Genomic DNA, 57,671 nt, shown 5'->3' on the forward strand with positions numbered 1-57,671 from the left:
GGATATAGTGTCTGAGGATGATGAGGGATACAAAATTATCCTTCTTGACAAGGATCTTGATCTCTCTGAAAATCTCTTTGTAGAAGAATACACGGTTCTGATTGTCATGGGAAATATAAAGGCTGAAAATATCGTGGTCAACGGTTCCCTTTACTGCTCCGGAAGCCTGTCCTGTTCCGTATTATTTGGAGCATCGGGTAATGATAATGAAACATATGTTGAAGAAAATATATCCTCAGATCTTATTGCTGAAAATGGACATTATACGGTAGCTGAAGGGAGTATCCATTCGAAATATTTAATAAGCCTTCACAATGAGATTCAGGGAAAAGCCGGAAGATCTGTTGAAAACATACGTCTGGATGGCTTCAATGACCCGGAAGTTCTGTCGGATAAAATTTTGGATGAAAATGGCTATTTCCATGAAGGCTATTTTCTTGAATTTATCCGTAATAATACTCCCGATGCTGTATTTAAATAATTTTTGTTCAGGATAAAATAAGCTAATTTTTTTACATCTATGAATACAGTGATATACGGAAGAAATTGTTTGGCATATAAGCAAGTCTGTATAACAATATTTCAACCCTGTATATAATCAGGAGCAAAAATTTTTTTCTGAAAAAACTTTGGAATAACTTTGCAAAAAATTTCTGTTGAAAGACCTGCTTCTTATTACTCCGCCTTTTACCCAACTTAATACTCCTTATCCTGCCACTGCTTATATTAAAGGATTTTTAAATACCAAAAATATTTCAAGCTATCAGGTTGATTTGGGGATTGATGTTATTTTGGAATTATTTTCAAGAGACGGACTTGAAAAGGTTTTCAGTATGAAAACAGACCCCGCAAATGCATCTGAAAATTCCCGGAGAATCTTTGCATTACGGGAAGAATATTTAAAAACGATAGATCAGGTTATCCCCTTCCTGCAGGGAAAAACACCTACATTGGCAAGACAGATCTGCAGCATGAATTTTCTTCCGGAGGCTTCCCGTTTCAACCAGTTGGATGATATGGAATTCGCTTTCGGGAATATGGGTTTACAGGATAAAGCCAAACATCTGGCAACATTATACCTTGAGGACATCTCTGATTATATTGTTGAGAATATGGATGCAGACTTCGGCTTCAGCAGATATGCAGAGCGTCTCGGAAAAAGTGCGAACTCTTTTGATGAATTATATTCAAAATTATCCGGTGAACAGACATTTATCGATGATTTTACTTTAAAAATTCTTCGTGAAAAAATAGAAGCTGTGGAACCAAAGCTTGTCTGTTTTTCCGTTCCGTTCCCAGGCAATTTATATTCCGGTTTCAAATGTGCCCAGTTTATAAAAAAGAATTATCCTCATATTAAAATTGCTATGGGTGGAGGATTTCCTAATACAGAATTAAGGGAAGTACAGGATCGGAGGGTTTTTGAATTTTTTGATTTCATCACATTGGATGACGGTGAAGTTCCGCTTGAGCTTCTTTGTGAAAATGTAGTGCATTCCAAAGAAAATCCTGAATATAAAAGAACTTTTTTGCTTGAAGATCAGCAAGTCGTTTATAAAAACAATTCAAAAAAACACGATTATAAACAAGCAGATATCGGAACTCCGGATTACACCGATTTGAAGCTGGATCAATATATTTCGGTCATTGAAATTGCCAATCCTATGCACAGCCTGTGGAGTGACGGACGATGGAATAAGCTCACCATGGCCCATGGCTGCTATTGGGGAAAATGTACTTTCTGTGATATCTCGCTGGATTATATTAAGATCTATGAACCTGTTTCTGCCAAAATTCTTGTTGACAGAATGGAAGAGCTTATCAAAACAACCGGCGAAACAGGTTTCCATTTTGTAGACGAAGCTGCACCTCCGGCTCTGATGAGAGAGGTTGCTCTGGAAATCCTACGAAGAAATCTTGTCGTTACCTGGTGGACGAATATTCGATTTGAAAAAAGCTTCACGAGAGATCTTTGTTATCTGTTAAAACTTTCGGGTTGTGTTGCTGTTTCAGGAGGACTTGAAGTAGCCAGTGACCGACTGTTGAAATTAATCGACAAAGGAGTTTCCGTAGAACAGGTTGCCAAAGTGACCAGAAATTTTACCGAAGCAGGTATTATGGTACACGCGTATCTGATGTATGGCTACCCTACCCAAACTGTTCAGGAAACAGTGGACTCTTTAGAAATGGTCCGCCAGATGTTTGAAATGGGAATTCTCCAAAGTGGATTCTGGCATCAGTTTGCCATGACTGCCCATTCACCGGTCGGGATGAGTCCTGAAGATTTCGGGGTCGTTCCGGTAAAACAGGAAATTCACTTTGCCAACAATGATATCGATTTTAAAGATAAAACCGGAATCGACCATAACAAATTCAGTTTCGGCCTCAAAAAGTCTCTTTTTAATTATATGCATGGAGTGAATTTTGAAATGTCGCTCCAGGAATGGTTTGATTTCAAAATTCCGAGAACAAATATTCATCCCGACTATATTCACGATTGTCTTTTAGAAGAAAATGAATTTGTTTTTAAAGGAAATTCAAAAATTGTTTTTTTAACCAAGAACGTAATCGCTGAGAATCGGATAAAAAATAAAAAGAAATATTCCGGTGCGTATACCCTTCTGACATTCCACTTAAAAACCAATATTGTAACGGTGGAACTTGAACAGGAAAAGGCTGAGTGGCTGATGAAAATTCTGGAAGAACATGCCATTGAAAATTTAAAAAAACCTACAGTTCAGCAACTTAAAAATAATTTTGAAGAAAATTTTGAAGATTTTGAGTTATTTTGGTTTTCGAAACCCATGCAGCAATTGAAAGAAAATGGGGTGATTTTAAGTTTATAAAACCGGTTAGTTTTTTCTCAAGGATTTTTGAAAACTCGCTTTTTTTCTGAAACGACTATAAATTTCTGTCATTCCGTAGGAATATTTTATGTTTTGGCTAAAGCCAATGGAATGTGGAATTCTTATTTTCCCGCAGATCGCATTTTCCAATCTTTTTCTAATGGGGCTGCTCTTTTACCACAGGACCTACAGATACCTTTTCCTGTATTTTAATAAAAGTAGGATCCATAATCGCCAGCCTTTCAGCAAGTGCTTTATAGGTCGGAAATTTCAAAATGGAAGCTCTGCCTGACATTTCCTTATAGATCGTGAAAGACTTTCCTCCAGCAGTTTTTAATTGTTTTGTAGTGGTTATATATTTTCCGATATACTTACTTTTGGCATCATAGATTTCGATATCGACGAAAGTCTTATCCATAATCGTATCATCTGAACCGAAACTTACCGGCAAATTGGTAAAATATCCTACCGGGACACCATTGCTTAAAATTTCGCCTACCTTATTGACTTCAATATTCATTTTATCAATTTTGGTTTTCACTGTATATCCTTCCTTGGTTTTGGTGTCAAGTTTTCGTTTCGGAGGATTGGCAAATAGTTCATCGAGGTTTTTCACATTGATTCCTTTATTATCAATGATCTTTAATCCTTTTATAGAAGTATAGACTGCGGACTTTTCTTCTCCTGAAAATGCAGAAGGGGAAATATAATCCAATTCAAGGGTTTTATCTCTGTTGTATACCCGGTTAATCTGAATATAGCTGTCACGAACGGAGTCGACAACGCTTTTATCAATAAACTTTATAGTATACAGAGGGGTTTCCTTCAAATCCAAAAAAGTATATTCACTGGATTTGTGGGTAAGTTTTGCTACCGGGATTCCGTCTAAATTAATAATTCCTCTTTTGGTCTTGATATTCTGTGCATGAAGGGAAATGACCAGAAGTGTAAAGAATATGATTATACTTTTCTTCATAGAATCAGACTTTTACATACATAAAAAAAGTGTAACACAAAGTTACACTTTCTTGAAAATATATTTAGCTTTTCATTTAATTATTCACAAAGGATAATTCCTTTATTATGATTAAATTCTACAACACCGCTTTTGATAGCATAAGCAAAAACAGAGTCTTTTCCAGCTTCTTTGGTAAAGTTTTTAGCAAAAGCTTCATCAATAGAATTAGCAAATAGCTTTACCTCACCTCCGATCAAAGAAGAAACGATTCCCGCGTGGTTTTTCATGATGTGAAATTCACCATTTTTCCCAGGCAATAATACAGATTCTACTTCTCCTTCAAAAACTACATATTCTGGTGTTAAAATTTTTATATTCATTTTAATTTAGATTTGAAGATTTCAGATTTCAGATTTCAGACAACCTTAACGTCTCATGTCTAGTATCTGATCTCTTTATGTCTAATTTATTAAGCGTTTTCAGCTAACATTTTTTGTCCTGCTTCGATAGCTTCCTCGATAGTTCCTTTCAAGTTGAAAGCTGCTTCTGGTAAGTGATCTAATTCACCATCCATAATCATGTTGAATCCTTTGATCGTATCTTTGATATCAACCAATGATCCCGGAATACCTGTAAACTGTTCTGCTACGTGGAAAGGCTGAGACAGGAATCTCTGAACTTTTCTCGCACGGTAAACTACTGATTTATCTTCTTCAGAAAGTTCTTCCATACCAAGGATTGCGATGATATCCTGAAGCGCTTTATATCTTTGAAGAATTTCTTTTACTCTTTGAGCACAGTTGTAGTGATCGTCACCGATAACTTCCGGAGCAAGGATTCTTGAAGTAGATGCCAATGGATCTACCGCCGGGTAAATACCTAATGAAGCAATCTTTCTGTCAAGTACTGTTGTTGCATCCAAGTGGGCAAACGTTGTTGCAGGAGCCGGGTCAGTTAAGTCATCCGCAGGTACGTAAACCGCCTGTACTGAAGTAATTGAACCATTTTTAGTTGAAGTAATTCTTTCCTGCATCGCACCCATTTCAGAAGCAAGAGTCGGTTGGTAACCTACCGCTGATGGCATACGACCAAGAAGTGCAGACACCTCAGAACCAGCCTGTGTAAAACGGAAGATGTTGTCTACGAAGAAAAGTACGTCTCTACCTTGTCCGCTTTCACCACCATCTCTATAATACTCAGCCAATGTAAGACCAGAAAGTGCTACTCTCGCTCTTGCACCTGGCGGCTCGTTCATCTGTCCGAAAACGAATGCTGCTTTAGAATCTTTCATAGCTTCTAAATCTACTTTAGAAAGATCCCAACCTCCGTTTTCCATAGAGTGCATGAAATCATCACCATACTTGATAATACCTGATTCCAACATCTCTCTCAAAAGGTCATTCCCTTCTCTCGTTCTTTCACCTACTCCGGCAAAAACCGAAAGACCTCCGTGTCCTTTTGCAATATTGTTAATCAACTCCTGGATCAATACTGTTTTACCTACACCGGCACCACCGAACAAACCAATTTTACCTCCCTTTGCGTAAGGTTCCACTAAGTCGATTACTTTAATACCTGTAAATAAAACTTCTGCAGAAGTTGAAAGTTGATCAAATTTTGGAGCTTCTCTGTGGATAGGAAGACCTCCGTCTTTAGAAATATTTTGAAGTCCGTCGATAGCATCACCAACTACGTTGAATAATCTTCCGTTTACAGCCTCACCGATTGGCATGGTAATAGGATTTCCGTATCCGATTACATCCTGACCTCTCTTAAGACCGTCTGTAGCGTCCATTGCAATACATCTTACTGTATCTTCGCCAATATGTTGTTCTACCTCTAAGATTACTTTTTCACCGTTTTCTTTTGTAATTTCTAACGCGTCATAGATTGCTGGAACAGATTCCACATCTGTGAAGACAACGTCGATTACCGGACCAATAATTTGAGAAATTTTACCTTTAATTTGGTTTGCCATTGCTAAATTTTTTCTTGGTGCAAATATAGTGATTCTTCATAAACCCACAATTGGTAAAAAAAAGATTTTTATCATGCTTTTATAAATTTCCCTATGCAGGAATTTTCCAATGCAGGAATGATTTTTTCAGGTAAAAAATATTGCGACATTGTTATATTGATAGATTGTTACATTATATCTATATTTGCAATCAAAAATTTCTCCGTTTTGAAAGTTTTCAAGAATTTTAAAGATTATTCCTCTCAGAAGCCTTTAGCATTGTCTCTGGGTATGTTTGACGGGGTACATCTTGGGCATAAAAGTATTATTGATGAACTGATAAAAGTAGGTGCAGACAACAATCTGGAAACTGCCATCCTTACTTTCTGGCCCCATCCCAGGTTTGTTTTCAATCCCAATGAAGATTTAAAACTTCTGAATACTTTAGAAGAAAAGAAACAACTGATAGAAAAATATTGCATTGATAACCTGTTCCTGAAAGAATTTGATGAAGAATTCAGAAACTTGACAGGCGAAGAATTTGTACGCCAGATTTTAATTGACAAACTGAATGTAAAATACCTTATTATAGGTTATGACCATTCTTTTGGAAAGAATAAAAGCGGAAATTTTGACCTTCTGGTAAAATTATCCAAAGAGCTTGGCTTTGAAGTAGAGCAAATGGAAGCTATTAATATTCATGAAAATAACATTAGCTCTACAAAGGTTCGCAATGCCCTTTTAACCGGAGATATTAAGGAAGCCAATGAAATGCTGGGATACTCCTACTCTGTTTCCGGAACGGTAGTCCACGGTAAGAAAATCGGGAGAACAATAGGCTATCCTACTGCGAATATCGATACTGAATCATTAAAACTTCTTCCTAAAAAGGGGGCTTATATCGTTGAAGTTGACGTAAAAGGACAACACTACAAGGGAATGTTGAGCATTGGGACCAATCCTACCGTAAACGGTGAAAAATTAACCGTTGAAGTTTATATCCTTGATTTTGATGAGGATATTTATGATGAAAGAATTACGGTAAGATTCAGGGATTTTCTCCATGATGAAATCAAATTCGAAGGTATTGAAAAGCTGATTGAAAGACTCGACGAAGATAAAAGATTAACAGAAGAATTTAATTTCTAAAAGATACAAAAAAGGCTGTCTCACTATGGGGACAGCCTTTTTTCCTATTTTCTATTGGTTAAAATCCTATTGTAAGGGTTTATTTCAATACTTTCAAATATACCTTCTGGGTTTCTCCATTCAGTTTTACGTTAGGGAATTGCTTATCGTGATCGATAAAGATATCTCCTTTCTCACCCGCTTTTCCGTTGCCGTCTGAATCCCAACTTACGGCAACATAGTATTTAACAGGTCCTGCCGGCTTCGGATTAATTTTACTTTCAGCATCTTTCGGAACGGCAAGATCGATGGTAAACGGAACAGATTTTTGTTCAAATTCCTGTTCGGTAATTAATGTTGCCGGCGCATCTGCCAATCTTTCATCTGCTCCGTACAGACTCACTTTGAATTTAGGATTTTTAATCACAAACTTGTCTGTCCCGGAAAATTCCAATTTCAGATTGTCGGAACCTTCTGCTGCAGTCGCAGTCTCTGTAGGTGGAGTTTCGGTAGTACCGGCGTTGTCTTTTGGAGCCGGCTTATTGCAGCTTGTCAGCATCAATGTACCAGCCGCCATGAATAATAAAAGGTGATTTCTCATTTGTTCTTTATTTTATTAATGTTGATTTAGTATTTCACTCCTATTTGATAACAAATTTCGTACCTAAAAGAAATCAATTTAAATGTACAGTTTTATGAATTATTCACCAGATCCCGGGCTTTTTTAGTCAAAGACTTAAAAACCAGATTATAGGACTGGTCGATGAGTTTAAAAATTAAATCTTTTTTCAATCCATCAAGCATCACGGAGTTCCAATGGGTTTTATTCATATGATAGGCACCGGTAATCTGAGGATGTTGTTCCCGTAATTCTGCACTCCATTCCGGATCAGTTTTCACGTTAATTGATAATGGCTGCTTTTCAAGCCCCATCAGTAAGAACATTTTAGTATCTACTTTTAACACAAGTGTTTCGTTATCAAAAGGAAAACTCTCAGTAACCCCTTTTTTAGCAAGACAATAGTCTAAAACTTCGTTGGCATCCATGGTATAATTGTGAATAATGAATAATGGTTGATAATATTCTTTTAGTCTTTCAATCAAATTTAGTAAATTTAAGAAGAGAAAAAAAGTTTCACCAATCACAATTATTATGAAAGCTTTGGTAATCGGTGCTACAGGCGCTACAGGAAAAGATCTGGTCAACCAGTTACTCAACGATAAAGATTTTGAGGAAGTTGATATTTTCGTAAGAAAACCCGTCAATATTCAAAATGACCGGCTGAATGTGCATGTGGTCAATTTTGAAAAACCTGAAGAATGGAAAGAAATGGTGAAGGGAGATGTAGCCTTTTCATGTCTTGGTACTACTTTAAAAGCCGCTGGAAGCAAGGAAGCACAGAAAAAAGTAGACTTTGATTATCAATATGAATTTGCAAAAGCAGCGAAGGAAAATAATGTTGAAGACTATATTCTGGTTTCCGCTTACGGCGCTAACCCGACATCGAAAATTTTCTACTCTAAAATGAAGGGTGAGCTTGAAGAAGCCGTAAAGCAGCTTCATTTCACCAAAATAACCATTTTTAAACCGGGAATGCTCGAAAGGAAAGATTCTGAACGGACCGGGGAAGTTTTAGGAAGCAGGATTATAAAATTTGCTAATAAACTGGGACTGCTGGAAAGCCAGAGGCCCTTACCTACTGATATTTTAGCAAAGGCCATGATCAATTCTTCAAAGATTAAAAGCAATGGGTATTCCAGTATCAAACTGGGGAATATATTTTGTTTTGCAGAGAAAACAACTACGTGATCATGAATGGAAGTGAGTATCAATTATTTTGTAGTGGTACTTCCCATTTTCTGTCCTAATTTTTCATACTCGATATCATTAGGCTCCCAGAGTTCTATTTTGTTTCCTTCAGGATCCATTATATGGGCGAATTTTCCATATTCATAGGTCTCTATCTTGTCAACGATTGTTACATTTTCTTTTTTAAGTTGTTCAATGAGTTTTTCGAGATTATTTACCCTATAATTAATCATAAAATCTTTTTCAGAAGGCTGAAAGTATTTTGTCTTTTCACTGAATGGACTCCATTGGCTGAATCCTTTTTTGGAATTGTCAGCGCCCTGGAACCATTCAAACACGGCACCATATTCGTTGGTAGCAAGGCCTAAATGGTCTTTATACCATTCTCTCATTTTCTTAGGATCTTTAGATTTAAAAAAGATTCCGCCAATGCCGGTTACCCTTTTCATATCATCAGATTTAGTTTCAGTAACCGCTTTAAATGCAAATCCTGACATAAATGAAGCCAGAATGCAAAGGATAAAAATTATTTTCTTCATGGATATTTGAAATTGGGTTAAAAATAAAAAAAGCGGATGTAAAACACCCACTTTGTAAAAATATACTTTTTTATCTTTATTTCAGATATTTTGTAACCGCATCGTCTGTCGGCTTCGTTGTGCTTACAAAAGTATCGATTAGTTTTCCATTCTCGTCCAGTAAAAACTTGGTAAAGTTCCAAAGGATTGTTGTATTCTTTACCCCGTTGAGTTCCTGCTCTGTCAGATATTTAAAGATAGGTGCCGTATCATCTCCTTTTACTGAAACTTTAGCAGCCATCGGAAATGTAACGCCATAATTTTTCTGGCAAAATGCACCGATTTCAGTATTGGTACCAGGCTCCTGTCCTCCAAAATTATTGGCCGGAAAACCTACGATAACTAATTTATCTTTATACTGTTCATATACTTTTTCCAGGTCTGCATACTGGGGAGTAAATCCGCATTCTGAAGCGGTGTTAACGATAAGGATTTTTTTTCCTTTAAAATCGACAAAATTAATTTCTTTCCCGTCAAGGCCTTCTACTTTGAAATCATATATTGTTTTTCCCATAAGTTCTTTGGTTTTAGCTTCAGAAATTTCAGTTTTTTGGTTGGTGCAGCTTTGCAGAAAAGCAATTGCGGAAAGCAGCATTAAAAAAATATTTTTCATTTCTTATTCATTTTATACAGTATGACTGCAATTAATTTAAAATTTAAAAATATTAGCCGGAAAAACTTTGTTGACATCAATTTTATTGAATAGCATTACATAGTCACCGTCTTTTTTAGGGCTTGAAGATTCAATTCTGAAAGGCATTACAAGATTTCCTACTTTTTTATAATCGGAATATACAACCGTTTCATCTTTTTTCACTTCTTTTAAAAGCATATATGTATTAGTATCAAAAAAATACAAATTTTTGTTCACATTCTTGGTCAGCTCTACTTTATGGCAATAGATCTCTCCTACTTTTTCTTTTCCAAGATATTTTGCGGCAAAACCTTTATTTTCCCAGTCGATGAAATCATTGTCAAAGCTTTCGGGAATATATTCAGGGTATACCTGAAGTTTGTTGGCTGCATAATTCATTGCATAGCCTTTTGTTCCGTCAAAACCTTCAATAGCAGTTTCTTTTCCACCGGTTGTAATTAATGTTTTCGTAAGGTTAGGACGTTGCTGGTAAATCTTTATAGGATATTCATCTTTAATTCCCAGGACTACTTTTCCCTGAAGCAATACTGAGTTTAAAAGTTTCCAATTGGTTAATCCTCCGGATAATTCAATGTTTTTGTCTATAATTTCTTTTGCGGTTTGTGCAAAAACTAAATGTGAACATATCAGGCCAAATACTAGCAGTAACTTCTTCATTAATTTTATTTATAAATTCAAATATAAGGGGATTTGAGATAAAAAGCAAAAACGTCGAATTGCCCTATTCTTTTTGAAATGATTGCATTTTAAATTAATTTCCTTGCTTTTTCCAGATCTTCAGGCGTATCAATGCCTACTCCCACGAAATTCGTTTCCACCATTTTTATTTTCATTCCATATTCAAGATAGCGGATGCATTCTATCTTTTCTGAAATTTCCAGAGGTTTCATTTCCAGTTTTGAAAACTGCAGCAAAGCTTCTTTCCTGAAAGCGTATACACCGATATGTTTATAATAGTTTATATCATAGGACACCTCCCGGTGAAACGGTATCACAGAGCGGCTGAAATAAAGGGCAAAACCATTATTGTCGGTAATTACTTTTACGTTATTGGGATTTTCAATTTCTTCTTTTTCAAATAATTGAATTTTTAAAGAAGCCAGAGAAATTTCTTTGCGGTCATCATTTTTAAAAACTTCTATTAATTGCTTTAAAGGGTCCAGTTTAAGAAACGGTTCGTCTCCCTGGACATTGATAACGATATCACAGTCAATATTCTGTACCGCCTCAGCAATCCGGTCACTTCCCGTTTCATGTTGTCCCGTCATTACTGCTTTTCCTCCGTTTTTTACAATTTCATCTAAAATGATTTCAGAATCTGTTGCGACAAAAACTTCATCAAACAAACCGGTTTCAACAACATTCTGATAAGTAGTTGTGATAACAGTTTTGTCTCCTAAAATCTGCATCAGTTTTCCCGGGAAACGGCTTGCCTCATAGCGTGCAGGGATGACAGCGATAATTTTCATTCAGTACAATATTAATTAAGTATCTTCAGGCCAATATCTCCAAAAAAGATGATATGGCTTATTCAGACCAAAAATAGTGAAAAGTATTTTAGTTTGATCTATAAAATGTGGTATTCTGCCCCATAGTCTTCATAAATCCTTCGAATTCTGCCTTTTTAAAAAACAAAATTCCCACATTTTCATTAAAAATGTGAGAATAGGGTATAGATTTTTATTAAATGAGTCAATAAATTAAAAAGAGAGTTTCACTCCTACCATATTGTATTCCCATTGACGGGATGCCATAAGGTCAAATTTATATTTTGTTTTTCCTATAGTCCCTTCTGTTGAAGTGTATCTGCTTTTTGAGATGGTTTTTCCTATAAAATATCCCATCAATAATGCCAACGGGTAATCTGAAGCCCAGTGTACTTTGCTTTGCATCATTTGAAAGCATAATGCTCCGGCCAGGGTGTATCCAACAGGTTTTATCCATTTTGCATCAGGATAATTGTCTGCAATAACTGTTATACCGGCCATAAATGTTGTTAAATGACCTGATGGCATGGCATCGTAATTGGAGGTATTTTTGCTGAAGGCCGAAAAACTTGGAAAAGGATTCCATGCCCCTCCTTTGTTACCATTTTCTTCTGCAATAAACGGGCTTTCTCTTCCGGTAATCCTTTTAATGGTCTGAGTGAAAACTCCGGAAAGAATTAAACTTTCCATCAATCCGCTCGCTGTAGCCTGTGCTCTGTAGTCATTTTTGATTAAACCGTAAGTCCCGAAACCAATTCCCAACAAAACCAGTGTAGAACCGTTTCCGATAAGGTAAAGAGTGGAACCGATATCTTTGGGTATTTTAAAAACACCCCCAAGTTTGGTGTAATTGTTATCCTTGTCCATTCCCCATCTCTCACCGAGTTCCCTCGAATTATCGATCAGTTTCTGATCAAAAGGTAACAGGATCAATGTGGAGGCCACTGCTCCACCTAAGTAATAAGCATGATCTTTTGCAACAAAATCTTTATTGGTATCAATAAAATTTCGGGGTAATTTGGTTACAAAATCAAAAAGTTTGGGTTTAGGGTATGTTCTGACCGAACCATCTTTCAAAGTATAGGTTTGTACTTTCGGTGCATCCGTAGATAATTCCTGTTGTAATTCTTTTACCTGCAATGTATCCACTTCCTGTGCACATATCATTACAGAAAAAGGTAATAGCAAAAATCTCAGTTTTTTCATCGTTGTCGTTTTCAACCCTGTTTATTCTTATAAAAGCCCCAAAGGTACTTCCAACTTGACTGTACTACAAAATGTTTAGCTGATTTTTAATTTTTATTTAATTTTTTTTCAAAAAAGATTAATATAGCCTAAAGTAGCTAATAAAGAGTAGTTTACAAGAACCGAAAGTGCCATCGGTAACGATTTAGTAATGGTGCTTACTGCACTCGCTTTCATCTGATTACCTTGTAAATCATTACTGCAAATTTAATAAAAAAAGGGTTAAGTCGTAGCGTACTTAACCCTTTTTCTGTTTTTTCTAATTCTTTCAGAAACAGTAATTAAAAATAAATCTTTCCCAATATGGGGGCAACCTGTGATATTGGTTCCAAGATTATTTCCAAGTTTTGACAAATCAACAAAGATGTAATTCCGAAACAAGTAGTGCTAATTTCTAAACGTCTAAGCTATGGAAATCGTGTTGAACAAAATATTATCGCAAATTCATCATCAGGAAGACAAGCTGTCTTCTCAAATGATGCGAACGGCAGACGAGGCTTACCAAATGACCTTATTCCTGAAGGAAATGCTATTTACCATAAAGATGAAAGTCTTACAAACCGGATTTAAGGATGAACAGCAGGAAATCAATTTTTTCAAGAACATTAAACCGCAGATTTTAGGAAAACTAATTTATTACAATAAAGTATTCCGTATTGAAACCACCTGTCCTGTAAGTACCGGGAGAATACATCAAAGCTATTATGAGAACCAATTAAAAGCCCTCAAATCAGAATATAAAGAAAGCATTTGCAATGAGGATTTTTACAGATACTACCGTGCTGACAGAACAGACCGTGACCATATTTATTTCAGGCTCGGACAAATCAATTACCACGATGGGTTAAAGAGTGGCGTGTTTGAAATCGACCTAAGTTTCTCCACATACTTTGATAACAAAATAGCCCACATTATAGCGAATGAATTACTTTACACCTATATGCTTACTAAAATTAACCCCGAAAAAAATCCCGATACCATTTTAATGAACGGAGATACACACAAAGACATTTCGTGGACTAATTCACAAAATGCGCTTATTGAATTGATTTACGCCCTGTATGCTTCCAAATCTATTGCATACGGTAAAATAGGTATCAGAAAATTAGCATTGATTTTTCAAATCTTATTCCGAACTCCCTTAAACGATATACATCATTCTTTCCACCGAATGAAAACAAGGGCAGGCTCCCGGACAGCGTTTTTAGACCAACTCAAAATTTCCCTCGAAGAATATATGGATAAAGACCTTTAGCCGTAACAGCAAAAGTGTTTCAAAGCAGTACATTTTGTGTACTGCTTTTTTTGTCCATATCTGCCAATTGGCAAAAGTTGGCAAAAAGCTACAACAAAATAACTGAAACACGCTAAAACCCTTATTAAACAAGGATTTTCCTCATTGCAAAAAAAAATCAAAAAAGTGCCAAACCAATGGGTAAGCATTGGCAGACAAACACTGCCACACTTCTGAATTTTGCCCTGTGAACATTAAACAGCAGTGCAATGAATATTATAACAGTTGACGAAGAAGTGTGGAAGCACCTCAATGAGCGGTTGAAAGCCATTAGCGAATATATCCTCAAACTGGAAGATACAAGCTACGATAGTTTGTGGCTCAACAATCACGAAGTCTGCCAGTATCTCCACATCAGCGAAAAAACATTGTGGCGTATGCGCACCAATGGGCAGATAGCCTTTTCAAAAATGTACGGGCAGTATTACTATACGATTGGTGCTATCAAGGAAATGCTCAACGCTAACGCCGTGCAGACGACCGATGAATATGTGGAGCAGCTTATGGCGAAAGGCAAAAGCTATATCGAGAAAGGCAGAAAGCTGAAATCAGATAACCATTAAAGGCGTACCCGTATGAATATCGACAAAATGGAATTTGTGGCGTGGATGGAACGCATAATGGACAGGCTTGACATTCTCGGCAACCACATAGACGATTTACAAAAGAAGCGTAACAGCATAGACGGCGAAGAATTACTGGACAATCAGGATTTATTGCAAATGCTAAAAATTAGTAACCGTTCCCTGCAACGGTATCGCTCAATAGGCAAGCTACCCTATTATACCATCAGCGGAAAGCTGTATTACAAACTGTCCGATGTGCATCAGTTTATCAGGGAAAGTTTTAACCCGCCTTTGCCCAAATTGGATGCCAATAAGTGACAAATGCTGCCTTTGAGTGCCACTTAAAGCAAATCAGTGAAGGCTTCCTTTACATTCGACCGTGAAATTTTAAAATTTTCAGACTATGAGCGAAGAAACAGCAAATAAGCAGGAAATGCCCGAACAGCTTTCGGACATATTACTCGTACTGGATAAAGAGAAAATGAAAATCCAGGCGGTAAAGAGTATTGATGAAAACGGTAAAATGGAAACCGTTGACCCCACCAAGAAAAACCAAAACCAGTTTATGCGTGTGGACAAAGGCGGCGATTTCTTTTCCAACTTCTTTTCCAATTTTTTCAGCCAGTTAAAGAACCCTACAAACTTTACTTTCTTCAAAGTGCCTGCCCCTGTTGCTGCTGAAAAAGCACAGGAATTGCAAAAGCACTTAAATAAGCCCACTCCACAGGGCGAAAAAGTACTGAAAGAACACGAAGTGAAAGCAGAACCCCAGCCGGATAAAAAACAAGAAAATCAAAATAATATGGCAACAGCACAAACAACAACGGAAACAAGCGAATACCGCTACAAGCCGGAGCAGGTTGATTGGGACACAATGAAAAACCTCGGATTAAGCAAAGAGTATCTTGAAAAAAGAAATCTGCTCGACCCTTTGTTACGTGGTTACAAAACCAATGAACTTTTACCGATAGGAATTAACCTCGGTGGTTCTATCCTCCGCACGGATGCCCGCCTGTCTTTGCAGCAAGCGGAAGACGGCAATGTTATCGTGGCAATACACGGTATCAAAAGAGAACCTAACCTGCATTTTGAGTTTTTCGGTCACAAGTTTACGGACGAAGACAAGAAAAACCTGCTCGAAACGGGCAATATGGGGCGTGTCGTCAATTTGGTAAATTCCAAAACGGGCGAACTGATGCCGTCCATTATCAGCATTGACAGGCTGACCAATGATGTGATTGCATTGCGCACGGAGTTTATCAAAATTCCCGATGAAATTAAGGGCGTAAAGCTGAATGACGAACAAAAGCAAACGCTGATGGAGGGAAAACCACTCTATTTAGAGGGTATGACTTCCACTAAGGGAACGGAGTTTTCGGCAACGGTACAATTCAATGCTGACAAAAGATACGTTGAGTTCCTGTTTGACAGAAGCAATAACAATCAGCAAGCGCAAACGAACCAACAGAACACCCAACAAAGCCAACCACAGGAAGCCCCGAAAACATTCCGTGGTAAAGAACTAACCGATGAGCAACATAAGGATTTCAAAGCAGGTCAAACTATCTACATTGATGGATTAAAAGATAAAAAAGGGCAACCTTATCAGGGCTATATCACTTTCAATAAGGATACAGGAAAGACCAATTTTGAGTTTCCTAACCACTATAAGGAAAGGGTAAAACCCACCGAAGCCCATAAAACACAGACTGCTGTCAATTCAGAGGGCAAAACCAACGAAGCAACCAAGAACGTCCAAGAGCCTTTAAAGTCCGGGCAGCAAAGACCGAAAAATGAAAAGCAGCAGGAACAACAGGACAATAAGCCTGCAAAATCCAAAGGCAGAAAAATGTAATACAGTATGAAAACAATTATTGCAGAAAAACCAAGCGTAGCAAGGGAAATAGCCGGCTTGTTGGGAGCATCCGATAAAAAGGACGGCTACCTGACAGGTAACGGCTATTTTGTTACGTGGGCATTCGGTCATTTAATAGGACTGGGAATGCCCGAAGACTACGGCATTTCGGGATTTGATAAAGCATCCCTGCCGATATTGCCCAACCCTTTTTTATTGACCGTCCGCAAGGTCAAAAAAGACAAAGAGTACACTGCCGATACTGGCGCATTAAAGCAACTGAAAGTTATCGAACAGCTTTTTAGCCGTAGCAACAGCATTATTGTTGCTACCGATGCAGGACGTGAGGGCGAATTGATATTTCGCTATATCTACGAATACCTTAAATGCAACAAACCCTTTGAACGCCTTTGGATAAGTTCGCTTACCGAAAAAGCCATAAAACAAGGCTTTGATAATCTAAAAGACGGGGCAGCATTTGACGGATTGCATCAGGCGGCACAAGGCAGAAGCCGAGCCGATTGGCTTGTGGGCATCAATGCTACACAGGCATTGAGCATAGCCGCAGGCAATGGTATCTATTCGCTCGGAAGAGTACAAACGCCCACACTGGCTTTGATATGTAAACGCTACCTCGACAATAAGAATTTCACGGTAAAGAAATACTGGCAGATACAATTATCGCACAATAAAGCGCAGGTTGATTTCAAAAGCATTTCCGTAACCAAATGGGAAGAAAAGCAGCTTGCCGATGATACCCTTAAAGCTATTCAGCGTGGTACAAAGGCAACAGTTACATCAGCAGCAACCAAAAGCGTTACAGAACAACCGCCCTTGCTTTTCGACCTGACAGGCTTACAAAAGGAAGCCAATAAAAGGCTGAAATTATCTGCTGAAGCAACGCTCAATATCGCACAAAGCCTGTACGAAAAGAAGTTTATCACTTACCCACGTACCGGAAGCAAATACATCCCTGAAGATATGTGGGCAGAAATTCCAAACCTTGTGCGGGCTTTGCAGAACCGGGAAGATTGCAAGCAAGCTCTAACCAAAATCAAATGGGGACGGTTCAACAAACGTATCGTGAATGACCTCCGTGTAACGGACCATCACGGTTTGTTGATTACGGACAAAGTGCCGTCGGTACTTAATGCAGACGAAAACAAGATTTACAATATGATTGCGCTTCGATTGCTCGAAGCCATATCACAAGCCTGTGTCAAAGAAATAACCGATGTATCATTACAGGTATTGCATTACGACTTTATGGCAAAAGGCTGTAAAATTCAGGAAGCAGGTTGGCGTTCCATCAAAGGGAGTTTTACAGACGATGGCGAAGAACCAGTGCAGGAATTACCTGAACTGCATAAAGGCGACGAACTTGCCATAAAGGAAGCCGCCGTTTTGGAAAAGCAGACCAAACCGCCAGTGCTTTACAGCGAAGCCGGGCTTTTGTCGGCTATGGAAACCGCAGGGAAAGAAATCGAGAACGAGGAAGAACGAAAAGCCCTCAAAAATATCGGTATCGGTACTCCTGCAACAAGAGCCGCCATTATCGAAACCCTGTTTACCCGCAATTATATCCAACGGGATAAACGTTCTTTAATCCCTACTGAAAAAGGATTACAGGTGTACGGGCTTGTTAAAGACCGGAAAATTGCGGATGTGGCAATGACCGCCGAATGGGAACTGGCATTGCAGAAAATCGAGAACAACGAAGCGGATGCCGGAACATTCCAAAAGGAAATGGAAACCTATGCGAAATCCATTACCGATGAACTGCTGCAAACCTCTATTGCAAGCACCAATCAGCCGAAACTGACCTGCCCGAAATGTAAAAGTCAGCAACTCATTATCCGTGACAAAATTGTGAAATGCCCTGATGAGGCTTGTAACTGGGTACAGTTCCGCACCGTCTGCGGTGTACAAATCAGTATCGAAAACATAACAAGCCTTGTCAATAAAGGCAAAACCTCTCTTATCAAAGGAATGACAAGCAAAGCCGGAAAGAAATTCGATGCTTATATCGTGCTGAAAGAGAATGCGGAAAGTTCTTTTGAGTTTGAGAAAAACAAAAGCAGTAAACGCAATGGAAAATAAACTGTCAATCATACCCAAAGAAATCAGAAACCTGATTTATACTATCCGGGGCAAACAGGTAATGTTGGATAGCGACCTCGCTGCCTTATATCAGGTAGAAACAAAGAACCTGAACAAAGCCGTAAAAAGAAATATTGAGCGTTTTCCAGTATCATTCTGTTTTCAACTGACCGAAGAGGAAATTGAAAACTTGAGGTTCCAAATTGGAACCTCAAGTTTAAACTACGGCGGCAGACGTTATTTGCCCTATGTTTTTACCGAACAGGGCGTTGCAATGGCATCTGCCATACTCCGTTCTGATATAGCCGTTAAAATGAGTGTGGAAATAATGAATGCTTTTGTTGAAATGCGAAAAATGCTCATTAGCAACGCTTCTTTGTTCCATCGTTTGGATAATATCGAATTAAAGCAACTGGAAGCCGACCAAAAATTTGAAGAGATTTTTAAGGCTTTGGAAAGCGACAAGCTGTACAGCGAGAAAGGTATTTTCTACAATGGGCAGGTATTTGATGCCTACGCCTTTGTTTCCGATATTATCCGAAGTGCCAAAAGCTCAATTATCTTGCTTGATAATTATGTGGATGATACGGTGCTTACTTTGTTGGGTAAGCGTAAGACTACTGTAACCGCTACAATCCTTACCAAAAGCATCAGTAATCAGCTACGATTAGATTTACAACGCTACAATAGCCAATATCCTCCGATAGACATTGAAGTGTTTTCTGATGCCCACGACCGTTTTTTGATTATTGACCATTCAGAACTCTACCATATCGGGGCATCGCTCAAAGACCTGGGCAAAAATTGGTTTGCCTTTTCAAGAATGGATATTGAACTTGGTAGAGTTTTGCAGATTTTAAACAAGTAAAAAAATCCCCTCCGATATTTCGGAGGGGAATGGTGCATAATCCTTAATAATTTAGTGACAGCCCTATACCCAAGCCCATATCACTATCATAGTGTGTACGAATACCTATATTCTTATTGATGATATACTTCAAGTCTGCCATATATTCCATATCGGTATTGACCATAAAACCAGCTCTTAATCTTTTTGAAATTGGTATATCTTCTCGCATTAAAGACAGGCGAACGATACCATCGTGATATACTTCTGCCTGAAAATTGACTAACATTGGCAAGGTGTACATAAAACCTAAACTAAAGGCTCTACGTGTATCTTTTTCGTTTTTCTGCCCGAATAAATTGGTTTCGTGTTCATCTATTCCCATTTTACGGTAACGCCAGTCAAAGCCTATAAATGGCATAAACCACTGCATTTTTCCGATGTATCTTCCTAAATGTGTTTCTACTTCGTAACCGTGCATATCATTGTAACCTAAACGCCATTCTGTGCCTAAACTCCATCTTGCATTTTGAAACATTGCCTCGCCATCATTACCATTGGTTGCAAAATCGTTCTGTGCCATAAAATGTGGCATATTGCTCTCTCTCTGTAATTTATTGTATGCTTGTTTCTTGTTGGGTAAGTTTGGATTTTTATAGTCATCCACAGCAAAAACCCTGTTCATCCCCGACATCATATGATATAGGATATGGCAATGGAAAAACCAATCTCCTTCTTCGTTTGCCAAAAATTCAATGGTATCTGTTTCCATTGGCATTATATCTAACACATTTTTCAGTGGTGATTTTTCGCCTTTACCGTTGATTACCCTGAAATCGAAACCGTGCAGGTGCATCGGGTGGCGCATCATTGAGTTGTTATATATGGTAATTCGTAAAATTTCTCCTTTTTTTACGGGTATTTTATCGGTTTCAGAAAGTATTTTATTATCCATACTCCATACATATCGGTTCATATTTCCCGTAAGGGTAAACTTCAATTCTTTGACCGGAGCATCTTTAGGAAGTTCCGTATTGTAAGGAGATTGCAACATTGCATAATTCAGCGTTTTGATTTCTCCCAAAGCATTTGCATTGTAACGGTTGGGGTCATTATCCATATTCATATTGTGCCCGCTATGGTCTTCTTTAGGTTTAGCCTCTCCAGTAATTTCGGGATACATTACCACATTCATATCCATTTGGTTCAGGCTCATTTTCATACCCATATCGTCCAAATCTCCATTCATCTTCATCATATCGTTCATCATCTTCATCCCCTCAAAATATTTCAATCTTGGGAGTGGCGATATTAACTGTTTGATACCATTGCCTACAAAATAGCTTGCCGATTGTGTTCTGTCTTCGGTTGTGGCTAAAAACTCGTAGGCAACTCCATCGTCAGGAATTGTTACCACAATATCATAAGTTTCGGAAACCGCAATGATTAATCTATCTACCTCTACTGGCTCTACATCATTACCATCATTGGCTACTACTGTAATTTTACCGCCTGCATATCGTAACCAAAAATAGGATGATGCTCCGCCGTTTGATACTCTTAATCTTACTTTATCTCCTGCTTTTAGTTTTTTGCCATCAACTGTTTTTAAATCGGTAGTATGATTTCCGTTGATTAATATTTTGTCATAATACACATCGCTTACGTCCATTGCCAACATACGTTTCCATTCGTTGGTCAATTTGGTTTTGAAATGACCGTCTTTGATGGCTTCCGCATAGGACTGTGTAGCATTCTTTTTTATCGCTGCCCAATCATTGGCGTTGTGCAACATACGGTTAATGTTATCGGGATTTAGGTTTGTCCATTCGCTTAAAATGATGGGTACGGTCGGCAAATCATCAATTCCTTTTCTAAAGGTTTTATCGTCATCACGCTTTTTCATCACAAAACTGCCATACATTCCAATCTGCTCCTGCAAACCTGAATGGGAATGATACCAATGCGTTCCGTGTTGGATAATCGGAAAACGATAGGTATATGTTGTTCCTGGTTCAATAGGCTTTTGTGTAAGCCAAGGCACACCATCTTCTTTGTTGGGCAAAAACACGCCGTGCCAATGCAGTGATGTACTTTCTTTTAATTGGTTATGCACCACAATCTCGGCAGTGTCGCCCTCAGTAAATGTGAGCGTTGGCATTGGTATCTGACCGTTTACTGCAATAGCCCTTTTTTCTTTTCCTGCATAGTTCACAAGCGTATCTTTTACATACAGCTCGTATCGCACTACTTTTTGTGCGAAGAGGGATTGCGAACATAGCAGTATAAAAACTCCCTGTAGCAATCTTATGGTAATATTTCTGGGTATATTCATTTTTATATTTTTTATTAATGAAACTTACTCCTGCTCTTTTAACCAATTGGTTAATATTTTGATTTGCTCATCATTCAGTTTTGTATTTTTATGCATCATTGTATATGATGATAAGGGCATTTGCTTCGTTTCTATTTGTTCTTTGATTGAGTTTAATAATCTTTCTTGTTTCCTGTTTGTGTATGTACCCCATTCATTGAAATTCAAATCTTCTTTTGCGTTGTTAATATGATTTTCTACTATGGCTCTCGCAGGCTGTATATAATCGTACCAAACGTATTTGGTATTGTTGCTATGACAATCGTAGCAAGAGGTTTGGAGCATCGCTTTTACTTCAACAGGCATTTTATAGACTTGCGTAAAATCGGTGGTGTAAACCTGCCCTTTATCTACATTAAGGGCAGGCTGATAAAATTGAATTGCAATAAAAATAAACAGCACTATTGCTAAAATTATCTTTAATACTTTCTTCATTTAGAACTCTTTTTTTACAGAACCGCAGGTAAGCATCTGATTACCGTAATATGGATTTTTTATTGCTTTGGCTTCGCTAATCCAAACCGCACCTTTACCATCATTGTACATTGGGCAATAGTCCTGATATAGTTTTTGTGTAGTCCCAAATAATGCAATAAGGTCGGAAACATCTTTACTTAACGATGCTAAATGCTCTCTTTGATGGTCTATTTTGCCAGCATTGTCGCCAATGTGTTCCGCATTTTCCTTAGCATTTTCGAAAATATCCATAAACTCCTTATGCTTGTTGGCAGGTATGGTTTTCAGATCCACCTTGTTTAAATTAGCAAAAAGTTGTTTTCCTGCATTAGCCGCTGCTCTGTCATTATCTGCAACGAGTGCATTTTTTAAAACAAGATAATCCTTAACAATAGGTGCAATAGAGAAGTTTTGCGATACCTCTTTTACTTCTTGTTGTTCAGTTTTTTTTGCTGTGGCATCTATTAATGCCATTGTACTATCTGTATCATTTTGTGTTGCTGATGACAAATCTTGAGTTTCTGATATTGTTGTACTGTCATTAGCTTGCTGGTCGTTGCTTTTATTTGAAGACTGATTGCACGAAAGTGATATTATTGCAACCGTTGCCAATGCGATGGAGAAAAATATATTTTTCATTTTAATGCTATTTAATGTTATTACAGAAATTTTTGTTGTTTACTTGTTTTCAAATTCTTTCAGCTTTCGCTTCATAAATTCGATTTCCTTTGCTTGTGTTTCCAGTACGTTCTTTTGTAGCTCAATTAATTAGGGATCGGTAAGCTTAGCTTTTTTGGACATTAATACTGCTGATGCGTGATGCGGTATCATCCCTTTTACAAATTGCTTATCGCCCACATTTATTTGCTCCCTAATGCCAAACCACGAAAAGATACCAATCGCAAGAGAAACCGCAATGACTGCCCAATTGATTTTTTTGTTTTGATACATTCCTTTCATTATCAATAATTCAATAATCAGTATTGCTGAAACCATCAGCAGCGTCATATATAAATTGTTGATGTTCGGGATAAGATTATTCAATCCTTCAATCATAGCATACATAATAAAATACATAGCTATAAACATTGCAACAGCCATTACAGCAAAGCGTTTGTACATTGCTAAAGAGTAATTGGGGTTATTTTCTTCACTCTTTTGTTTATGTTGCATTCCGTGTTGGTTTTCATACTTTCCATAACAATTATTTTTTGTTTGCTATTTAATAGTTTCCTGCACACTACCACAGTTAAGCATTTGAGAGCCGTAATACGGGTTTTTAACAGCCTCTTCCTTACTTAACCAATTTGCACCTTTACCATTGTTATACATTGGACAATGCTGATAATAAACAGGTGTCTCTTGTTTAGATACCTTAGCTAATTCGTACATATTTTTAGAAAGCAAAGCGAAAGTTTCCCTTTGTTTTGCAACATCTTTAGAAGCAGCAATCTTTTCGGCATTAGCCGTTAAATCTTTCATTACTTTCATCCAAACGGTATGTTCGTCGGTAGAAAGTTTTGTCATCTCTACCGCTTTGATGGCTTTGACCAATTCTACCGCTTTTGCCGAAGAAGTACCTGCATCGGTTTTTACCAAGGCATCTTTTACCGAAAAGTAGTTATCGAAAACGGCTTTTAACTGTGGTACATTTTGCGTTTCAGTGATATTTTTTTGAGCCATACCGCTTTGGTTATGATTGGCGTGTTCATTTTTCATATCCATAGCAGCATCTTTGGTTTTTGCTACTGGCTTTAGTTCTCTGCTGTACTGGCAACATCCCGGAAGTTTAGCATAAACATCATCAGGAGCTAAGAATTTTTCGCTGTCGTAACCAGCCAAAGCGATACGTTTCAATATTTCATCCTGATTTGTTTTTTTATCATCATAGCTGAGTGTAGCCATTTTGCTGTCTTTATTCCATTCTACAGCAGCTATATTTTTTATATTTCCTGCCTTTTCGATGGTTGTTTTACACATTCCGCAATTGCCGTAAATTTTTACGGTTTCTGTTTTCGCATTTTTGATTTGTGCGAAACTGTTTATTGATGATAGTAATACGCCGATTACCATCACTATTTTTGATAATGATTTCATTTTGAAAATTTTAATTTAATAAGATATACAAAAGGGGTGCGAAAACTGGATTGGGTTTTCGACAAGACATACCTGTGGCTGTCAAGCAACAGATTTAGCTTATTTTAGGCGGTAGCCAAATGGAGAAAAAGCCTGAAGAATAATAGGCTTGTTTGAAACCGAATTTTTGCTTTTTTGCTTCTGCAAACAGATTTTTTGCTTTCAATTCGATTACAACAGGTACACTTAAAGAAGTTGTTGAAGCACCGCATCTGCAAGAACTGTGTTTGCAATTGCCTCCGCAGTCGTGACCATCCTTACATTTTTTACAGGACTTGTCCTTGCAACTGTTTTTGTGCTGCGATTTTTCAGATTTTTCTTTTGAGCAGGATTTTTGTTCCGTCTTAGTTGTTTTTTTGGCGCAGGCATAGCTTATGCTCGGCATAAGGAAAAATCCCAAACACAGTAAGAGAACAAAGCTGATATGTTTACCCAAATTTTTCAACACTACAAAGTTACAAATAAGATTATCTTTTTTTGATGGCTTTCCCTCTTTTTTTGGTGTTTGATACCAAATGTTTAATAAAGCCGCATTTTTTTTCCATTTTTAAAGATATAATGCCCTTTTTATCAGGTCAGGTTGCTAAAAAGGGCATTATAAATTCAATATATTAAGCGTTTAAAGGTTCGATTTTAAAGCCTGCTTTTTGTACTGTTTCAATTACCTGGTCTTCGGTAATACCCTCTGATTTTATTGTAAGTACCTTGTCTTTATTGGCGGTGTCAACTTCCCAATGGCAGATGCCCTCTGCATTGTCCAAATGCGGCTTTACAGATGCTATACAACCGCCACAATTGATGTTCGTCTTAAATTGAAATTCTTTATTTTCCATTGTCTTAAATTTTGATTGTTGTTTGATACCACAAATTTCAGCACTATACCGTTCTGTATTGTTGTGGAATTTCTTATTTGATTTGTGATATTTAATGTTTTATTTTTTCCACTTCAACCGCAGGCTGTTAGTTACCACGCTCACGCTGCTCAATGCCATTGCTGCACCTGCAATCATCGGGTTCAGCAGGAAGCCATTTATTGGGAATAAGATACCTGCCGCAATAGGAATGCCGATTAAATTATAGATGAATGCCCAAAACAGATTTTGCTTAATAGTGGCTACGGTCTGTTTTGAAAGTTTTATTGCCTGTGGTATTTTGGTAAGGTCTGATGAAATAATGGTCATCTTGGCAACATCCAATGCAATGTCGGAACCTTTACCCATTGCAATACTTACATCGGCTGTTGCCAAAGCTGTGCTGTCATTAATACCGTCGCCAACCATTGCCACTACTTTGCCTTTGCTTTGAAGTTCCTTTACAAAATCGGCTTTGTGCTGTGGCAATACCTCTGCCTTGTAATGCCCGATGCCAGTTTGCTTTGCAATGGCTTTTGCAGTGGCTTCATTATCGCCCGTAAGCATATACAATTCTATGCCCATATCCTGCATTTGCCGGATGGCTTCGACCGATGTTTCTTTGATTTTATCAGAAATGACGATAACGGAAAGCGCCTGTTTGCTGTCGGCAAACCAAATAACTGTTTTGGATTGTTTTCCCCATTCATCCGCTTGCTTTTGCAGTTGCTCCGCAATGGTAATGTTGTTTTCTGCCAATAGCTTTTTATTGCCTACAAAATAGGTTTCGTTGTTGTGATTGGCTTTTGCACCTTTTCCTGTAATACTATCGAACAGTGATAAAGTAGTGGTTTGTACACCGTCTAAATGTTTCACTACCGCTTCTGCCAATGGGTGTTCGGATTGCTTTTCGATGCTTAATAAAATATCTTTCGTTGCATCATCATTGTTTAGCCATTCGATACCTGTTACCTCTGGTCTACCCTCTGTTATCGTTCCTGTTTTATCTAAAATAATGGCATCAACTTTTTTGGCTAATTCCAAACTTTCGGCATCCTTTATCAGAATACCGTTTTCAGCACCTTTGCCAACGCCAACCATTATAGCGGTAGGCGTAGCCAATCCCAAAGCACAAGGGCAGGCAATAACCAATACCGTAACAGCCGCTAACAATCCCTGAACTATGCCATTGTTGCCGCCTAAAATAAACCATAGGATAAATGTGAGAATAGCAATCCCTATCACAACGGGAACAAAAATTCCTGCAATCTTATCTACCAACTTTTGTACTGGTGCTTTACTGCCTTGCGCATCCTGAACCATTTTGATGATATGGGCAAGCATTGTTTCCCTTCCGACTTTAACCGCTTTGAATTGGAAACTTCCTTTTTGGTTAATCGTTCCCGCAAATACTTTTTCGTTTTCTTTTTTCTGTACAGGTACAGGCTCGCCACTCAACATACTTTCATCAACGTAGGAACTGCCCGAAGTAACCATACCGTCCACCGCAATCTTTTCGCCCGGCTTTACAAGAATAACATCGCCTGCGTTTACCTCTTCAATAGCGGTTTGTTTTTCGGTTCCATTCGCTTGTATAACAATAACGGTCTTGGGTTGTAAGCCCATCAGTTTTTTAATGGCTGAAGAGGTATTGCCTTTGGCTTTTTCTTCCAATAGTTTCCCTAACAGGATAAATGCGACAATTACGGCTGCTGCTTCAAAATATACGTGGGCGTGTAGTCCTCTCTGATGCCAAAAATCTGCAAACAACATATTGAATACGCTGAACAGATAAGCGATACCTGTACTCAATGCTACCAGTGTATCCATATTGGCTGAACGATGTTTTGTCTGCTTCCAGGCATTGATGAAAAAATCCCTGCCTAACCACAATACAATAGGAGTAGAGAACAGCCACATTATAGGGGTTGCATAGGGCATATCCATAAAGAACATTGCTATCAATACAACAGGCAATGACAGCGCAATAGCCCATACGGTTTTAGTCTTTAGCTTTTGGAACTTTTCAGCGTGGATAGCTTCTAATGTTTCCTGCTGCTTATTTTCTTCTTCTACCAGTAAATCGTAACCTATGGACTGTATCGCCTTTTGCAGTTTGGTGGCATCGGTCATATTGAGTAGGTATTCCACGGTAAGATTTCCCGTAGCAAAGTTTACGGATGCTTCTATAACGCCCTCCTGATGCTTTACAATACTTTCTACACTGCCTGCACAGGATGCGCAGGTCATTCCCAATACAGGGAATGTATGTTTTACAGTAGAAACGCCGTAACCTAAATCTTTGATTGCTTTTACCGCTGCGCCTATCGCTGCGCTGTTATCTACCGTGATAGCTGCCCTGCGGTTGTTTAGCTCTACTTTGTGGGTTTCGATGCCTTTGACCTGTGCCAATCCTTTTTCAACGATTAACGCACAATGTTCGCTTTCTACATCTTCTAAGGGAAGATAAATAGTTTCTTTATTATTCGTTGCCATATTTGCCTGATTTAATTAACAGTACAAAATTGGCTATTATATGGGTGGGTGCTATTGTGAAATTTTGGAATTTATGTGTAAGATTTACAAACTATCCAATGGCTTCCTTTTATCTTCTTTTATCTGTTTGAAATAGCTCGGTGTCAGCCCTGTAACTTTTTTGAACTGGTTGCTTAGGTAGGACACACTCGAATAGTTTAAACGAAAGGCAATTTCACTCAAAGAAAGCTCATCATATACCAATAGCTCTTTTACCTTTTCTACTTTTTGGGCAATAAAGTATTTTTCAATGGTAGTACCCTCTACCTCCGAAAAGAGATTAGATAAATAATTATAATCGTGGTGCAGTTGACTACTTAGCACATCCGAAAGATTGGTTTTGGCGTGGTTGTCCTGATGATGCACAAGGTCAATAATTATATTTTTTATCTTTTCAATTATGCGGCTTTTTTTATCGTCAATAAGTTCAAAGCCTAATGGAATTAAAACCTTATCTACATTATTTTTTTCTTCGGATGTAATCTCTTTATCCAATACTACCTCTCCAAGTTTGATTTTTTTTACGTTCAGACCTAACTTATCCAATTCATTTTGCACCACCATAATACAGCGGTTGCAAACCATATTTTTAATAAAGAGTGTACTCATATATACCTTTTTACGACCTTAACAAAGGTACAAATTAATCTTTGGCATCATACCATTCTACGCCAAATCCCGCCTTTCAAAGCCAAACCCTGCCACTTCTGCAAAGGGGCTTATGTACTGCTATAATTTTAGGATTTAAGTAAAATTCTAAACAAAATAAGTATGGATGTACAGCAAAAAGACCTGTCGTATTTCAGATTACGACTGCAAGAATTATTAAACAGCAGCTTTCCTGAAAAGGCGCACGACCAAAAATTTATTGACCAACGGTCTTCGTGGGCTGCCAATGCTTATGAGGGTGCTTTCCGTTCGGGAAACGCCATTGAGCAATGCGACGAAATAGCCAACTACATACTTTTTGAGGGCTTGCACTTCTCCAAGTTCAACACGGTTTTCAAAGTGGTATGCAATGAGTTTGATGCCATAATGGCAGACGAGGAGCTGCGACCGTTCGCCCTTAAAATGTTCCCCGTTTGTGAGCCTGTTTTCGCAGGATATGAATTAACCGATGATTTCGCCAACGGAAATGAGTTTGATGTACTCTATACCGAACTGACCGGAACCATCTCAATATGGATTGAGGAAAATGGGCTTCAGTAAGCGGTTCCATCTCCAACAGAATATTGATGCCCTGCGAATTGTTTTTAAACTGGAAAAGGAGAAACGGCAAGCCACCGTAGGCGAAAGACTGCTAATGATGCGATACAGCGGATTTGGCGGTCTTAAATTCGTTCTGAACCCCGTAGAAAACGAAATAGACATCAATCATTGGAGAAAAACAGAACACGACCTTTTTCCACTCACGCAGGAACTCCACCAACTACTCAAAGAAAATTCCGAAGACGATAAGCAATACCGCAAGTATGTGGATAGTCTGAAAAGTTCCGTACTGACGGCTTTTTATACCCCACCAAAAGTTATAGATGCCATTTCATCTGCCTTGCGGGATAATGGTCTGCACATTGATAAATTCCTCGAACCCTCCGCAGGTATCGGTTCATTCATCCAATCCTTTTCGGAAAATCAGAAAGCCAGTGTTACCGCTTATGAAAAGGACTTGCTTACAGGCAAGATTTTAAAGCAGCTTTACCCCGAAATCAATATCCGTATAAACGGCTTTGAGGAAATCCCCGAAAGGGAACAAAACACCTATGATGTAATCGCCAGTAATATCCCTTTTGGCGATACTTCCGTATTTGACCTTTCTTATTCACGCAGTAGAAACAGCGCAAAGGAACAAGCTGCCCGAAGCATACACAATTACTTTTTTCTGAAAGGTGCTGATATGCTCCGTGAGGGCGGTTTGTTGGCTTACATCACTTCACAGGGCATTCTGAACAGCCCTAAGAACGAACCCATACGCAGGGCGTTGATGCAGGATAATAATTTGGTTTCGGTTGTAAGATTGCCTAACAACCTGTTTACCGAATATGCAGGTACGGAAGTCGGCAGCGACCTGATTATCCTGCAAAAAAATACGGCAAAAGAAAATCTGACCGACAGGGAAGATCTGTTTTGCCAAAGCAAGCCATCTGAATACAATATGCCTGGCAATGCGCTCTTTCAGGACAGTACAAGAATTATCCATACCGACCAAAAATTAGATACCGACCCATACGGGCAACCTGCCTTAATCTATACGCATAAAGACGGTGTTGAGGGCATTGCCAAAGATTTGAAGCAAATGCTTTCCGAAGATTTTGGAAAGCATCTGAATTTGAGTTTATACAAAGGCGAACAGAACGACGAGCCTGTTATACAAATTCCTATTGAACCAAAAGTTACACCTCCGGTCATAGACCCTGTAATCATTCAGCAAAAGCCGCAACCTGTACCTACTCCGGTAGTCCGTCAGGAAAGCCCGCAGGAATTAAAGCAACTAAGCATTTTTGACTTGTTTGAAAGTGCGGGCGAACCTGTAATGGTACTTGCTCCGCCTAAAAGAACTACCCAAACTAAAAGGCAAAGCACTAAAAAAAGAAAAGGTACAATAGGTCGTCAGCCCGACCTGTTCAGCAGTGTAAGGCAGCAGCCCTATACACCGCTAAAATCCAATGGTGCTATTAATGGAACCAACCAGGTTAACGACAAAAAACAGGAAGCTATTGGCGACCTGTTTTCACAAACAAACGGTAATGGCCAGTCTGATAAGACAGCCATTGCCACTACCAATATTAATGCTATTCCTGAACCTGCCCCGTACACTGGCGAACTGCAATCACTCCACCGTAACGATTGCCTTGTGGTAGATAACGGTTGGGTTGGTTATCTGCAAGATGTGCAAAGGAACGACGACAAGGCAACAGCAACCTTTCATCCGTTGCAATTGCCGAGCTCACAGAAAGCAAGAGCCGAAGCCTATATAGCCGTAAGGGACAGTTATATCAACCTGTACCAAAAAGAAGCTGAAAAGCAGACCGAGCATAAAGAAGAAAGGGAAACGCTGAACCTCCTGTACGATGGCTTTGTCAAAAAATACGGTAATCTCAATGCTGCCGACAATGCCAAGCTGATAAAGACCGACAGCGCAGGCAAAGAAATCCCCTATCTGGAGCGTATCATTGGCGGCGTAATCCACAAAGCGGATATTTTCAGCCGTCCCGTTAGCTTTTCTACCACTACGTTAGCAACCGACAATCCCGAAGAGGCTTTAGCCGCCTCGCTGAACAAATACGGAAATGTGGATTTGGACTTTATGTCCGAAATCAGCAGCCTGCCTACCGATACCCTTAAAGAAGCCCTGCACGGGCGGTTGTTCTTCAATCCGCTACAACAGGAATACGAAATAGCTGAACGTTGGATTGCAGGTAACGTAGTTGAGAAAGCCGACGACGTAAGAGCCTATCTCGAAAACAATCCCGATGATACCGAAGCCAAAGAAAGCCTTAACGCTTTAGAGGAAGCCCGACCAAAACGTATTGACTTTGAGGAATTGGATTTTAACCTCGGCGAACGGTGGATACCTACTGGGATTTATGCCCGTTTCGCTTCGCACCTGTTTGATGCGGATGTACTGGTTCATTATTCCGAAAGCTCCGACGACTTTTCTGTAAAGTGTCATCAGGGCAATATGCACATTTGGGAAAAATATGCCGTCAAAGCGGAAAGCCGCACGTTTGACGGTATTGCCCTGCTCAAACACGCCCTTGTCAATAACACGCCTGATATTACCAAAAAAGTACTGGTTGGCGACCAAGAGGTTAAAGTACGGGATATGGAAGCCATACAAATGGCGAACACCAAGATTGACGAAATCCGTACCGCCTTTACCGACTGGCTACACGCACAGAACGATGAGTTTAAAAACAGGCTGACCGACCAGTACAACGATACCTTTAATTGTTTCGTTCGCCCAAACTATGACGGAAGCCATCAGGAATTTCCGGGATTAGACCGCAAGGGAGCAGGCATTGAAGACCTGTATTCAAGTCAAAAGGACACCGTTTGGATGATAAAGCTGAACAACGGTGCTATCTGCGACCACGAAGTAGGCGCAGGAAAAACGCTGATAATGTGTACCGCAGCGCAGGAAATGAAGCGTTTGGGATTAGCCCATAAGCCGATGATTATCGGGCTGAAAGCAAATATACCTGCCATTGCCGAAGACTACCGTAAAGCCTATCCACACGCCAAAATCCTTTATCCGGGTATTGATGATTTTACGCCGAAAAAACGCCTGCGGATTTTCGGGAATATTAAAAATAATGATTGGGATTGCGTGATACTTACGCACGACCAGTTCGGAATGATACCGCAATCGCCCGAAATACAAAAGGAAATCCTCGAAATAGAACTGGACAGCGTAGAGCGCAATCTCGATGCCCTGAAATCGCAGGGCAAGGAAGTGACAAGGGGAATGCTCGCCGGGGTAATCAAGCGGAAAGAAAATCTTGAAGTAAAGCTGAAAACGCTGCAACACGATATTGAAAACCGTAAGGATGATATTGTGGACTTTAAGATGATGGGCATAGACCATTTGTTTGTGGACGAAAGCCACCAGTTCAAAAACCTGATGTTCAACACCCGTCATACACGGGTTGCCGGACTGGGGAACGTGGACGGCAGCCAAAAGGCACTGAACCTGCTGTTTGCAATCCGTACCATTCAAGAACGTACCAATGCGGATATGGGCGCAACCTTTCTTTCTGGTACAACCATCAGCAATTCATTAACAGAGCTGTACCTGCTGTTCAAATACCTGCGCCCTCGTGCATTGGAAAAACAGGGCATTCATTCATTTGATGCGTGGGCAGCTATTTACGCAAGGAAAACGACCGATTATGAATTTTCGGTAGCTAACAATATTGTAGCCAAAGAGCGTTTCCGCTACTTTATCAAAGTGCCGGAACTGGCGCAGTTCTATTCTGAAATCACGGATTACAGAACGGCTAAGGATATTGGTATTGACCGCCCCACTAAGAACGAGGTATTGTACAACATACCGCCAACGCCCGACCAAGAAGCCTTTATCCAAAGCCTGATGCAGTTTGCCAAAACGGGCGATGCTACTTTGCTCGGTAGAGAACCATTATCGCAAAGGGAAGAAAAAGCAAAGATGCTCATTGCGACGGACTATGCCCGTAAGATGTCGCTCGATATGCGTATGGTAAGTGGTATCTATGACGACCATCCCGACAATAAGACTTCGCATTGTGCGGCAAACATTGCTAAGTATTACAATCAGTTCAAAGCACAGAAAGGAACGCAGTTCGTTTTCTCCGATTTGGGAACCTATAAGCCAGGCGAATGGAATGTGTACTCCGAAATCAAACGCAAGCTCGTGGAAGACCACGGCATACCTGCGAATGAAGTAAGGTTTATTCAGGAGGCGAAAAATGACAAGCAACGTAGGGAACTTATCAACGGGATGAATGAGGGCAAAATCCGTGTTTTATTTGGTTCTACAAGTATGCTCGGAACTGGCGTAAACGCACAGAAAAGAGCCGTTGCCGTTCATCATTTAGATACACCGTGGCGACCGTCTGACCTTGCCCAAAGGGACGGGCGGGCAATCAGAAAAGGCAATGAGATTGCCAAATTCTTTGCCGATAATAAAGTTGCTGTGATTATCTATGCAGTTGAAAAATCGTTGGACAGTTACAAATTCAACCTGCTGTATAATAAGCAGCTTTTCATCGACCAGTTAAAGACTAACAACCTGACCAAAAGAACGATTGACGAGGGAAGTATGGACGAAAAATCGGGAATGAACTTTTCGGAATATGTGGCAATCCTGTCAGGAAATACAGACCTGTTGGATAAAGCCAAACTGGAAAAACAGATTGCCGGACTGGAAAGCGAAAAGCAGGCGTTCAACCGCTCTAAATCCAGTGCCAAATTTAAGGTACAGGATTATATGGAAATGTTGCAAAGCACTCAATCCCGTTTGAGCCGGATGAGTACCGACTGGGAAAACTTACAGCAACGCCTCCAAAAGCGTTCGGACGGTACAATCGAAAACCCTGTGCTGTTGGATGGTTTGCCGCCCAATGCAAATCCGAAACAAATCGGTGCGAAGCTGAACGAGATTGCGGACAAAGCCCGCACCGCAGGTCAGTATGAAGAGATAGGCAGCTTGTATGGTTTTACGCTGTTGGTCAAAACAGAAATGTCGGAAAAAGAGGGTTCGGATATTCGGGTAAACCGCTTTTTGGTACAGGGCGAGGGAAATATCAAATACACCTACAATAACGGGCTGATGGCAAAGGACCCTGAAACTGCCACAATGAATTTTTTAAGGGCTTTGGAAAAGCTGCCGGGCTTTGTAAAACAGGAACAGGAAAAAATCGCTGAAATACAGAAAGACCTACCTATACTTCAGGAAGTGGTTAACGGTACGTGGTCTAAAGAAAGTCGATTGAGTGAACTTAAAACGGAACTGGCAGCCGTAGAAAGGAAGATACAGCTTTCAATAGAACCTGTTAAGCAAGGGGAAGCAGTCCCGGAGCAGGTAGAAAAGCAGAAAGAAGCTCCAAAGGTTCAGGAAAGTATTATACGGACGAAAGGTGTTCATCTGTCGCGTGGCGTATTGTAATGGTCGTTTACTTTTCGTCCTGTTCGTCCATTTTCTTTATCAGTGCTTCACACAGGCTGTCAAGGAATTTCGTCCGGTTTATCTTACGGGCTTTCAGTTCCATAAATGTGTGGTAAAAATCGCCTAATTCAATATTGAAGGCATCTTCAAAAGTTTTAGCTATCAATTTTATGTCTGCATTCCCATTGTTAAATACACCGTGGGAGTACAGTGCATAAATCAATTCTGTAAGTGCTGTTTTGCTTGCTGTCCATTTCAATGAATTGTCCGAACCCTTTTTCACATTGATGTTATTCAGCCTGTCTTCCAAATAAACTTGTATCAGGTCATTGGCAATTATCTTGGCAACCTTATAATCGTGCGAAGTAGAAAAGCGGTGGTCTGCCTCGAAATAAAAAGTGTCCAACCATAACCTTATATCGTGCTTCCCACGTACAAAAAACTTCTCGTCAACGAAAGAATTGTTACTGCGGTAATACTTGTAAAAATCAAGGTTATTCTCAAAGAACCTTTTTAGCTTTTTTAGTTCTTTGGTAAAATATTTCTTGGTGCGCTTGTTTCCATACGGTCTTCTCGTTTCTATTTTATAGATGGAATTGTAGTAAATGAGCTTTGAAACAATAACAGGTTTCTGATACTTGAAAAAATGGATTTCCTCTTCCATATTTTTAAAGTCGTGCTTCAATACAAATTCCTTTAAATCGGCAAGGCTTTGAATGATAAGCTCTATAACCGCTTCTATTCTTTTTATCGGGCAGTCGGTTTCAATCTCCAGTTCCTGAATTGCAGTTTCTAATTTATGTAATATTTCATTATAGAATTTGTCCATTTAATTTACATTGGATGATGTTCCGGTTATTAAAAAAATGCCTAAATCATAATATTTAGGCATTTTCCTATTTGTTGAATAGGAAAATCAGCATTACATCTAACTCGTCTTTTTATAATTCCAAATCGCCAAGCCGTTCAATAAAACAGCAAATCCAATCATAATAATAAAATGATATTTGATGTCGGAAAAACCGCTTCCTTTCAAAATTATCATTCGTACTACCTCAATAAAATAAGTTACAGGAATACTCTTTGCTATGATGTAAGCCCATTGAGGCATTCCGTCAAGCGGAGTGAACAAGCCACTCATCAGCATAAAAATCATAATGAAGAAAAAGGCTACCGACATTGCCTGCTGTTGTGTTTCGGCAAATGTGGAAATGAGTAATCCCAAACCCAATAAAGCAATCAGATAAATTGACAAATAACCATACAACAAAAGCAAACTTCCGACAGGAACAATGCCGTAAACAAAACGTGCTACAATGAACAAGCCGATACTAAAAATTAACATTCCGATTGCCCAAAACGGAATGAGCTTGCCTAATACAAACTGATATTTCTTAATCGGTGTAACGTTGATTTGTTCAATAGTGCCGACTTCTTTTTCTTTTACAATGTTCAATGCACACATATAAGCCCCTACCATTGTTACCAACACAACCAAAATGCCCGGAACCATAAAAAAACGATAGTTCATAAATGGATTGAACCAATTTGATGAAGCAACGGTAATAACAGGTGCAGTATTATACTTATCGGGTTGTACCCATTGCAAGCGAATATCATTATTGTATGCCGAAATAATCTGTGCGAGATAAGCACCGCCCAAACCTGCTTTTACACCATTGATTGCATTAACAGCAATAAATAATTTTTGCTCATTTTCACGAACTAAGTTCTTTTCAAATCCCTGCGGTATTTCCAAAATCAAATCGGATTTATCTTTTTCAATCTGATTAAATGCACTTTGAAATGAGTTTCCGTAATCTGCCAATTGGAAATATCCCGAAGCGGTAATTTTTGAAATCAGTTGTTGCGAATAAGTAGAATGGTCGTGGTCAACGATTGAAATGTTGATGTTCTTTACTTCGTAATCGGCTGCCAACGGAAGTATGAGCAACTGAACTATCGGCACAACAAAAATCAACGGTAACAACGCTTTATTACGAAAGATTTGTTTGAACTCTTTTTGCAATAAAAATTTTAGCGTTCTCATACCAATCGGGTTTTAAATTTTTTGAAGCTCACTACCAATAAAAAACAAGTCATTCCGAAAAGCACCAATATTTCTTTCCATATAGCACTAAATCCAAGCCCTTTTATCATTATTGATTTTACAATGGTGTAATACCATTTTGAAGGAATGAGGTTACAAATGACCTGCAACGGAACAGGCATATTTTCGATAGGGAACATAAAGCCTGTAAATAACATTGTAGGTACTAACATACCCATCATTGAAATAAGCATTGCTGCTTGCTGCGACTGTGTTACGTTTGAAATCAATAAGCCCAAAGACAAAGCACAAATAATCAACAAGGTGCTTGTTGCGAATAGTAGTAAAACGCTGCCATTTATAGGCATATCCAAAAGCGTAATGCTTAATACAAGAATTATCGTAAGATTGATTAACGACAAAAACAAATACGGAATGGCTTTTGAAATGATAACCAAAAAGGGATTGAAAGGTGAAACTAACAGCACTTCCATTGTGCCTGTTTCTTTTTCCCGAACTATGGAAACGGAAGTCATCATCACACAAATCAGCATTAGCACCAATGCCATTACGCCTGGCACAAAGTTGGTTGCTCCTTTCAATTCGGGATTGTACAACATCCGCAGTTCGGGAACTATACGGAATGGCATTGCATTGTTTTTCATCAACTCCTGCTGATAATCCATAATGATATTGGTTGCGTAATTAGTTAATGTGTTGGCAGTGTTGGGGTCGGAAGCATCGGCAATAATCTGAACTTGTGCCTGATTTAAGTGCAATAAGTCTTTATTGAAATTGGTAGGAAAAATAATTGCCAATTTTGTGTTTCCTTCCTTAAAGGCTTCTTCAATCTGTTTGTGGCTCATTAATGCTTTCTGAATTTCAAAATTCCTGCTTGCTTCTATCTTGTTGATGATTTGTTGTGTGGCTTCATCTTTTGCATAATCGCAAATAACTATTTTGGAATTTTTGATTTCGTTTGTGAGTGCAAAACCAAACAGCACAATCTGCACTATAGGCAAGCCGAATAGCATTAACAGCGTTTTGCTATCACGGAATACGTGATAAAATTCTTTTCTTACAAATGATAAAAACTGTTTCATCTTTAATCTGATTTTCGTTTTGCTCCTCTTGCCAACTTATAAAATACATCGTCCATTGAAGCGGCTGAATATTGTTGTTTTAAATTGGCAGGTGTGTCCAATGCTTTTATTACTCCGTCCACCATCATAGAAATACGGTTGCAGTATTCGGCTTCGTCCATATAGTGGGTAGTTACGAAAATGGTAATACCTCTATCGGCTGCCGAATAAATCAAATCCCAAAACTGCCGTCTTGTTACAGGGTCAACGCCTCCTGTGGGTTCATCTAAAAACACAATTTTAGGTTCGTGTATTACGGCAACTGAAAACGCTAATTTCTGTTTCCAACCCAAAGGCAAAGAAGCCACTAATTTTTTTGCTTCGCTCTGCAATCCCAATGTTTCAATCAGTTCATTGCTTTTTGCGTTTAGTTGCTTATCGGATAAACCATAAATACCGCCAAAGAATTGAATATTTTCTATTACCGTTAAATCTTCGTACAATGAAAATTTTTGGCTCATATAACCGATGTTCTTTTTAATTTCTTCGGTCTGCTTGTAAATGTCAAAACCTGCAATGGTAGCATTGCCCGATGAGGGTTTGGAAAGCCCGCAAAGCATTTTCATTGCGGTTGTTTTTCCTGCACCGTTTGCACCTAAGAAACCGAAAATTTCCCCTTCGTACACTTCAAACGTAACTTCGTTTGTAGCGATGAAATCGCCAAAACGCTTGGTTAATTTCTCTGTTTTTATTACTACTTCGTTTGTCATATCAGTTCATCAGATTTATAAAGCAATCTTCAATGCTTGGTGTGATGTGTTTGAGTTCAATGTCTTGAAAATCGGCTTCCTGCAAGGTTTGTATCAGTTCATTTTGTGAACGCTCATTATCATTTTGAAACGTGATGTGATGAAAGTCGCCAAATGAAAAACAACTTTTTATCTGTGTGTTGTTTCGCAAAGCATTCAAGAGTTTACCCATATCGTTTGCCTTTACTGCAAACAACTTGTCGGGAAACTGTTTGATGATAGTATCGGGCGTATCAATAGACATTATGCTGCCGTTTTGTATCAATGCGATGCGTTCGCAAAGCGTGGCTTCGTCCATATAAGGGGTTGAAACCAAAATGGTAATGCCCTGCTGTTTTAAGCCTTTCAGCATTTCCCAAAATTCTTTTCTTGAAACTACATCTACGCCTGTGGTCGGCTCGTCTAAAAACAATACTGTTGGGCGATGAATTAAAGCACAACACAAAGCCAGTTTCTGCTTCATACCACCAGACAATTTTCCTGCTCTTCGATTTTTAAACGGCTCTAACTGTACATAAATATCCTTTACCAAATCGTAATTTTCCGCAACGGTGGTATTGAATACGGTTGCAAAAAAGTTGAGGTTTTCCTCTACTGATAAATCTTGATACAATGAAAATTTGCCGGGCATATAACCTACATTTTTGCGAATGGCTTTATAGTCTTTTACTACGTCAAAACCATTTACGGAAGCCGTACCGCTATCGGGAAGCAATAGCGTAGTAAGTATGCGGAAAATGCTTGTTTTTCCTGCTCCGTCTGCTCCAATCAAGCCAAACAATTCGCCCTTGTTTACCTCAAAAGAAACATCGTTTACTGCCTTTACTTCGCCTTTATTGTAGGTCTTTACAATGTTATTTAATACAACGTCTGCCATTGCTATTGGAATTTTATTTCGCCATACATACCTACTTTGTATAAACCGTCATTTTTAACTTTTATCTTCACGGCATATACCATATTTGCCCTTTCGTCTTTGGTCTGAATGGTTTTGGGTGTAAACTCCGCTTTGTCGTTTATCCAAATGATTGTACCTGCGGTTTCTTTGTAACCGCCTTTGCCGTCATCGGTAAGCACTTTTACTGTTTGGTTCAATTTTGCCTGTGGTAGTTGGTCGCCTGTGATGTAAACCCTCAAAATAATGTTGGATAAATTGGCGATTTTGTAAAGCGGTTTTCCCGCTGACGTCATTTCGTTGGCTTCGGCATATTTGGAAAGTACCGTTCCACTTGCGGGATTTATGATATAGCATTTTGCAAGCTGGTCGTTCAGTTGCTCAATCTGCACCTGCAATGGCACAACGTCTTTGCCTAAGCCCTCGCTTGAAATGCTCAACGTTGATTTTTGTGCTTCGATTTGTTTTTTCAATACTTCAATCTGTGCGTTGATGTCATCTAACTGTTTGGGTGTGGCTGCATCGCCTTTTACCAAATTAGCAACTCTTGTCCTTTCTCTTTCAGCCGTTCTAAGCTGTTCCTGCAAGGCAGATAGCTGAACAGGTATATTGGGCTTTTTTCCCAAAATGGCTGTAACCTGTGCTTCCAACTGCTTTTTCTTCAGATACAACTGCAAGCTGTCTATGTAGCCAATGGTTTGTCCTGCTTCCAATGTTTGCCCCTCTTCGATGCTGAACTGCTTGATTGTGCCTGTGGCTTCCGATGAAATAATGGTTTCTTCTGCCTCAAAACTTCCCGAAGCATCAAATGAAACTTTGTTATTGTTGCAAGCAGTAAGCACTGTTGCGATGCTTGCTATCAATGCGATTGTTTTTATTTTATACATTGTTCTACTTTTTTTATTGTTACTAATTTCCTGCTGTTGTTTGAGCGTTGTACTCTGTCATTAAAAGCTGTATTTCGTGTAAAATCAAACTTTGCTTCGCCTGGTCTTCGGCATTTACCGCAATGAGGTAATCGTTTGTGGTTGCCGTACCATAAGTAAGTTGATTTTGTGTGGTGTTCTTTACGCTTTCACGAAGTATAACAATGCTCTTATCGGTTTCAATCAAATCCTGCATTTTGGTTATATCAGCGTTTTGCTGTTTCAATGTGAGGTTGGTATTGAACAAAAAAGTTTCTCGTTGTATGTCTATCAAACTTTGATTGTTAGCAAGCATTTTCTTTTCGTTCTTATAAGTATAGAAACCTGTAATGTTCCAACTCAACCGTAAACCACCGATATAGTAACCTTGAAAATCATTATCCAGCATATTCAAACCAGGTCTGCCAAAACCGCCTTGAAAAAATGCACTCAAACGAGGCAGGTTTTTAGCGGTAATCAGCTTTTCCTGTACGTCAAAGGATTTTTTCTGTAAGTCGTAAAGTTTCAGTTCGGGGCGGTTGATTGTGGGTGTAAGCATTTGCCTATGTGGTTTTTCAAGAACGGTATTTTCATCAATCGACTTGCCGATGAACAAAGCCAGCATATCGGCATAGCCTTTGCGTGTGGCTTTCAGTTCAATGGTGCGCTGGTCTGCTTTCAGCAACTCGGCTTTCAGGTTGTCGGCTGTGCTTTTCAATGCTACGCCGTTGGCAATGGCTACATTGGTTTTTTCGATGCCGCTTTTAATATCCTTTTTAAGTAGTTCGGTCTGCTGGATTTGGGCATCAATCAATAATATTCCGAAATAAAGGTTGTTGATGCGTTCCCTTAGCTTGTATAGTTCCACTTCTGTTTTTTGTGTTTCTATTTCCGAATTGGCATTGATATATTCCTTTTGGTCTTTAACGGTAAACAGGTCGGTAATGGACTGCGATACCTCGCCATATAACCTGTATTGGTCTTTGCTCATTGTAGGAATATCCACATTGGGCAATGAAATCGGGACTTGGGTAACAGCCGATTGATAGGTTGCCTGTCCTGCTATATTGAATTGAGGTAAAACCCCTTTTTGAGCGTTGGCAATAGAATATTCCTTTGTCTTTTCTATCAGCGTGTACTGCTTTATCAAAGGATAATTCTGTTTTGCCATTTCAAGGCAGTGGTCAAGGGTCAATGAATTGTTTTGTTGTGCCATTGCCCAATGGCTGCACATCAGCAATAAGCCTATCAGCCATTTTGATTTTTGTTTATGAATTACTTTAATCATTTTATTTAATTTTTAGTTTCAATCATTTGATTAACTTATGGACAAAAAAATTTATTTCGCTTTCATCATCGCTTTTATCCAAACAGGTATCAATCTTTTACGCTCCTGCATCAGCTTGTTAAACTGTGTTTCATCCAACCCGCTTATTCCCTGTAACAATGGTTGTCCGATAAAAGGAAAAACAACCAAGCTCAATAAATTCATCAAAAAATGCAATGGGTTTGGTTCGGTAATTTTTCCTTTTGCAACAGCTTCCTGATGTTGTTTGACAAATGCAGAACTCATTACTATTTGTTTGATTGGTAATTTTTCTAACAGACCGCCCGAATTGTTACGGATTTCGTTCAACATAAAAATGGGGATATTCGGCTCTTGGGTAATAAAGTCTATATAATGGGAAGCAACCAATTCTACTTTCTTTTCTAAAGAGGTTTTCTCGTCATTCAATATCGTTGCCATAGTGTGCATAAAACCCGTTACGGTTTCAAGCATTATAATATCAAACAACTTTTCTTTACTGCGGAAATAATAATTGAGCAAAGCAAGGTTAATGTCTGCTTCCTCTGCAATGTCCCTTGTACGTGTTGCCGCAAACCCTTTTTTATGGAATACGATACGAGCAGCGTTCTTTATCTTTTCTTCAGTAGAAGTGTCTAACTTCTTTACTTCTTTACTTTTAGCCATTTTACATTAAAATTCTTTTCAGTGACAAATGTAAAAACTTATTCTTGATTTATCCAAATATTTTAATCATTTGATTAAATTTAGTTTTCGAAATTATTCTTGAAACTTGATAACGAGAAGGTTAGTAATAGTGCTGTACAAAAAAACAGGGCTGTAAAAAGTACAGCCCTGTTTTTGATGGATATATCCTAAAACGCTCTTATTCTTGCTGCACCAAATGTTGCAAATCCGGGTCATTTTTGATACGCTCCAATTCCATTTCGATAATCTGTACAATGTCTTGTTTTATCTGACGGTAGTTGCTTTCAATCTGCTGTTTCATTTTATCCTCGCCCTGCTCGTTTACGAAAGAAAGGATTTGCGGTATTTGCTTATAGGCTTTGGTTTCTGCTGCTACCTTGTCATTATCCACCACGATTTCAGCGTGGAAAATCTTTTGCTCGATGCGCTCATCAAAGTTATCCGATACAGAACCTACGAACATACCCTGTGTCAAAGTTGAAATTTTGGAAGCCGGAATAAGGCTGTCTAATTGTGTGGAAATTGAGGTAGATTTATCGTTGCGGTTAATGGTCATACTCTGGCGTTTCTGCAATACTTTTCCGAAGCGTTCCGAAAGGCTTTTTGCCGTTTCTCCAACCACCTGACCACTGAATATATTGCCGACGGTATTCTGTATTACCTTACTTTCTTTGTCGCCGTAATCCCTCGTTAATTGCGAAAAGTCTTGAAAGCCCAAACATACAGCCACCTTATTACTTCTCGCTGTTGCGATAAGATTATCCAGTCCCCTAAAATAAATTGTGGGCAGCTCATCTATGATTACTGAACTCTTTAATTGCCCTTTTTTGTTGATGAGCTTAACAATACGGGAATTGTACAAACCCAATGCTGCGGAGTAGATATTTTGGCGGTCGGGATTATTACCCACGCACAAAATTTTAGGCTCTTTTGGGTTATTGATGTCGAGCGTAAAGTCATCGCCAGTCATAACCCAATACAACTGCGGGCTAATCATTCTTGACAAAGGGATTTTTGCCGATGCAATCTGTCCCTGCAATTGGTCTTGTGCGCCACCTTGCCAGGCATCCATAAACGGAGAAAGATAGTTTTCCAAATCGGAATATGAGGTCAGAATGGTAAATACGTCCGAATACTTTTTATTCAGCAATTCAATGGCGTGCGGGAATGTACAATACTTACCATCCTCATAGATTTTCAGATACCAAATAATGGCAGCCAATAGGATAATTGGGCTTTCCACGAAAAAATCCCCTTGCTTCTGTATCCAGCTACGGTTGAGGTTCAGCATTATGGTGTAAGCCGCTTCGTAAGCGTCGGAAATGTCTGTCATAAAATCGGGATTGAGTGGATTGCACCTATGGCTCTTGCGTGGGTCATCGAAATTTATCACATAGAATTTTGGTTGAACTTTGTACTTATCCCGATGCTTCAATAAATGATTGTAGGCAATGGTGGAAAGGTCGTCAAATTTAAAATCATATATATACATACTAAAGCCTTTCTCAATCTGCTGCTTGATGTAGTTGTTTACGATGGCATAAGATTTACCGGAACCCGGAGTACCCAACACGATTGATGCCCTGAAAGGATTTACAATGTTTATCCAACCGTTGTTCCATTTGCCTTTGTAGTAAAATTTGGTGGGCAGGTTAACGGAATATTCATTTTCCATCAGCTTTGTTTCCTGTTGAAAGCTCTCGTTCTCGTTGTTGAAAACATCGTCCATTAAGTTGGTACGAAGCAAGCGGCTCATCCATACGCCCGCCATCAGCAAAGCAATATAACCTAACGAGATAGTAAGGATATACAGAAATGTGCCTATTACCGGAGATAGCTTTAACAACGGCGTGTTCAGAAAGAACAGCACAAAACCAACGCCCAAAGCCACGTAGATTTTAGCCCAGGTTATCTTCTCATTCTTTACGCCTTTCGTTCCCAAACAACTCAAAGCAAGCAAAACCAAAGCGAACGCCTTGGTATAAAGGGTATGTGAAAACAAGCCCGCCGTCCGGTCGAAATTGCCTAATATCTTGTTGATTATTTCCAACGTCCAACCACGTTCTAAAAAGAACCCGTAGCAGAACCAATAAAGGTGCATCAGCACCAAAAGAATACTGACTGCCCGCATAAAAGCCATTATTTTGGCTAAACCTCTTAAATCGTCTTCTCCCTGCATTCTTTTTTAGTTTTAATGTTCGGGCGTGAATTTAAAGGCTCTACACAGCGGCTATAAGAATGTGGCAGTCAATGGCGGTGCGTGGCAGTGTTTGGCGAAGTGATAAGAGTTGTAGCTTCTATGATCCTTTTGTATCGTAACATTTATGAAGCATCCAAATAAAAAATACTTTTAGTTGCTCTTCTGTTTTCTGTCCGTCAGCAACATTTTTTGTCCTGCTGAATTGGTGGACAAGGAACACTTCCGTAACTACAATAAACACAACAGTCTCCTTGTTTTGGTTTAAGAACTTGTTTGCATTTTTCACATTCGTAGAAATATTGGCAAGCGTCTGTCGGCATTGTTTCTTCTTTCTTGTGTCCGCAGTTGGGGCAAGTAATTGTTGATTGCAATATGATTTCCATTTGGTTTTATTTTTTGTCGGTTACAGAATATCCTGTTGAGTTAATTGCTTTTTCGACCTCAGAAATATTCGTTTTTGAGTTGTCAAATTCCACGATTGCGTTTCCTTTTTCGTATGAGGCGTTTGAACTTATTATTCCTGTCAATTTATTTACTTCGTGATTTACGTGTTCGCCACAACTTGCACAAGTCATTCCGCTAATCGTAAATTCTACTTTTTGAATATTGGATTTGTCCACCGCTATAATTTGCTTTTCTGTCTTTGGGTAGAAAATGCTTGAGTAGTATGGAAAGGCAAGCATTACGATTGCAAATGCTGTTACAATTCCTAAAAACATTTTTGACTGAATGAATTTTGGTTTTTCTTCTGTCTCACAATTGCAATCTATCTGCTTTTTGGGTTTCAACTTTTGATACCAAGCAAAACCAAGAACCAAAATTGTCAACCCGATAAAATAGGGTCGAAAAGGTTCAAGCCAAGAAAAAGTGGAAGCAAGACCGCTTGTTCCTGCAATAAGAGCCAATACTGGTGTGATGCAACAAAGAGAAGCTGCAATTGTAGTCAAAAGTCCTGCACCAATTAATTTTTTGTCAGTTTTCATATTGTTTCTAATATTTTGTTTTCGTCAAGTATTTTGAAAAATGGTTTCAGCATTTTTTCATACTCTTTAGTCAGTGAGTGAAAAATAGTTTGAGCTTCTCGTTCGGTTTCAATAAGTTTTCTGTCTTTGAGTTTCCGCAAGTGTTGTGAAACCGCTGAAATTGTCATACCAAGAATATCACTTATATCACAAACACAAAGTCGTTTTTCTTCATAAAGTAGAAAGAGTATTTTCAGTCTTACATTGTTTCCCGCTAATTCAAGTCCGTTCGATAAATAGTCAAAAGAACCGTTGAGTTCTGAAACTCGGTCTTTACAGCGGTTTATTTGTTTAATGTCTGCTTGTTGTCGTATGCAAGAATTATTGTCCATAGCACAAAGATAGTCAATTTGTTTATTTAAGCAATTACTTAAATACAACTCAAATTCTTTCAGAATTATAAAGTGACAGCTCAATAAATCTTTTTAAAAACAGATTTTTAATTCCAAAATCTGACCTCTTACAGTCTTCTTTTTTTTTTCTTCTTCATTTTGTTAGCAAAATCCTGTTCCTCGTAATCATCGCCCTGTGCTTCGGGTAACAAACCGCCAAATGCCTCAATCAAACCGTCTTCGTGTTTTTCAGTAGTATTCAGGAAGTCGAACAAATGATGAGGTTCTTCCGCAGGAAGATCTGCATCATTTGATGTGGATGTTTTTGGAAGTTGTACGACAGGTTCTTTAATCTCCGGTTTGATATTATTGTTCCAATAATCATTAAAGGTATTGGCAGAAAGTTCCTTTGCTAAGCGTGAACCGTTCCAAACCGCCTTTGAATTGTGGTCTATGAAAGTGATACCATAAATACGACCTGTATCGTTCCGGCGGACCACTACATTAATGCCCTGTTCACTCAACTGCTTTTTAAAAGCCTGCTCATCATTTGTGGATTTCAGAGCAATAGAAATTGCAGCTTTTAGGGTCTGCTTACTTGGGTGGTCTTTTAAATCCTCTTTGCATTTTGCAAAATGCAGTTCCAAAGCCGGAAGCCCTGCATTTTTACCAAACAACGAAGCCTTGAACGGATGCCCGGCTCTTTCGCCTTTCTCGTTTAAAGGAATATATAATAAGCCTTGCCGCATTTTTCCCTGCAATTCGCCCTCCACTTTTTCGGTGGTAACATTAAACAGGGAAAGCAAGGCATTGTATTCGCCCAAAGTCTGAAACTTATAATAATTCGGTAGGTGGCGGACAACCGAAGCGATTTGGCTTTTCACATCGCCTGCCCGATAATCTACCGGACGGAAAATCTTGTCGTTCTGCTTGTGTTCTTTATCGGTTGCGGGTATCAAGCCGTGTTGTCTTTCCAGTTCACGGCACACATTCATAGACCGCATTTTCTCGAATTTGTCCGAAATCTTTTTGCCCTGCTCGTCCACGCAAACCGATACAATGTGTATATGGCTGCGGTCAATATCCGTGTGTTTGAATACCACAAAAGGCTGTTCGCCGTAACCCATTTCCCGCATATACTGTTCTGCCATTTCCCTAAACTTATCATCGCTTACCTTGTCGTTCGGGTCAGGATTAAGCGAAATATGCAACGTATGTTTCTCGGTATTGCGGTTCGCTATCAGGTAAGGGGCAAAAGACTGGGCTAATTGTGCCACGGAATAATGACCGCTTGCGGTTTCAATCATCTTATTGGCAAATAAAATCTGCCCGTTTTCATTCTCTACTTTAAGCTGATTGTACGCCAATGCTCCGTATAAATTTGCGCTTCTTCCGATTTTTGCTATCATTTCTACCGCTATTTTTTCAGGTGTTTGGCTTCAAATTCCTCGCTTATTTGGATGATTTTCTGACATAGCATTGCCATTTCAGCCGTCTGCTTTTCCAGTTTGTACAGAAACGCTGCGGCTTTTTTCTCGGAAAAATTCTTGTACAGCAGCTTTACAATTTGGTTATAGTTTACACCTATGGAACGGAACTGGCTATGAAAAGAGGTCAGCCGCATATAAAAATCAACCGTTCCCTTGTCAATCTGAATGGTCTTTATGGTCTTGTTAAAGATGCAGGACGTTATAAAGTGCGCCTTTACCTGCATACCTGATTTATCAAACAGGGCAAGAAAACGGGCGTGTTCCTGCTCGTTAAAGGAAATGGTGTACCGTATTGTCGCCGGGTCTTCTTTGGGGCGGCGTCCGGTCTTTTTCAATTGCTTTTTGTTGTTATCGTTCATCACTAATCCATTTTAAAATCCATACAAAACCCTGACTTCGGAAGGTGTTTTCTGCCCCCTGCAAAGGGCAAGTTGTTTTGAGCATCGGAAATCATTCCGAGATGCTCAAAACACAACTTGCCGTGTTCCGGTGAACACAAAAATCCGCCCTGCGGGACGGATTGAATGTAACAGGGAAAAACGGCTCGATGCCGTTCCCGTTACCTCCTGATATGTCAAAAGACTTTTGCATAAATCCGTTAATAAAAATCACAATACAAAGTAAAGCCCTGTTTACGATAGCGTTGCACTGTGCCACAGTGCCAAATGCTGCCTCTGAACGCCAAACACTGCCACCGCTATACAACTGAATGAATTTGATGAGTTCTTTGCCCCTGAATGTTGGCAGGCAGGCAGACAGCCCGTGCTTCAGGACAAGCAGACGGCACACATTCAAGATGGCAGGTTATCCTGCCTGCAAGATTGCAGGAATGCAAGAAAGCAAGAGCGCAGGAATGACGGAAAGCGTGACGGATGGAATGACGAACGGAACGAATGCAAGAACGCAATCTCCCCTGATAAGATGCCTGAATGAAAGCAGGGCTGCTATACAGCAAGGAAGCAGGCAATCAGCAATTCCCGCAGGCAAGCCTGATAGCTATCCTGCAAGAAAGACAGCACGAAATCAGGACTGCACGGGTGCAAGCCTGCAAGACTGAAAACAGCAAGATGTAAACTTTAAATTTTAAAAATATGGACACAAAAAAGAAACCTCTGTTCGTTGCCTTTTCTTCTCAAAAAGGCGGTGTTGGCAAAAGCACATTTACCACGCTTGTTGCAAGCACGATGCACTATCGGTTGGGCTACAACGTAGCCGTATTTGATGCGGATTTTCCGCAGCACAGCCTGATGAAAATGAAAACCCGTGATTTGGCAATGGTAATGGAAAATGAGGCTTTGAAAAAACTGGCTTATAAGCAGTTTACCACCATCAACAAAAAAGCCTATCCCATTATGCAGCACAAAGCGGATAGCGTACTCGATGCGGCGCACGAATTTGTAAACACTTCTCCCGTTCCGCTTGATGTGCTGTTCTTCGACCTGCCCGGAACTGTAAACACGCCCGGCATCCTGAAAGCATTGGCAGGTATGCACCACATTTTCACGCCCATCACGGCAGACCGTGTGGTAATGGAAAGTACGCTCATCTTCACACAGCTTTTACAGGACGTGATTATGAAAAAAGGCGAGACATCTATAGAAACCATTAATCTTTTCTGGAACCAGGTGGACGGCAGGGAAAGCACACCCTTATATGACGTGTACAATCAGCTAATCGGGCAATTGGGATTAAGCCTGATGCAAAGCCAAATCAAGAACAGCACCCGTTTTCGCAAGGAAAGCGAAGCGGACAGCAAAACGGTTTTCCGTTCTACGGTAATGCCACCCGATGAGCGTTTGATGAAAGCCTGCCAGTTAGACCTGTTCATCAGCGAATTTTTAAACATCATTCAATTGTAGTGCTATGGAGAAAGACAATAAAAGAAAAGTAACGCCGGACATTAACGAGGAAATGATGATGAACCTGATGGTAGACGGCGTTAAAAAGGACGGTTTACAGCTACCTGCCGAAGAGCAGGAAAAGGAAGCGGAACAAGATGTGGTAAAGCAGGTTGAGTTACCACAAAGTAAGCCTGTACAACGGGAAAGGAACCGCATCAAAAAAAGCCTTGACGGAAGCTACGGCGAACACTTTTTGAAAACCCATTCGATGACAAAGCGGGGCGATAAAAGCATATATATACGGCAGGAATACCACGAACGGCTATCCCGTATTGTACAGGTTATTGGTAAAGATGCCATACCCCTGTATGCTTATCTCGATAACATACTGGAGCATCATTTTGAGATGTTTGAAAAAGCCATTACCGATGATTTCAACGAAAAGTTTAAACCCATTTTTTAAAGCATCAGATTATGGAAATAGTAATTGTGATTTGCCTGCTGATAGTCATTGTCCTGCTTTTGCAGGATAAGATTGTCATTCATAAAAGGTCGGAGCAAAAGTCCAAACAGGAAAAAGTTAACCCGAACCTGCCCGATATTATGGGGCAACCCAAGCCAGTAAGAAGCCTTTCAGTGCCAAACACTGCCAATGAAAGCCAAATAACGGAACAGGAGATAAACCCTGATAATTTAGACATTGAATACGACGAAAACGAAAACGTCAGCATTCAAATTCCGCAGGAAGAACTGGACAAAGTTTTCAGCAATATGCCTGATTTGGAGGAAGAGGAAGAAGAATGGAACAGGTACGGAATATCCGGTGGCGATAACGGTTTTGCCCAAGGGGTTACCTACGACGAACTAAGCTCCGTAGGGGCATTGCTCCAAAAAGAGAATTTGGAACAGGCTCAAAAGGAAACAGCGGTAGCCATAGTTCAGAAATTACAGGGAACCGAATTATTCAGCTTACTGGAAAATTCCATTGAGGGTGCTTCCCGAAAAATTGCCGAGCTTTTGGATAGCACACTTTCATCTGAAAGCGACGACGGTTCTTCCACCTTGCGGAAAAGTGATTTGGGTGATTTTGACATTGGGGAGTTTGTATAGACTTCCCTTTTTTTTAGGAGTATAACTGAGTATTAGTGTGACATTATCTTATTATGCCTCTTGTGAGAAATGACAACATTATTCCGTCACTTGTAACTTACCTGCGTATGTTCCGTAGGGCTTACCTGAATAATCTCCAGTTTTGAAATAGTCACATAATAGTTTGACCACATTATCTATATCTTCTTCCGTTTCAAATTGGATTTTACCATCTTTTAAGTTTATCGGTGCTTTTTTCTTTTTACCCAATGTTTCCAACTTTTTTATGTTTTTAGAAGTTAAAGAATTTAGATTTCCTAATTTTTCCAACTTCATCAACTTTTTATGAATAGAAGCTTTTGTTTCTATTTTATCAGTTAGAAGCTTAATATCTCCAAAACACTGATGTTTAGATATTGATGTTGCTACGTCTTCCGCTCTCTTCTTATATTCTTCTTGTAATCCGACAAGTTGCTCAAAGTAAAATTTCTTCAATACGTAAAAAGTTTCTTCATAAAAGATACAATCTATTTGTTTGTCTAAATAAACAGTATCGCTTTTTAGCAATGAAAGTGTATTGGTATTGGTGTCAAAAAAAGTCCTTATCTGACTGCCTAAGCTTTTCTTTTCTCCGTCTTTTTCCTTTTCCACTCCTACTTTTCCGGGGGATATTTTTCTAAATGTATAAAAAGATTTATTACTGTCAATTTCAAACTCGACACAATATGCCCAAAGAGTTTCATCTTGGAGTATATCGTTTAAATCTGTGATTTTCGGTGGGCTTTGGTTTAATTGGTTATAAACAACGTCTGAAAAAGAGCCAACTTTATTCTGCATTTGATAAGTAAACAGATGTTCTGTTTCGTCAGCTATGACATCATAATCGAAAAAGTTTAAATCTTCATTATCCTGAATTTTTTTGAACTGTTTCAATGAAAGTTCATAAAGATAGTTTCTTACTTCATCCGTAATCTCTATCTGATAAACTTTAAAGTCAAACTTTTCCAAAACACGTGCGTTAGCTTTCATTCCTTCTTTGAGAATACGAGTGACAAAATACATCTTTAAGTTTTCCGCACTTGCCTGACCAATTATATCGACCAAAATGGATTTATCCATAATAAATATTTTTCGTAATTAAGTTTATTTTTATTTCTTGCCCGCTTTCCAAATCTTCATCTTTTGTTATCAAAAGAGCTTTTTTTGTTTGGCTCTTCTTGTTGTAATCAATTTGGTAAAGGGTATGAGTAATACTCAATATTGGATTTATTACAATCATATTTGATTTTGTATAAATGAAAAATATGATTATCAAGACAATGAAAATCGACGTAATGTCAAATAAGTTATTTGTGTCTTGGAAGATGAAGGGAACAATGTAAGTTGAGATGTAACTGATGCTTTCACTATTCTTGTTTTCTACTTCAACGACTTTTACAAGCTCTCCATTTGATTTTTTTATATCTAAATTTATCAATAAAAATTTCAGCCCTATATAACCGAATATTGCAGTAAGAAAAAGAAAAACGCTTAACCCAAATTTTGCTAAAGCCAGAAATACACTTTCTTGACTAAAACCTCCAAAATTCAAATAATCAATATTTTGCTTGACTTGTCGCAAAATCAATAATCCAAACAACGGAATATATGATGTAATGAACAACACAAAAATTGCGATATTATTTAGTTTTACTTTTTTCATTACATTATTTTGGAGATGGCTATATGGGAACTATCTCACACCTGCATAGTACTTTGCTCGTTCTTCTTTAAATAATCTCAATTGTTCTACCTGTTCTTGATATTGTTTATATAATCCGTTTTTCGATTTTGTTTGCTCGGGAAATGTCAGAGAAAAAGCATCTAAATCATTCGTATGGATTGCACTTTCGGGAATGACTTCCTTTATCTTATCTAATGCTTTTAAATAGTAGGTTTCGCTAATTTCGCAAGCTGTCAAACTCAATCCTGCATTATAACACGCAATTGCAATTGTTCCACTTCCCAAATGAGTATCTAAGATTTTATCTCCTTGATTAGCATACATTTTCAAAAGCCATTCGTAAAGCTCTACTGGTTTTTGTGTTGGGTGGATTTTATTTCTATTTTTTCTTACACTAAATCTGAAAATTTTTGAAGGCTTGTCTAATGATGACCAAGCCATTTCTGCCATTGAAAAATTATTCAATGTTTCGGGTTGGTTTTTATCCCAAATAATAAACCCTTTGTTGTATTCGCTTTTTAGCCAAAGTTGTCCGAAATAGTTTCCTCCCCAAATAATCTGATTTTTTGAAACCCGAAGTAACTCATTAAAGTAATCATCATTGGGTTTTACATCCCATTGACTGTACTCATCCATATTAAATTTGTAGTCGCCACCTCTTTTTGTTTTGTTTAAAATCCCATAAGGTGGGTCGACTATGGCAAGGTCAAAATAGTTGTCTGGATATCTTGCCATTAATTCCATATTATTTTCTCTCGTAATTGTAATCATCGTAAGTTTTAATTTTTTGCTGCAAACCTTGAAATAGTCAGGTCCGAAATGTTTTTACTGATGTCTTTTCCAAGATTATTGACGATGATATTATCAAAATCTTCGTAGTCAATTTCTCTCACGTCATTATCAATACAGTTGTATAAATATTCCGAAAAAGTGTTTGCCCGAATAATTACAATCGGACTTGTGCGAATATCTTGAAGTACCGCTGGAACATATCTTGGCGTAACTACAATTGTGTAAGCTCCCCCAATTTTTTCTCGGTGCCCTTCTAATCTTCCAGCATTTACACCCGAAAGTTTGTTTTTGGTCGACTTGGCATCAACGGCGAATTTTTTCTTTTTAGGAATATACAGGCATTCCAAATCAGTGTTTCCTGCTCCGCCTACTTTTTCGGCTTCTATATTGTAGAACATATTGAAACCATCTGTCAAAGCATCTTCAAAAAGATATGCTTCCGCTCCTTCGTTATTGTTTGCGTATTGTTCTATAATTTTCGGAAGATTAAGCAATTCAAATTTTATATCATCAGCTACTTCGCCAATTTCAACTAAAAGTGTCTTAGGGTAAAAACTGTAAATTTCCTTAATAACATCAATTTTCAAACGTTCAGGGTCGTTAAGCAACAGAGGCTTTGCTAAAAAAGAATATTCATTTTCTAATTGCTGAACTAACTGTTTTAAATTTTCAGGAATTGCAACCTCGTTTCTTGTTATTTTCCTAAAAGTATTGGTTGTTCCGTGTTGTAGTTTGGTTATAACAATTCCCTCTCGTTTGTTCAATACACCTGCACTTTCAAACAGACTTGAAACGTAATAATCCCATTCATAAGCAGAGTTCACATAAGCGTGTCTGTCTTCTTGAAATTTTTGAGCAATTTCTTCATCTGAAAACTTTCTTAATGCTAATAATTCATTTATTAAGACATCATATGTTTTTTGAGTAGCTTCTTTGAGAAACACAACAACGTACGCAACCTCAAAAGCATAAAGTTTGTTAGATAGTTTTGGTTCTGAAAGCAATTTATAAATCAAACGAAATGGATAAAGCTGAAATTCGCTATCCGTTCCGCTATGTGGATGGGGATATTGTACAGCCCAAAGCATTGTAAGAAATATTTTGGCTATTTTCTCTTTATCCCCAACGTTTTTCAAAAATAAGTTTCCAAGCGGACTAAATAAAAAACGGTCTTGCCCATCAACCTTGGCTTGGTAGCCAAACATATAATATGAAAGCTGATTGATTTTATGGTTTATCGCATCAAGCGGTAATTCAGGATTTCTTTCGCTATACAAACCTAACTCACGTAACTTTGAATTTAATTGCGCTTTCTCATCTTTTGAAATTCCTGTCTTGGTGTATGACTTCAAAAATTCAGCAACAACACAAAGTTTTTCAAAATCTCTTGTATGTCTGTATAAAATCCATTTCTTACTATCAATTCGTAAAGTCATATTATTGATTTATTTGAGCAACAATATTTTTAATTAACAAAGGCGGAATACATTCTCCAATACATTTTCTAATAAGTAATTCAGGTGTATTATCCGGGATATTCCAATTTTGTGGAAGAGAGGACAACAACATTAACTCCAAAGGTGTTAAAACTCTTGCATCAGAATAAGTTCCGTTTTTTAATTTTCTTCCTGGATGCACATTCAATTGTGAACTGATTGCATCATTTCGCATTGTAATGGTGGGAGCGGGTTCATCCCATTTAATTCGTCGGTATGTGGTATTGTAACTTTTTATTTTTTCTCCATTAGATTTTATAGGAAAGTATTCTTCATTTTCAAAAGCAGTTTTTCCTGTTGGGGTATGCTTCATCCACAGTACGTGATTATCCGAATGTTTTCGGGCAAAATGCCATTTTATTTTTGACTGTTCTCCTGCCTCAATACTTGGTAAAAAACCAATCTTTTCTTCGACTGTTATTTGCTTTTCAGACTTTATAGGTTGTCCCCATTTTTTGTCTTTTCGGTACAATTTTATGATTGCTCTTGTCCGTCTTTGAGCAACACCATATTCAGAAGCATCATACACATTAGCTTCAATTTTGTATTCTTTGCCGAATAATAGATTTAAAATCTCTATTACTTTTAAATGTTGATTTTGGTATGGCAAAACCATCTTAAAAAATGTTGGTACATTTTCTATCAGTACAAAATCGGGAGATTTTAATTTAATGAAATCAATTATTTTAAAAACAAGATAATTCCTTTCATCTTTAAGCATTTGCTCAATATTCCGATTTTTTCCTGCAACACTCATTCCTTGACAAGGTGGTGAAGCAATTAGAAAGTCTAATTTTTCAGGGGTACTTTCTACGAGTGTTTTAAAAATCTTATCGTCTAAAATGCTACCTGCAATCATTTTAGAATTTGGATACAATGCCTGATATAGGTCAGCTCTTTCCTGAACCAATTCGTTAGCAGCGATAATATTAATTCCTACTTCTTCAAAGTAAGTTTCTGCTATGCCTGCACTTGAAAATAATGATGCTCCTACCATAATTAAAACTTGAGTGTACTTTGATGTTGGTTTTTAATTCTCATATATTTTGCTTTCTCCTCAGCAGCTAAAAATAGCTTTTGAGTTTCCTCCTCCGGATAAATTAATTCTGCAATTCTTTCGCTTAGATACTCGTGTTCTAATTTTTTTAAGTCAAGACTGAAAAATGCTGAAAGTTTCGGTATTATTTCAGCAGGTACATTTCTTTTACCGTTTTCAATTTTTGATAAGGTAGATTGGTCTATGTCTAATGCAGCCGCAAGTTTAGTTAATGTTAAACCATTATCTAATCTTAGCTTGTGAATATATTCGCCAAATGTTTCTTTCATAATCTTGAAATTTATTTCTTGACACTTTTGGCAAATCTACTAATTTGGTTTCGTTTGCGAAAGCTTTCAGCTATAAACTTTGGATTTTGGCTCGTTTTGAGTGACAGATAACCGCTTCTATAGAATAAAAGTGCAAAATCCATAATAGTTATTATTGAAACGTAACCTCAAACCGTAAAAAGTTTGGCTTTTTTTTATGCTCAAATGCTTGTTGCAAAGCCACTCACAGCCAAACACTTCCTTTGACTGCCACTTTCTCATAACGCCTCTTTTTCCACAAGACATTTGTCCCGAAAGCTCGCAAGGTGCGGGATAAACAGTAACAAATTAATGTGTTTCAATTATGGAAAAACAGAGAAAAAAAGTTTGGCTGGCAGCCTTGGCAATGCTGTCAGCAATTGGTGCGTTCGCACAGGGAAACGGCTCGGCAGGTATCAACGAGGCTACCCAAATGGTAACCTCTTATTTCGACCCCGCAACGCAGTTAATCTACGCCATCGGTGCGGTAGTCGGGTTAATCGGGGGCGTTAAGGTGTACAACAAATTCAGTTCCGGCGACCCCGACACGAGTAAGACTGCAGCTTCGTGGTTCGGTGCGTGTATCTTCCTGATTGTTGCCGCTACCATCCTGCGTTCATTCTTCCTTTAATCCTTTGCCTTATGAATTACAATATCAACAAAGGCATCGGCAGGACGGTGGAATTTAAAGGGCTGAAAGCACAATACCTGTTCATTTTCGCAGGCGGGCTGCTCGGTACGCTCATCCTTGTGATGATACTGTATATGGCAGGCGTCAATTCTTACATCTGCCTGTTCCTCGGAGCAGGTGGTGCTTCGCTCATCGTATGGCAGACCTTTTCGCTGAACCGCAAGTATGGCGAACACGGGCTGATGAAAATTGCAGCCAATAAAAGGCATCCTCGCTACATCATCTGCCGCAAGCCTGTACACCGCTATTTAAAATTCACTCCTAAACAGAATGCCGTATGAGAAATGTAGCAAAGACCACCACACTGGAAAACAAATTTCCGTTGCTGGCAGTAGAGAACAACTGCATTCTTTCCAAAGATGCAGATATTACCGCCTGCTTTGAAGTACGCTTGCCGGAACTGTTCACGGTAGCTTCTGCGGAGTACGAAGCGATACATTCCGCCTGGCACAAGGCTATTAAAACCCTGCCTGATTTTACGGTCATTCACAAACAGGATTGGTACATCAAGGAAAGTTATGCGCCCGATTTGGCAATAAAAGACCAGAGTTTTTTATCGAAATCTTACCAACGCCATTTCAACGAGCGACCGTTCTTAAACCATTACTGTTACCTGTTTCTTACGAAGACCACTAAGGAAAGAATGCGGATGCAAAGCAACTTCAGTTCGCTTTGCAAAGGTACGCTGATACCGAAGGAAATCAGGAACAAGGAAACGATACACCGCTTTATGGAGGCGGTCGCCCAGTTTGAGCGTATCGTGAACGATAGCGGTTTTGTAAGCCTGCGACGTTTGACCGAAGAGGACATTATCGGCACGGACGATACGCAGGGATTACTGGAACAGTACCTCACGCTATCGAGGGGAGCCGGAACACCAATGCAGGACATCGCATTGGGAGGTGAAGAAGTCCGTATCGGCAACAAAAGGTTGTGCCTGCACACGCTTTCCGATACGGACGACCTGCCCGGAACGGTATCGGCAGATACCCGTTTTGAAAAGCTATCTACCGACCGTAGCGACTGCCGTTTATCATTCGCTGCGCCTGTGGGCTTGTTGTTAAGCTGCAACCACATCTACAACCAGTATTTGTTTTTGGATAACAGCGAAGACAACCTGCAAAAGTTTGAGAAGTCCGCACGGAATATGCACTCGCTGGCGAGGTACAGCCGTGCCAACCAAATCAACAAAGAGTGGATAGAAAAGTACCTGAACGAAGCCCACAGCTTCGGGCTGTCTTCTATCCGTGCGCACTTCAACATTATGGCGTGGTCGGAAGACCCTGCGGAACTGAAGCAGCTAAAGAACGATTGCGGTAGTGCATTGGCACTGATGGAGTGTAAGCCACGCCACAACACAACGGACGTAGCCACTTTGTATTGGGCAGGAATGCCGGGCAATGCGGGCGACTTTCCTAGTGAGGAAAGTTTTTACACTTTTATCGAACCTGCGCTGTGCTTCTTCACGGAAGAAACCAACTACCACAATTCGCCCTCGCCGTTTGGTATCAAGATGGCTGACAGGCTTACAGGAAAACCTATCCATTTGGATATTTCCGACCTGCCTATGAAACGGGGTATCATCACGAACCGGAA

The 57,671-nt window shown here is 39.0% G+C and carries 57 protein-coding genes (2 of these 57 cut by a window edge); 19 read left to right on the forward strand and 38 right to left on the reverse strand.

From position 1 onward, the window contains the following. Together M030_RS0104480 and M030_RS0104485 are read left to right on the forward strand one after the other, a co-directional pair. Positions 1 to 481, forward strand: partial view of a hypothetical protein gene (locus M030_RS0104480; protein WP_027372445.1) — the 3' portion only. Its footprint begins 260 nt before the window's first position; 481 of the gene's 741 nt are visible here — the last part of the coding sequence; its start codon lies beyond the left edge, outside the window; the stop codon is at positions 479 to 481. Positions 482 to 656: 175 nt separating this feature from the next. Continuing rightward, positions 657 to 2,846: a B12-binding domain-containing radical SAM protein gene (locus M030_RS0104485; RefSeq protein WP_027372446.1), complete on the forward strand. Its 2,190-nt coding sequence runs from the start codon at positions 657 to 659 to the stop codon at positions 2,844 to 2,846. 157 nt (positions 2,847 to 3,003) lie between these two features. On the opposite strand, the gene M030_RS0104490 is transcribed toward M030_RS0104485, so the two are convergent. From M030_RS0104490 to atpD, 3 genes are all read right to left on the reverse strand, one after another. Further along, complete coding sequence (locus M030_RS0104490; protein ID WP_027372447.1) at positions 3,004 to 3,822, reverse strand: hypothetical protein; 819 nt, start codon at positions 3,820 to 3,822, stop codon at positions 3,004 to 3,006. A gap of 80 nt (positions 3,823 to 3,902) precedes the next feature. Next, positions 3,903 to 4,184, reverse strand: coding sequence for a FoF1 ATP synthase subunit delta/epsilon (locus tag M030_RS0104495; protein WP_027372448.1), 282 nt, complete (start codon positions 4,182 to 4,184; stop codon positions 3,903 to 3,905). 89 nt (positions 4,185 to 4,273) lie between these two features. Then, positions 4,274 to 5,782: a F0F1 ATP synthase subunit beta gene (gene atpD / locus M030_RS0104500; RefSeq protein WP_027372449.1), complete on the reverse strand. Its 1,509-nt coding sequence runs from the start codon at positions 5,780 to 5,782 to the stop codon at positions 4,274 to 4,276. Positions 5,783 to 5,989: 207 nt separating this feature from the next. Between atpD and M030_RS0104505 the strand changes: the two genes are divergently transcribed. Next, positions 5,990 to 6,910 carry a bifunctional riboflavin kinase/FAD synthetase gene (locus tag M030_RS0104505; RefSeq protein ID WP_027372450.1) on the forward strand — a complete coding sequence of 307 codons (921 nt, stop codon included), beginning with the start codon at positions 5,990 to 5,992 and terminating at the stop codon, positions 6,908 to 6,910. A 79-nt stretch (positions 6,911 to 6,989) separates the two neighbouring features. Here M030_RS0104505 and M030_RS0104510 read toward each other — a convergent pair whose 3' ends face one another. Together M030_RS0104510 and M030_RS0104515 are read right to left on the reverse strand one after the other, a co-directional pair. After that, on the reverse strand, positions 6,990 to 7,490 hold the full coding sequence (locus M030_RS0104510; RefSeq protein ID WP_228375184.1) for a hypothetical protein: 501 nt from the start codon (positions 7,488 to 7,490) through the stop codon (positions 6,990 to 6,992). 92 nt (positions 7,491 to 7,582) lie between these two features. Further along, a complete protein-coding gene (locus tag M030_RS0104515; protein WP_027372452.1) occupies positions 7,583 to 7,936 on the reverse strand; it encodes an MmcQ/YjbR family DNA-binding protein in 354 nt (117 codons plus the stop codon). A gap of 106 nt (positions 7,937 to 8,042) precedes the next feature. On the opposite strand from M030_RS0104515, the gene M030_RS0104520 reads away from it, so the two are divergent. Continuing rightward, positions 8,043 to 8,699, forward strand: coding sequence for an NAD(P)H-binding protein (locus tag M030_RS0104520; RefSeq protein ID WP_034722097.1), 657 nt, complete (start codon positions 8,043 to 8,045; stop codon positions 8,697 to 8,699). 23 nt (positions 8,700 to 8,722) lie between these two features. Here the strand turns inward: M030_RS0104520 and M030_RS0104525 are convergent, their stop codons facing one another. From M030_RS0104525 to M030_RS0104545, 5 genes are all read right to left on the reverse strand, one after another. Then, complete coding sequence (locus M030_RS0104525) at positions 8,723 to 9,238, reverse strand: VOC family protein (protein WP_316931401.1); 516 nt, start codon at positions 9,236 to 9,238, stop codon at positions 8,723 to 8,725. Between the two features lie 76 nt (positions 9,239 to 9,314). After that, positions 9,315 to 9,890 (reverse strand): glutathione peroxidase, encoded by a 576-nt coding sequence (locus M030_RS0104530; RefSeq protein ID WP_027372455.1) that lies wholly within the window; start codon positions 9,888 to 9,890, stop codon positions 9,315 to 9,317. A 36-nt stretch (positions 9,891 to 9,926) separates the two neighbouring features. Next, positions 9,927 to 10,589 (reverse strand): hypothetical protein, encoded by a 663-nt coding sequence (locus M030_RS0104535; RefSeq protein ID WP_027372456.1) that lies wholly within the window; start codon positions 10,587 to 10,589, stop codon positions 9,927 to 9,929. Positions 10,590 to 10,678: 89 nt separating this feature from the next. Beyond that, entirely contained in the window at positions 10,679 to 11,401 is a 723-nt protein-coding gene (gene kdsB / locus M030_RS0104540; RefSeq protein ID WP_027372457.1) for a 3-deoxy-manno-octulosonate cytidylyltransferase, read from the reverse strand. Between the two features lie 231 nt (positions 11,402 to 11,632). After that, the gene (locus M030_RS0104545; RefSeq protein WP_027372458.1) at positions 11,633 to 12,625 is read right to left on the reverse strand and encodes a phosphatase PAP2 family protein; all 993 of its coding nucleotides are present in this window, start codon (positions 12,623 to 12,625) and stop codon (positions 11,633 to 11,635) included. A gap of 448 nt (positions 12,626 to 13,073) precedes the next feature. Between M030_RS0104545 and M030_RS0104550 the strand changes: the two genes are divergently transcribed. From M030_RS0104550 to M030_RS0104575, 6 genes are all read left to right on the forward strand, one after another. After that, the gene (locus M030_RS0104550) at positions 13,074 to 13,919 is read left to right on the forward strand and encodes an RteC domain-containing protein (RefSeq protein ID WP_002978395.1); all 846 of its coding nucleotides are present in this window, start codon (positions 13,074 to 13,076) and stop codon (positions 13,917 to 13,919) included. A 248-nt stretch (positions 13,920 to 14,167) separates the two neighbouring features. Further along, positions 14,168 to 14,521 carry a helix-turn-helix domain-containing protein gene (locus tag M030_RS0104555; RefSeq protein WP_002978396.1) on the forward strand — a complete coding sequence of 118 codons (354 nt, stop codon included), beginning with the start codon at positions 14,168 to 14,170 and terminating at the stop codon, positions 14,519 to 14,521. Positions 14,522 to 14,533: 12 nt separating this feature from the next. Next, entirely contained in the window at positions 14,534 to 14,842 is a 309-nt protein-coding gene (locus M030_RS0104560) for a helix-turn-helix domain-containing protein (RefSeq protein ID WP_002978404.1), read from the forward strand. Between the two features lie 85 nt (positions 14,843 to 14,927). Beyond that, complete coding sequence (locus M030_RS0104565; protein ID WP_002978406.1) at positions 14,928 to 16,379, forward strand: DUF3945 domain-containing protein; 1,452 nt, start codon at positions 14,928 to 14,930, stop codon at positions 16,377 to 16,379. A 6-nt stretch (positions 16,380 to 16,385) separates the two neighbouring features. Further along, positions 16,386 to 18,479, forward strand: coding sequence for a type IA DNA topoisomerase (locus tag M030_RS0104570; protein WP_002978408.1), 2,094 nt, complete (start codon positions 16,386 to 16,388; stop codon positions 18,477 to 18,479). Beyond that, a complete protein-coding gene (locus tag M030_RS0104575) occupies positions 18,469 to 19,347 on the forward strand; it encodes an ORF6N domain-containing protein (RefSeq protein WP_002978411.1) in 879 nt (292 codons plus the stop codon). The genes M030_RS0104570 and M030_RS0104575 overlap by 11 nt, the downstream gene beginning before the upstream one ends. 43 nt (positions 19,348 to 19,390) lie before the next feature. Here the strand turns inward: M030_RS0104575 and M030_RS0104580 are convergent, their stop codons facing one another. The 8 genes from M030_RS0104580 to M030_RS0104620 form a co-directional block, all read right to left on the reverse strand. Further along, the gene (locus M030_RS0104580) at positions 19,391 to 21,661 is read right to left on the reverse strand and encodes a multicopper oxidase family protein (RefSeq protein WP_002978414.1); all 2,271 of its coding nucleotides are present in this window, start codon (positions 21,659 to 21,661) and stop codon (positions 19,391 to 19,393) included. Positions 21,662 to 21,685: 24 nt separating this feature from the next. Continuing rightward, positions 21,686 to 22,135 (reverse strand): heme-binding domain-containing protein, encoded by a 450-nt coding sequence (locus M030_RS0104585; RefSeq protein WP_002978416.1) that lies wholly within the window; start codon positions 22,133 to 22,135, stop codon positions 21,686 to 21,688. Further along, a complete protein-coding gene (locus M030_RS0104590; protein WP_002978418.1) occupies positions 22,136 to 22,795 on the reverse strand; it encodes a DUF3347 domain-containing protein in 660 nt (219 codons plus the stop codon). A 129-nt stretch (positions 22,796 to 22,924) separates the two neighbouring features. Beyond that, positions 22,925 to 23,329, reverse strand: coding sequence for a hypothetical protein (locus M030_RS23745; protein WP_002978420.1), 405 nt, complete (start codon positions 23,327 to 23,329; stop codon positions 22,925 to 22,927). 45 nt (positions 23,330 to 23,374) lie between these two features. Continuing rightward, positions 23,375 to 24,253 (reverse strand): DUF3347 domain-containing protein, encoded by an 879-nt coding sequence (locus tag M030_RS0104600; RefSeq protein WP_002978422.1) that lies wholly within the window; start codon positions 24,251 to 24,253, stop codon positions 23,375 to 23,377. A 650-nt stretch (positions 24,254 to 24,903) separates the two neighbouring features. Beyond that, positions 24,904 to 25,125, reverse strand: coding sequence for a heavy-metal-associated domain-containing protein (locus M030_RS0104610; protein WP_002978428.1), 222 nt, complete (start codon positions 25,123 to 25,125; stop codon positions 24,904 to 24,906). A 99-nt stretch (positions 25,126 to 25,224) separates the two neighbouring features. After that, a complete protein-coding gene (locus M030_RS0104615) occupies positions 25,225 to 27,639 on the reverse strand; it encodes a heavy metal translocating P-type ATPase (RefSeq protein ID WP_002978430.1) in 2,415 nt (804 codons plus the stop codon). An 84-nt stretch (positions 27,640 to 27,723) separates the two neighbouring features. Next, positions 27,724 to 28,287, reverse strand: a complete 564-nt coding sequence (locus M030_RS0104620; RefSeq protein WP_002978432.1) for a helix-turn-helix domain-containing protein — start codon at positions 28,285 to 28,287, stop codon at positions 27,724 to 27,726. 162 nt (positions 28,288 to 28,449) lie between these two features. On the opposite strand from M030_RS0104620, the gene M030_RS0104625 reads away from it, so the two are divergent. Then, entirely contained in the window at positions 28,450 to 28,887 is a 438-nt protein-coding gene (locus M030_RS0104625; protein ID WP_002978435.1) for a DUF1896 domain-containing protein, read from the forward strand. Beyond that, on the forward strand, positions 28,874 to 34,321 hold the full coding sequence (locus M030_RS0104630; protein ID WP_002978437.1) for an N-6 DNA methylase: 5,448 nt from the start codon (positions 28,874 to 28,876) through the stop codon (positions 34,319 to 34,321). Before M030_RS0104625 ends, M030_RS0104630 begins: the two co-directional genes overlap by 14 nt. Positions 34,322 to 34,328: 7 nt before the next feature. Here the strand turns inward: M030_RS0104630 and M030_RS0104635 are convergent, their stop codons facing one another. The 14 genes from M030_RS0104635 to mobA all read right to left on the reverse strand — a co-directional run bounded on the left by M030_RS0104635 (position 34,329) and on the right by mobA (position 47,458). Continuing rightward, positions 34,329 to 35,150, reverse strand: coding sequence for an RteC domain-containing protein (locus M030_RS0104635; RefSeq protein ID WP_002978441.1), 822 nt, complete (start codon positions 35,148 to 35,150; stop codon positions 34,329 to 34,331). 99 nt (positions 35,151 to 35,249) lie between these two features. Further along, a complete protein-coding gene (locus M030_RS0104640; protein ID WP_002978443.1) occupies positions 35,250 to 36,371 on the reverse strand; it encodes an ABC transporter permease in 1,122 nt (373 codons plus the stop codon). Continuing rightward, positions 36,368 to 37,474, reverse strand: coding sequence for an ABC transporter permease (locus tag M030_RS0104645; protein WP_002978445.1), 1,107 nt, complete (start codon positions 37,472 to 37,474; stop codon positions 36,368 to 36,370). The genes M030_RS0104640 and M030_RS0104645 overlap by 4 nt, the downstream gene beginning before the upstream one ends. 2 nt (positions 37,475 to 37,476) lie before the next feature. Continuing rightward, positions 37,477 to 38,223 (reverse strand): ABC transporter ATP-binding protein, encoded by a 747-nt coding sequence (locus M030_RS0104650; RefSeq protein WP_002978447.1) that lies wholly within the window; start codon positions 38,221 to 38,223, stop codon positions 37,477 to 37,479. Position 38,224: 1 nt separating this feature from the next. Beyond that, positions 38,225 to 39,139 (reverse strand): ABC transporter ATP-binding protein, encoded by a 915-nt coding sequence (locus M030_RS0104655; RefSeq protein ID WP_002978450.1) that lies wholly within the window; start codon positions 39,137 to 39,139, stop codon positions 38,225 to 38,227. 2 nt (positions 39,140 to 39,141) lie between these two features. Further along, positions 39,142 to 40,044 (reverse strand): HlyD family secretion protein, encoded by a 903-nt coding sequence (locus M030_RS0104660; protein ID WP_002978452.1) that lies wholly within the window; start codon positions 40,042 to 40,044, stop codon positions 39,142 to 39,144. 22 nt (positions 40,045 to 40,066) lie between these two features. Beyond that, positions 40,067 to 41,350, reverse strand: coding sequence for a TolC family protein (locus M030_RS0104665; RefSeq protein ID WP_002978454.1), 1,284 nt, complete (start codon positions 41,348 to 41,350; stop codon positions 40,067 to 40,069). A gap of 51 nt (positions 41,351 to 41,401) precedes the next feature. Continuing rightward, the gene (locus M030_RS0104670) at positions 41,402 to 42,034 is read right to left on the reverse strand and encodes a TetR/AcrR family transcriptional regulator (RefSeq protein WP_002978457.1); all 633 of its coding nucleotides are present in this window, start codon (positions 42,032 to 42,034) and stop codon (positions 41,402 to 41,404) included. Between the two features lie 199 nt (positions 42,035 to 42,233). After that, positions 42,234 to 44,234, reverse strand: coding sequence for a conjugal transfer protein MobC (gene mobC / locus M030_RS0104675; protein ID WP_002978460.1), 2,001 nt, complete (start codon positions 44,232 to 44,234; stop codon positions 42,234 to 42,236). 197 nt (positions 44,235 to 44,431) lie between these two features. After that, positions 44,432 to 44,638, reverse strand: coding sequence for a GDCCVxC domain-containing (seleno)protein (locus tag M030_RS25855; RefSeq protein WP_002996045.1), 207 nt, complete (start codon positions 44,636 to 44,638; stop codon positions 44,432 to 44,434). A gap of 6 nt (positions 44,639 to 44,644) precedes the next feature. After that, positions 44,645 to 45,238: a mercuric transport protein MerTP gene (gene merTP, locus M030_RS0104685; RefSeq protein ID WP_002978464.1), complete on the reverse strand. Its 594-nt coding sequence runs from the start codon at positions 45,236 to 45,238 to the stop codon at positions 44,645 to 44,647. Further along, positions 45,235 to 45,609 (reverse strand): ArsR/SmtB family transcription factor, encoded by a 375-nt coding sequence (locus M030_RS0104690; protein ID WP_002978466.1) that lies wholly within the window; start codon positions 45,607 to 45,609, stop codon positions 45,235 to 45,237. The genes merTP and M030_RS0104690 overlap by 4 nt, the downstream gene beginning before the upstream one ends. Positions 45,610 to 45,737: 128 nt before the next feature. After that, on the reverse strand, positions 45,738 to 47,018 hold the full coding sequence (mobB, locus tag M030_RS0104695; protein ID WP_002978468.1) for a conjugal transfer protein MobB: 1,281 nt from the start codon (positions 47,016 to 47,018) through the stop codon (positions 45,738 to 45,740). Between the two features lie 8 nt (positions 47,019 to 47,026). Further along, on the reverse strand, positions 47,027 to 47,458 hold the full coding sequence (gene mobA, locus M030_RS0104700; protein WP_002978470.1) for a conjugal transfer protein MobA: 432 nt from the start codon (positions 47,456 to 47,458) through the stop codon (positions 47,027 to 47,029). Between the two features lie 359 nt (positions 47,459 to 47,817). On the opposite strand from mobA, the gene M030_RS25445 reads away from it, so the two are divergent. Genes M030_RS25445 through M030_RS0104725 form a run of 4 tightly spaced genes read left to right on the forward strand, consistent with a single transcriptional unit; the run spans position 47,818 to position 50,050 of the window. Next, the gene (locus M030_RS25445; RefSeq protein ID WP_126358599.1) at positions 47,818 to 48,156 is read left to right on the forward strand and encodes a hypothetical protein; all 339 of its coding nucleotides are present in this window, start codon (positions 47,818 to 47,820) and stop codon (positions 48,154 to 48,156) included. Positions 48,157 to 48,190: 34 nt separating this feature from the next. Next, complete coding sequence (locus tag M030_RS0104715) at positions 48,191 to 48,958, forward strand: ParA family protein (RefSeq protein WP_002978474.1); 768 nt, start codon at positions 48,191 to 48,193, stop codon at positions 48,956 to 48,958. 4 nt (positions 48,959 to 48,962) lie between these two features. Continuing rightward, a complete protein-coding gene (locus tag M030_RS0104720; protein WP_002978475.1) occupies positions 48,963 to 49,403 on the forward strand; it encodes a DUF3408 domain-containing protein in 441 nt (146 codons plus the stop codon). A gap of 11 nt (positions 49,404 to 49,414) precedes the next feature. Beyond that, positions 49,415 to 50,050 (forward strand): hypothetical protein, encoded by a 636-nt coding sequence (locus M030_RS0104725; RefSeq protein WP_002978477.1) that lies wholly within the window; start codon positions 49,415 to 49,417, stop codon positions 50,048 to 50,050. Between the two features lie 78 nt (positions 50,051 to 50,128). Here M030_RS0104725 and M030_RS0104730 read toward each other — a convergent pair whose 3' ends face one another. From M030_RS0104730 to M030_RS0104755, 6 genes are read right to left on the reverse strand one after another with little or no spacing between them, the layout of a single operon-like run. After that, the gene (locus M030_RS0104730) at positions 50,129 to 51,148 is read right to left on the reverse strand and encodes a Kiwa anti-phage protein KwaB-like domain-containing protein (RefSeq protein WP_002978479.1); all 1,020 of its coding nucleotides are present in this window, start codon (positions 51,146 to 51,148) and stop codon (positions 50,129 to 50,131) included. After that, complete coding sequence (locus M030_RS23755; protein WP_002978481.1) at positions 51,141 to 51,731, reverse strand: hypothetical protein; 591 nt, start codon at positions 51,729 to 51,731, stop codon at positions 51,141 to 51,143. Before M030_RS23755 ends, M030_RS0104730 begins: the two co-directional genes overlap by 8 nt. A 30-nt stretch (positions 51,732 to 51,761) precedes the next feature. After that, positions 51,762 to 52,523: a DNA methyltransferase gene (locus tag M030_RS0104740; protein ID WP_002978482.1), complete on the reverse strand. Its 762-nt coding sequence runs from the start codon at positions 52,521 to 52,523 to the stop codon at positions 51,762 to 51,764. 8 nt (positions 52,524 to 52,531) lie between these two features. Further along, positions 52,532 to 53,980: a hypothetical protein gene (locus tag M030_RS0104745; RefSeq protein WP_002978484.1), complete on the reverse strand. Its 1,449-nt coding sequence runs from the start codon at positions 53,978 to 53,980 to the stop codon at positions 52,532 to 52,534. A 1-nt stretch (position 53,981) separates the two neighbouring features. Beyond that, positions 53,982 to 55,037, reverse strand: coding sequence for a DNA (cytosine-5-)-methyltransferase (dcm, locus tag M030_RS0104750; protein ID WP_002978486.1), 1,056 nt, complete (start codon positions 55,035 to 55,037; stop codon positions 53,982 to 53,984). Between the two features lie 2 nt (positions 55,038 to 55,039). Next, a complete protein-coding gene (locus M030_RS0104755) occupies positions 55,040 to 55,366 on the reverse strand; it encodes a helix-turn-helix domain-containing protein (protein ID WP_002978487.1) in 327 nt (108 codons plus the stop codon). A 343-nt stretch (positions 55,367 to 55,709) separates the two neighbouring features. Here M030_RS0104755 and M030_RS0104760 point away from each other — a divergent pair, with 343 nt between their 5' ends. The 3 genes in view from M030_RS0104760 to M030_RS0104770 are tightly spaced (at most 11 nt apart) and all read left to right on the forward strand, a layout consistent with a single transcriptional unit that may run on beyond the window. Beyond that, positions 55,710 to 56,015 (forward strand): DUF4134 domain-containing protein, encoded by a 306-nt coding sequence (locus tag M030_RS0104760; RefSeq protein ID WP_002978490.1) that lies wholly within the window; start codon positions 55,710 to 55,712, stop codon positions 56,013 to 56,015. A gap of 11 nt (positions 56,016 to 56,026) precedes the next feature. Continuing rightward, entirely contained in the window at positions 56,027 to 56,356 is a 330-nt protein-coding gene (locus M030_RS0104765) for a DUF4133 domain-containing protein (protein WP_002978492.1), read from the forward strand. Continuing rightward, positions 56,353 to 57,671: the 5' portion of a TraG family conjugative transposon ATPase gene (locus M030_RS0104770; protein ID WP_002978494.1), read on the forward strand. Its footprint extends 1,186 nt past the window's final position; 1,319 of the gene's 2,505 nt are visible here — the first part of the coding sequence; its start codon is at positions 56,353 to 56,355; its stop codon lies off the right edge, out of view. The genes M030_RS0104765 and M030_RS0104770 overlap by 4 nt, the downstream gene beginning before the upstream one ends.

Origin of the sequence: Chryseobacterium sp. UNC8MFCol (assembly GCF_000482305.1) — a bacterium.
Taxonomy (GTDB): Bacteria; Bacteroidota; Bacteroidia; order Flavobacteriales; family Weeksellaceae; genus Chryseobacterium; species Chryseobacterium indologenes.

Excerpts from the sequence above, each read along its gene's own strand:
- M030_RS0104490 (WP_027372447.1), bottom strand. The coding sequence starts at position 3,822 with ATGAAGAAAAGTATAATCATATTCTTTACACTTCTGGTCATTTCCCTT.
- M030_RS0104495 (WP_027372448.1), bottom strand. The coding sequence starts at position 4,184 with ATGAATATAAAAATTTTAACACCAGAATATGTAGTTTTTGAAGGAGAA.
- atpD (WP_027372449.1), bottom strand. The coding sequence starts at position 5,782 with ATGGCAAACCAAATTAAAGGTAAAATTTCTCAAATTATTGGTCCGGTA.
- M030_RS0104510 (WP_228375184.1), bottom strand. The coding sequence starts at position 7,490 with ATGAGAAATCACCTTTTATTATTCATGGCGGCTGGTACATTGATGCTG.
- M030_RS0104515 (WP_027372452.1), bottom strand. The coding sequence starts at position 7,936 with ATGGATGCCAACGAAGTTTTAGACTATTGTCTTGCTAAAAAAGGGGTT.
- M030_RS0104520 (WP_034722097.1), top strand. The coding sequence starts at position 8,043 with ATGAAAGCTTTGGTAATCGGTGCTACAGGCGCTACAGGAAAAGATCTG.
- M030_RS0104525 (WP_316931401.1), bottom strand. The coding sequence starts at position 9,238 with ATGAAGAAAATAATTTTTATCCTTTGCATTCTGGCTTCATTTATGTCA.
- M030_RS0104530 (WP_027372455.1), bottom strand. The coding sequence starts at position 9,890 with ATGAAAAATATTTTTTTAATGCTGCTTTCCGCAATTGCTTTTCTGCAA.
- M030_RS0104535 (WP_027372456.1), bottom strand. The coding sequence starts at position 10,589 with ATGAAGAAGTTACTGCTAGTATTTGGCCTGATATGTTCACATTTAGTT.
- kdsB (WP_027372457.1), bottom strand. The coding sequence starts at position 11,401 with ATGAAAATTATCGCTGTCATCCCTGCACGCTATGAGGCAAGCCGTTTC.
- M030_RS0104545 (WP_027372458.1), bottom strand. The coding sequence starts at position 12,625 with ATGAAAAAACTGAGATTTTTGCTATTACCTTTTTCTGTAATGATATGT.
- M030_RS0104550 (WP_002978395.1), top strand. The coding sequence starts at position 13,074 with ATGGAAATCGTGTTGAACAAAATATTATCGCAAATTCATCATCAGGAA.
- M030_RS0104555 (WP_002978396.1), top strand. The coding sequence starts at position 14,168 with ATGAATATTATAACAGTTGACGAAGAAGTGTGGAAGCACCTCAATGAG.
- M030_RS0104560 (WP_002978404.1), top strand. The coding sequence starts at position 14,534 with ATGAATATCGACAAAATGGAATTTGTGGCGTGGATGGAACGCATAATG.
- M030_RS0104565 (WP_002978406.1), top strand. The coding sequence starts at position 14,928 with ATGAGCGAAGAAACAGCAAATAAGCAGGAAATGCCCGAACAGCTTTCG.
- M030_RS0104570 (WP_002978408.1), top strand. The coding sequence starts at position 16,386 with ATGAAAACAATTATTGCAGAAAAACCAAGCGTAGCAAGGGAAATAGCC.
- M030_RS0104575 (WP_002978411.1), top strand. The coding sequence starts at position 18,469 with ATGGAAAATAAACTGTCAATCATACCCAAAGAAATCAGAAACCTGATT.
- M030_RS0104580 (WP_002978414.1), bottom strand. The coding sequence starts at position 21,661 with ATGAATATACCCAGAAATATTACCATAAGATTGCTACAGGGAGTTTTT.
- M030_RS0104585 (WP_002978416.1), bottom strand. The coding sequence starts at position 22,135 with ATGAAGAAAGTATTAAAGATAATTTTAGCAATAGTGCTGTTTATTTTT.
- M030_RS0104590 (WP_002978418.1), bottom strand. The coding sequence starts at position 22,795 with ATGAAAAATATATTTTTCTCCATCGCATTGGCAACGGTTGCAATAATA.
- M030_RS23745 (WP_002978420.1), bottom strand. The coding sequence starts at position 23,329 with ATGCAACATAAACAAAAGAGTGAAGAAAATAACCCCAATTACTCTTTA.
- M030_RS0104600 (WP_002978422.1), bottom strand. The coding sequence starts at position 24,253 with ATGAAATCATTATCAAAAATAGTGATGGTAATCGGCGTATTACTATCA.
- M030_RS0104610 (WP_002978428.1), bottom strand. The coding sequence starts at position 25,125 with ATGGAAAATAAAGAATTTCAATTTAAGACGAACATCAATTGTGGCGGT.
- M030_RS0104615 (WP_002978430.1), bottom strand. The coding sequence starts at position 27,639 with ATGGCAACGAATAATAAAGAAACTATTTATCTTCCCTTAGAAGATGTA.
- M030_RS0104620 (WP_002978432.1), bottom strand. The coding sequence starts at position 28,287 with ATGAGTACACTCTTTATTAAAAATATGGTTTGCAACCGCTGTATTATG.
- M030_RS0104625 (WP_002978435.1), top strand. The coding sequence starts at position 28,450 with ATGGATGTACAGCAAAAAGACCTGTCGTATTTCAGATTACGACTGCAA.
- M030_RS0104630 (WP_002978437.1), top strand. The coding sequence starts at position 28,874 with ATGGGCTTCAGTAAGCGGTTCCATCTCCAACAGAATATTGATGCCCTG.
- M030_RS0104635 (WP_002978441.1), bottom strand. The coding sequence starts at position 35,150 with ATGGACAAATTCTATAATGAAATATTACATAAATTAGAAACTGCAATT.
- M030_RS0104640 (WP_002978443.1), bottom strand. The coding sequence starts at position 36,371 with ATGAGAACGCTAAAATTTTTATTGCAAAAAGAGTTCAAACAAATCTTT.
- M030_RS0104645 (WP_002978445.1), bottom strand. The coding sequence starts at position 37,474 with ATGAAACAGTTTTTATCATTTGTAAGAAAAGAATTTTATCACGTATTC.
- M030_RS0104650 (WP_002978447.1), bottom strand. The coding sequence starts at position 38,223 with ATGACAAACGAAGTAGTAATAAAAACAGAGAAATTAACCAAGCGTTTT.
- M030_RS0104655 (WP_002978450.1), bottom strand. The coding sequence starts at position 39,139 with ATGGCAGACGTTGTATTAAATAACATTGTAAAGACCTACAATAAAGGC.
- M030_RS0104660 (WP_002978452.1), bottom strand. The coding sequence starts at position 40,044 with ATGTATAAAATAAAAACAATCGCATTGATAGCAAGCATCGCAACAGTG.
- M030_RS0104665 (WP_002978454.1), bottom strand. The coding sequence starts at position 41,350 with ATGATTAAAGTAATTCATAAACAAAAATCAAAATGGCTGATAGGCTTA.
- M030_RS0104670 (WP_002978457.1), bottom strand. The coding sequence starts at position 42,034 with ATGGCTAAAAGTAAAGAAGTAAAGAAGTTAGACACTTCTACTGAAGAA.
- mobC (WP_002978460.1), bottom strand. The coding sequence starts at position 44,234 with ATGCAGGGAGAAGACGATTTAAGAGGTTTAGCCAAAATAATGGCTTTT.
- M030_RS25855 (WP_002996045.1), bottom strand. The coding sequence starts at position 44,638 with ATGGAAATCATATTGCAATCAACAATTACTTGCCCCAACTGCGGACAC.
- merTP (WP_002978464.1), bottom strand. The coding sequence starts at position 45,238 with ATGAAAACTGACAAAAAATTAATTGGTGCAGGACTTTTGACTACAATT.
- M030_RS0104690 (WP_002978466.1), bottom strand. The coding sequence starts at position 45,609 with ATGGACAATAATTCTTGCATACGACAACAAGCAGACATTAAACAAATA.
- mobB (WP_002978468.1), bottom strand. The coding sequence starts at position 47,018 with ATGATAGCAAAAATCGGAAGAAGCGCAAATTTATACGGAGCATTGGCG.
- mobA (WP_002978470.1), bottom strand. The coding sequence starts at position 47,458 with ATGAACGATAACAACAAAAAGCAATTGAAAAAGACCGGACGCCGCCCC.
- M030_RS25445 (WP_126358599.1), top strand. The coding sequence starts at position 47,818 with ATGAGTTCTTTGCCCCTGAATGTTGGCAGGCAGGCAGACAGCCCGTGC.
- M030_RS0104715 (WP_002978474.1), top strand. The coding sequence starts at position 48,191 with ATGGACACAAAAAAGAAACCTCTGTTCGTTGCCTTTTCTTCTCAAAAA.
- M030_RS0104720 (WP_002978475.1), top strand. The coding sequence starts at position 48,963 with ATGGAGAAAGACAATAAAAGAAAAGTAACGCCGGACATTAACGAGGAA.
- M030_RS0104725 (WP_002978477.1), top strand. The coding sequence starts at position 49,415 with ATGGAAATAGTAATTGTGATTTGCCTGCTGATAGTCATTGTCCTGCTT.
- M030_RS0104730 (WP_002978479.1), bottom strand. The coding sequence starts at position 51,148 with ATGGATAAATCCATTTTGGTCGATATAATTGGTCAGGCAAGTGCGGAA.
- M030_RS23755 (WP_002978481.1), bottom strand. The coding sequence starts at position 51,731 with ATGAAAAAAGTAAAACTAAATAATATCGCAATTTTTGTGTTGTTCATT.
- M030_RS0104740 (WP_002978482.1), bottom strand. The coding sequence starts at position 52,523 with ATGATTACAATTACGAGAGAAAATAATATGGAATTAATGGCAAGATAT.
- M030_RS0104745 (WP_002978484.1), bottom strand. The coding sequence starts at position 53,980 with ATGACTTTACGAATTGATAGTAAGAAATGGATTTTATACAGACATACA.
- dcm (WP_002978486.1), bottom strand. The coding sequence starts at position 55,037 with ATGGTAGGAGCATCATTATTTTCAAGTGCAGGCATAGCAGAAACTTAC.
- M030_RS0104755 (WP_002978487.1), bottom strand. The coding sequence starts at position 55,366 with ATGAAAGAAACATTTGGCGAATATATTCACAAGCTAAGATTAGATAAT.
- M030_RS0104760 (WP_002978490.1), top strand. The coding sequence starts at position 55,710 with ATGGAAAAACAGAGAAAAAAAGTTTGGCTGGCAGCCTTGGCAATGCTG.
- M030_RS0104765 (WP_002978492.1), top strand. The coding sequence starts at position 56,027 with ATGAATTACAATATCAACAAAGGCATCGGCAGGACGGTGGAATTTAAA.